Raw genomic sequence first — 56,101 nt, 5'->3', positions numbered from 1 at the left:
CCGCCCCGAGGAACCCGGCCAGCAGCGGCGACAACTCACCCAGCTCCTGCCCGAAGAGCGGAATGAACGCCTCGGTACCGATGCCAAAGGCAAGAACCCCGACCGTCAGATAAACCCACTTCAGCGCCTTCCCCGCAGCAAACGTCACCCGCGGCAACACAGCCGCCTTGGCGGTCCGCTCGAACAAGACGAAGACCACACCAAGCACCAGCCCGACGACGAGCACCACCGCCGTCGCCACCCCGGCCGGCACGATGCTCGCGATGCTGACCATCGCCACAGCTGCTGTCAGCAGCACCAGCGAGACACCCGGTACCGCCGACCCGGCCGCTGCGCGCTCCGTACGAGGAATCACCCGCACCACGACAACCATCAGTACTGCGGCCAGCGCAACCAGCAACCAGAACGCCGGCCGCCAAACGCCCAGCTGCCCGAACGCGCCACCGGCGGACGGCCCGACGAGGTTGCCCACACCCCACATCGCCGACACGAGCGCCGCCGCCTTCGCCCACAACCGCTCCGGCAGCGCCCGCTGGATGAGCGCATACCCGAGTCCCGCCAGCAGGCCGCCCCCAAAGCCCTGCACGGCCCGACCAGCCAGGAACACGCCGATCCCCGGGCTCACCGCGGCGACGAGCGAGCCGAGGCCGAACAGCCCGAAGGCGAGCAGATAGGCGGCCATGGAGCCGCGGGTGATGAGGATCCGGCTGACGAGCATCGAGCTGATCACCGACGCGACCAGGAAGGCGGTCATGGTCCAGGCGTAGAAGCCGGTACCGCCGATGTCCCCGACGATCGTCGGCAGCAGGCTGGTGGTGAGGTAGACGTTGCTCGCCTCCATCAGCACCCCGCCGGCCAGCACCACCGCCACCGGGGCATAGCTGAGACCGAGCAGTTCGCGCCAGGAGCCGTTCGCCGGGTTGTCCATTGCTGGACCGTACGACTTAAAGTGAGCTTGAGCTCAAGCCCGAGGGTCAGCAGGCCATCGCGGGGAAGCTGTAGCCCTGGGCCTTGAGCAGGCGGAGCGCCTTGTCGAGGGCTGCGACGGTCTGGCTGCGGTCGCCGCCGCCGTCGTGCATCAAGATGATGTTGCGCTTGTGGGCGTGCGTCATGATGTTGTTCACGATCGCGTGGACGCCGGGCCGGGCCCAGTCGCGCGGGTCGACGTCCCAGAGCACCTGGACCATACCGGCCGCCTTGATCTCGGCCCGGACCTTCGGGTTCGAGGCGCCGAACGGCGGGCGGAAGCACTTGGACTGCGGTCCGTCGAAGATCTCGTGGTGCCGCTTCGCCGCCGAGATCGCGGTCAGCTGCGGGTGCGAGATCGAGTGGCTTCCGATGGTGTTGCCTGCGGCAAGTACTTGCTCGCGCAGCCCCGGGTGCGCGGCCTGCATGGTGCCGAGCTCGAAGAAGGTCGCGTGGGCGCCGTACTTCTTCAGCACCTGCAGGATCTTCGGCGTCCAGTACGGGTCGGGGCCGTCGTCGAAGCTGAAGAACAGCACCTTCTTGTTGCCCGCCGACGCGGCCAGCGTCGGGTCGGCGGCCGGCGTACGGGGCTTGCCGCTCTCCGGCGAGCCCGAGTTGGCCGGCGGCGTGGGCGTCGTGGTCGGCGTCTCGATCGGTGTCGACGACGGGGTGTTCGGTGAGGACGCGGAGGTCGGCTCGGGCTGGTTCGTGTGTCCCAGCGCCAGGGCGATCAACGAACCGACGACCAGTGCCGAGGCGGCGGCGGTGGCGATGACGGCGGCAAGCTTTCGGGACATGATGCTCCCTTGCAGATCAGGCGGATGTTCCCCAGACACGCTCCCCCTCAAGGAGCTTTCGTTGGTAAGACGCCTTACATCCGGGCCTGGTTGGCATCGCTGTGTTGCGGGGAGATCTCAGTAGCTTTCGGCGTCGCAACGGTGGCGAGCGTGCCGCGGTGGTACAGCCTTCCTTCCAAGGACTTCACGCTGGCGACCAGTACGAAGCTCATGCTGACCAGCAGCGCCCACGCGCCGAACTTCGCGGGGTGCACCAGGTGCCAGACGTTCACCTGGTCGGGGTAGTTCCAGGCGTCCAGGAAGGTGCCGAAATTCTCCGCGATCCAGAGGAAGAAGCCGATCAGCGCGAACGCCAGCGCGAGCGGCATCCGGTACCGGCGGCTGCCGACTGAATAGAAGACCCACGTGCGCCGCAGGACGAGCAGAAGAGCCAGCGCGATCGGGATGCGCAGGTCGACGATCCAGTGATGGGTGAAGAAGTTCGCATAGATCAGTACTGCGAGCACGGTGGTGAGAACCGGTCGATAGCCGCTGACCCGCAGGTCGAACCGGCGCCACGCCTGGCAGATGTAGCTGCCGACCGCGGCGTACATGAAGCCGGCGAAGAGCGGGACCCCGGCGACCTTCGTGACCGCGTCGCCCGGGTACTGCCAGGAGCCGATCTGGACCTTGAAGAGTTCCAGCCCGAGGCCGACCAGGTGGAATCCGAAGATGACGGCGACCTCACGCCAGGTCTCCAGGCCGACCAGCCAGAACCCGAAGGTCAGCAGGATCGAGTAGACCAGCAGAGCGTCGTACCGGGCGATCGGCAGCTCGACGTACTTCGAGAGCGCGAGGCCGGCGAACAGCGCGGCGGCGAACAGGCAGGAGACCAGCTCGGTCCAGCCGAACCGCAGGAATTGCGAGCAGGCGAACACGATGCGTGATCGGTCGGGCACGAGTTTTCTCCAACTGGTCACAGAAAGGAGACGCTGCTTGCTCTCGGCTGGTTGGGACGGATAGATCACTTCCAACGGATGGAGGTGGCCGCGATGGAGCCGAAGGTGGTCTACCAGACGGAACGGCTGGTCGTGCGCGACTGGACGGAGAGCGACGGGGACCGGGTGTTCGACATCTACCGGCGCTGGGAGGTGTCGCGCTGGCTGGGCGCGGACCCGCGGGTGATGACGGACCGCGACGCCGCGTCACGGACGATCGAGCGGTGGAACACGCGCAACGCGGACGCCGTCTACGGGATCTGGGCCGTGGAGGAGAAGGCGACCGGCGTGGTCGCGGGGACGGTGCTGCTGGTGCCGCTGCCCTCCGACGGACCGTCGTCGACGGGTGAGGTCGAGGTGGGGTGGCATTTCCACCCCGACTCGTGGGGGCGCGGGCTGGCGACGGAGTCGGCGCAGGGTGCGATCGCACATGGGTTCAAGGCGGGGCTGGGGGAGATCTACGCCGTCGTACGGCCGGACAACAGCCCGTCCATCGCGGTGTGCAAGCGGCTCGGGATGCAGCCGCTGGGGCTGACGTCTCGCTGGTACGACGCGGAGCTGGAGTCCTTTGTGATTTAGGTCGAGTGGGCCACGCCGCGTAGTCTTGCTGCCCGTGGCACTCTCCATCGGAATCGTCGGGCTCCCCAATGCGGGCAAGTCCACGCTCTTCAACGCGCTGACCAAGAACAACGTGCTCGCGGCGAACTACCCGTTCGCGACGATCGAGCCCAACGTCGGGGTGGTCGGCGTACCGGACGCGCGGCTCGCGAAGCTGGCCTCGTTGTACGGCTCGGCCAAGGTGATCCCGGCCACGGTGCAGTTCGTCGACATCGCCGGCATCGTCCGCGGCGCGTCGGAGGGTGAGGGGCTGGGCAACAAGTTCCTCAGCCACATCCGTGAGGGCGACGCGATCTGCCAGGTCACCCGGGTGTTCCGCGACGACGACGTCACCCACGTCGACGGCAAGGTGAACCCGGCCGACGACATCTCCACGATCCAGACCGAGCTGATCCTGGCCGACCTGCAGACGGTGGAGAAGGCGATCCCGCGCCTGGAGAAGGAAGCCCGCCTCAAGAAGGAGGGCGTGGCCGTCCTCGAGGCCGTCCGCGAGGCCCAGAAGCACCTAGAGGCCGGTACGCCGATCATCGCCACCAACGTCGACCGCGACGCGATCCGCGAACTGATGCTGATGACGGCCAAGCCGTACATCTTCGTCTTCAACTGCGACGCCGACGAACTCGCCGACGAGACCCTGAAGCAGAGCATGCGCGACCTGGTCGCCCCCGCCGAAGCAATCTTCCTGGACGCCAAGTTCGAAGCCGAACTGGTCGAACTGGACGACGAGGCCGAGGCCCGCGAAATGCTGGCCGAGATGGGCGTAGAAGAGCCCGGCCTGGACGTCCTGGCCCGGGTCGGCTTCGAAACCCTGGGCCTCCAGACCTACCTGACGGCCGGCCCCAAGGAATCCCGGGCCTGGACCATCAAAAAGGGCGCCACCGCCCCCGAGGCAGCCGGCGTAATCCACACCGACTTCCAACGCGGCTTCATCAAAGCCGAAATCGTCTCCTTCGACGACCTGATGGAAGCCGGCTCCATGGCAGCCGCCAAGTCAGCCGGCAAGGTCCGCATAGAAGGCAAGGACTACATCATGTCCGACGGCGACGTAGTCGAATTCCGGTTCAGCCCAACGTCTGGCAGTAGTAAGTAGCCCGCGCATGTCTGCAGAGGCTTGGTTGGCTCTAGGAGCCCTGGTTGTGGCCGTCGTTGCGGTTCCAAGCTCCATCTGGGCGACGCGCAGGTGGGGTACCAGGCGGGCGCAGCTTCAAGTCAGCGTCCGGTCGCTACCGCTCCTGCCGGAGGACATGCGGCCGGGCCTCCTGGAGGTCACCTACCGCGACATACCAGTCGATAGACCGCACCTTGTCTCGGTAACTCTAGAGAACGTGGGGCCGCGCGACATACCGTCCTCAGCCTTTGATGGCGGCAGACCCATCTATGTTGCGTTCGATCAGACCTTCTACGGACTAACCAGCACCTCTGGGGGAGTCCGCACGCTGTCACCCGCAATCGGCACGCGAGCCGCAGATGCGGTGGTGGAACTAGCGCCGGGCCTCCTCAAGTGTGGGGAGGTGTGGTCCTTTAGTGCGGTGCTTTCCGGGCCTGTAAAGGTGTCTGTGAAGAGTCCTTTAATCGACACTGATCTACAGCGGCCTGATCGGTCCAACGATGCATCCGGAGCTGTTCTGTCAATTGGCTTCTTGGGACTATCGGCCGACATACCGATCCGGCGGCGAACAAGCATCCGAGCGAAGATGTGAGCGACTATGCCGTCGAATTGCGGTTCAGTCCAACGTCTGCCTCCACGAAGAAGCCGTAGATGGGGACCAGAGCATCTCGGGCCGGTGCTGCGGTGAAGGGAGCCTTCAAGGTCGTGGTCTCGCACTTGTGGACAAATCGGCCAAAGTGGAGCGCGGCTCGATGGACAGGGATCATCCTCGCAGGCTTCGGAATCGTGGCTGCCGTTCTCCTCGCGTACTTAGGTAACACAAAGACACCTCCGGCTGCGAGCACTCAAGGGTTCATTGCGCTCGTATCGATCGTCGCTCAGGTTGGCGCGGGAATGGCATTCAGCAAGGATGGAAAAGCTGACCCTACTCATGCGCAGCGATCAATCGGGAGATTGCTAACCACCGCGCAACGTGCCAAAGAAGCGCGACTACTGGCGGAAGCGTTGTATGAAAGGAAAGTGACGGCAGCGGAACTCCGCTTCGGATTAGGGCAACTGAGTACTCATCTTAGTTATCTTGAGGATGGATATGCTGAGGCCATTGCAGATTGGGGTGCCTTCTCCCCCCTAGCAATGGAGTTGGCAGCTAGATCCCGTCCCGCCATTACCGAAAGTGACAAGGGAGGCAATAATGCCTGATGGCGAGCTCGTGGTAGCCGGTAAGGGCAAGGTTCTGCGCGGGAAAGTGGCGGCGCTCCTGAACAGTCGAGAACTTGTTCTGAACCTCGGGGCGGACGATGGCGTCGAAGTTGGCATGCGATTCGTCATTCTCAACAGTAAAGGGGTTGATATTACGGACCCCGATACGGGGGAAGTCATTGGCGATGTGAAGGTCCCCAAGACTGTCGTAAAGGTGGTCCGAGTCGACGGCCCCAAGGTCTCGGTGGCGCGGACATTCCGAGTGATTCCAGGAACCCCGGGCATCGCTGCGGCTCTCCTGGCAAGTGGTTCGTGGGCCGGCACGACCCCTCGCGTGGAAACACTTGCAATTGGGCCAGACACGGAACTCGTGGCCGAACTGGACGACAATAAGTCATATATCAAGGTCGGTGACACCGCAGAACTCACGGTTGGCGACGAGTTCGATGATGTCAAATGAGGCACCTCGATGGGTCAGTTGCTGATTCTGAAGGTGGCCGCAGGCCCGACAACGATGGGGTGGAATTCCGCTTCAACGTCTGAAGGACACCGCCTCCGGCGGCGACTGCCTCTTTGGCGCCTCTGGCGCAAGCACGCAACGCAGCCCTCGCCAAAGCCCCGGCGGCGCGCCGCCGGTTGCGATGATTTGGCAGTCAACGTCCGAGCGAATTACCGGGACAGTCGGTGCGGGCCTCTAGTCTGAGGCCATGGCCAGCGAGGAGAGAGCAGCAGCCGTGCATGGGGCACAGGCTGCTCTTCAGGCGTTGGTCGATGAGTTGACTCCTGTCCGGGCGGCCATGGAGAAGATTGCTGCCGGGCTTGAGTCGCTGATGAAGGCGATCGCCAACATAGCTCGGGTGATGGATGGCCTCACCCTCTCGCCGGGCATGATGAAGATCGCGCAGCGCCTGTACGAGGCACTACTCGTGTGGCTGGAGTCAGTGCCCGGCGGCCGGAGGGTCGTGCGGGCGACCCGCGCTGTCCTCGATCGGCTCTTCTACCCCGACCTGAGCCGTCCCGGTCCGGCATGCGCACTGCTGGTCTTCGTTACACCTCTGTCGCGCGTCAGCTCTCCGAGCCGCCTCGTCTCCCGTTCCACTCGTAGTCTTCGTGGCCCCAGCGCCGTTCCCGGGATTCCTCGTCAACCATGGAGGGCGGCGCTGGCGTAGTACGGAGCCGCTCTCTTCCCCCGAGAACACAAGGGAGTCAGAGCGGTGACCAAATGCGTCAGTGTTTTGCTGGCCGGCTGCGTGGTGCTGGCGGTCGGGTGTGCGTTGTTCGGCGACGAGCAGTTGGCCGAACGCGGGATGGCGGTCTTGCATGAGTTGCTGGGTGTCTTCAGCAACCTGGACGGCCTCCGCGGAGGCAAGCCGTGAGCGCCCGGCGCCCGTATCCCGAGCCCACGGGGTAAAGCGCGCTGGAATCACAACACAGTCGATCGCCTGCTGGCGACCGTGCACGTCCGCAAGATGATCGAGGCGCTGGGGTCGGAGTCCGCATCAGCTGAGGTGGCGTTCCGCGATGATGCTCTGGCACAGAGATGTCTCAAGTAGGCATGTCGACGGTCAGGCCGGCTGTTTGGGCGGCGTCAGCGAGGCGTTTGTCGTAGGTGACGAACGAGCTGAGTTGGGAGCGGATACGAAGAGCTGTTGCCAGGTGGATGGCGTCCAGGCTTCGTACGGTTGCCGGCTTCACGGTCTGGGCCAGGATGCGGATGCCGGCGTCGAGATCGATCAAGTCGATCAGGTCGAGGACCAGGTGGAGCCGGGTGACGGCTGCTGGAGCGTGGCGTGCCAGCGCACGGGATGACTCGATCTCCGCCAGAACCGAACTCGTCCAGCCGGTCTCGGCCCGTTCGTCGAGCCAGTCGCGCAGCGCCTGCGTCTCGGACTCCGCGTGGACGAGTTTTACGATGGCGGCGGAGTCGAGATAAATCATCGGCCGTCGTCCTCGCGGTCGCGGGCGATCTCAGTGGCGACGTCGATGCCGTCAGGATCGCCGAGCGGCATCCGCAGGACAGCGCGGCGCATTGCCGCGGCTCGCTCCTTGCGCTGTGCGGCTTCCAGGACGGCTTGGCGGATGGCCGCCGAGCGAGAACTGCCGTCATGGGTCAGAACATCCAGGGCGTGCTCGGTCTCCGAATCGCTGCGGATGGTGATGGTGTCAGCCATGGAGTCAGTGTAAGACGTTGTGTCTTACGCGGGCAAGCGGTCAGCCGGACCCGGGGTCGCGCGGCGTACCGAAGTACTGGCGGGATCGGGAAGTTGGTTGGCGGGATTGGTCAGTGGGGGTGGGGAGTGGTGGCACTAGCGTTTTCAGTGCGGTGGTCAGGTGGGCTGCTGGGATGGAGGCGTGGGATGGCGACGGTGTTGGTTACTGGGGCTTCGGCGGGGATGGGGGAGGCGGTGGCGCGGAAGCTGTTGGGGGTCGGGTACACGGTGTACGCCGTTGCGCGGCGGGTGGAGCAGATGCGGGGGTTGGAGGAGGCGGGGGCGACGGTGGTTGCCGCTGATGTGACTCGGGAGCAGGATCTGGTCGCTTTGGTGGAGCGGATCGAGGGGGAGCAGGGGGCTCTCGATGTGTTGGTCAACAATGCGGGGTTTGGGTTGTACGGGGCGGTGGAGGATGTCTCGATCGAGGATGCTCGGTATCAGTTCGAGGTGAACTTGTTTGGGATGGGGCGGTTGACTCAGCTGGTGTTGCCGGGGATGCGGGCGCGGGGGAGTGGGCGGATCGTCAATATCTCTTCGATGGGCGGGAAGGTCTATACGCCGTTGGGGGCCTGGTACCACGCGTCGAAGCATGCGGTGGAGGGGTGGTCGGATTGCCTGCGGCTGGAGGTTAGGCCGTTTGGGATCGATGTTGTCGTGATCGAGCCGGGGATCGTGGCGACCGAGTTCGGGGATGTGCTGGCGGAGCCGATGTTGCGGCGGTCGGGGCAGGGGGCTTATGCCGCGCTGGCGAAGAAGGTTGCCGCGGCGACTGAAGGTGAGAACGCGGTCAGCGGGACGCCGGCCGGCAAGCTCGCCGAGGTGATTGTGAAGGCGGTTTCGGCGCGGCGGCCGCGGACCCGGTATGTGGCGGGGAAGTACGCGCGGCCGTTGATGTTCATGCGGAAGTGGTTCGGTGACCGCGTTTACGATCGTGTTGTGATGAGTCGGGTATGAGTTCGGGCGGCTACATGCTGGGGCCGTCGGTGCGGGCGTTGCTGGTGGATCTTGGGGCGTCTGTTCCGGCCGTGCTGCGGCGTGCGCGGCTGCCGGAGGGGTTGCTTGCCCATGGCACCGTCGAGTTGCCGGCTGCCGAGTACTACGCGCTGTGGCAGGCGCTGGCCGACGACCTGGACGACGAGATCTTGCCCGTCACGATCGCCCGCGTGCTGACCGCGGAGGTCTTCGACCCGGCGTTGTTCGCGGCGTTGTGCAGTCCGTCGCTGGGGTTCGCGGCGCGCCGCATCGCGCAGTACAAGAGGTTGATCGGCCCGCTCCGGGTCGAGATCGAGGCGTCGGGCGGCAGTACCAGGATCGAGTTGCTGTGGGCCGACGAGCCGCCAGCGGTCTACGCGCTCACCGAGCTGCTGTTCTGGGTGGCATTGGCCCGGATCGGGACGCGGGTGGAGGTGCGGCCGCTCCGGTTGACGGCGCCGGTCAGCCAATCGCAGGAGGTTCGCGATCGGTACGCGGACTACGCCGGGATCCCGATCGCGTACGGGCCGAGCTGGTCCATCACCTTCGACGACCGTGACGCGGAGCGGCCGTTCCTGACCGCGAACGAGCGGATGTGGGACTCCTTCGAACCGGACCTGCGTCGCCGCCTCGCCGACCTGGACCGGGCGTCGACGACCGCCGAACTCGTCCACGCCGCGTTGCTCAAGCTTCTCCCGGCCGGGGCGGCGACCACCGCCGCGGTGGCCAAGGAGCTCGCCGTCAGCCCGAGGACGCTTCAGCGTCGCCTGCAGCTGGAAGCCACCGCTTTTCAGACGATTCTACGGACGACGCGGGAGTCGCTGGCTCGCCATTACCTCGGCAGTTCGGCGATGACGGCGGCTGAGATCGGCTACCTGCTGGGTTATGACGACACGACCTCGTTCTACCGGGCCTTCCACGATTGGACGGGGCAGACCCCGGAAGCGGTGCGGGCGGTGGAAAACCGGTCGAAGGTCGACGGCGTACGGACCTAGGGGCGACGTATGCCTGATGCCTTGTTCGCTGTACCTCGGTTGGCCGCGATCTATGACGCGTTGGAGCCGGAGCGGGCTGATCTCGATGCGTACGCGGCGATGGTCGACGAGTTCGGGGCGCGGCGGGTGCTGGACGTCGGGTGCGGGACCGGTGTCTTCGCGCTGATGCTGGCCGAGCGGGGGATCGACGTCGTTGGAGTCGACCCGGCGTTGGCTTCGCTGGAGATTGCGCGGGGCAAGGCGGGCAGTGAGCGGGTCGAGTGGGTGCATGGGGATGCTGGATCGTTGCCGCAGGCGCGAGGTGAGTTGGCGGTGATGACGGGGAACGTCGCGCAGGTCTTCGTCGAGGATGACGACTGGATAGCGTCGCTGAAAGCTGTTCGACGGGCACTGGTACCGGGCGGGCGTTTTGTCTTCGAGGCAAGGGATCCGGCGCGGCAGGCTTGGCTGGATTGGAATCGTGAGCAGACCTACAGCCGCACAGACCTGCCGGGGATCGGTGTGGTCGAGCACTGGACCGACTTGCTGGCAGTCGATCTGCCACTGGTGAAGTTCAAGCGGACTTACGCTTTCGCCGCGGACGGCGCCACGTTGACGTCGGAGTCGACGTTGCGCTTCCGGCCCCGCGCCGAGATCGAGCAGTCGCTGGCGAGGGCTGGGTTCGCGGTTGACGAAGTAAGGGACGCACCGGACCGCCCGGGCCTCGAGTTCGTCTTCGGGGCCAGGCGGATGGAGGGGCCAGGGTGCCGGGCAGGGGATGGGGGATCACCGGCACCCTGACCTGTCAGGGGCGACCACTCGTGGGTCGGGAGGGACGGCCCGCCCGGACGTGATCCGGTGGTGGTCGCCGCGCTGACATGAGGGCGGTCGAGGGTTGATGCCGGGGTCCGGGGCCGTGTCACCAATGTACGTCGGCATCGCAAGTGACAGTAGGGCGTGGAGCCGACGACGGGCGGGAGAAATCCGCCTCAAACGCTTGAAACGCAGCGGGTTCGTGGGTGCTTGGTGGCTGTGGGTGAGAGTGGGGCCGGGCCAACTCCGGGCGGTGTCGCCGAGGCTACGGAGCGGCGACCGGTGAGGCTAAGGAGCGGCGACCGGCGCGGTGCGGTCTGTGGCGAGCTTCACGGCGAAGACGGCGAGCGCAGTACCGGTGAGGTACCGGTGGATGCGGGACCAGAGCGGTTTGCGGCTGAAGAAGGTGGCCACGGAGCCGGCGGTGATGACGAAGATCGCGTTCACCGCGACGCCGACCGCGAGCTGGGTGAGGCCGAGCAGCAGGCTCTGGGTGCCGACGTGGCCGCGCGATGGGTCGACGAACTGGGGGAGTAGCGAGATGTAGAGGATCGCGATCTTCGGGTTGAGCAAGCAGGTGAGCAGGCCCATGCCGAACAGCTTGCGAGGGCGATCCGGGGTGAGCTCGGACGGGGTGAAGGCCGAACTGCCGCCGGGGCGGAGGGCGCCCCATGCGAGCCAGAGCAGGTACGCCGCGCCGGCGAGCTTCAGGATCACGTAGATCTCCGGGACCAGCGCGAAGAGAGTCGCCAGGCCGGCGGACGCGGCGAGCAGATAGACGAGGAACCCGACGCCTACGCCGGCGAGCGAAGTGAGTCCGGCGCGACGGCCCTGCACGACGGACCGGGAGACGAGATAGATCATGTTCGGGCCGGGGATGACGACCAGGCCGAGCTCGACCAGCGCGATCCCGATGAAAGCTTCCGTGCTGACCATGAACCGTCCCCTTCGCCGTTGCGTCGCGGCGACGCTAACAGCCGCCCGGGGGCGGGCCGGAGGGCTTTTCGGGGGCTGAGATGGGGGCCGCTGATAATCGGTGGCGTGGTGGTGGGCACAATTGGTTAGCTAGAGGTTGAATGCCTGACGGTTTGAAGGAGACGGTATGAGCGACACGCCCAGCGAGCCGGCCAAGGACGATCTGCAGAAGAAGTTCCGCGAGGCGCTGGCCAAGAAGAACCAGCAGCACGACTCGCACCCCGGGAGTGGGCCGCGGCACGAAGGTGTCGGCGAGGCCCACAACGACAAGCAGAAGCGCCAGTTCCGGCGCAAGTCCGGCAGCTGAATTCCGCCGCCCATCCATCCACCTCGAGCCCCGGGTTGCCGCCCGGGGCTCTAGCTTTTCCCCGGTACTTTCCCGGTACTACGTACGCGGGCCTGCCCCACGGCTGTCCGCCTGTGACGACGCGTGCTCGTCGCGCCGGGAAGTCCGGATATCGTCTGGCGGGTGAGCGTGCCGCTGCATTTCGCCGTCAAGACCCGGCTCGTCGGGCTGCTCGAGGAACTCGGTGAAGGGGCCGCGTTGCCGCCCGAGCGGACGCTGGCGAAGGAGTTCGGCGTCTCCCGGTGGACGATGCGGCAGGCGATCCGCGAGCTGATCGCGGACGGCCGGCTGCGGGCGCGGCAGGGGCAGGGGACGTTCGTGGCGACGCCGAAGCTGATCCAGCCGTTGGCGCTGGTGAGCTATACGGAGGCGTTGCGGGCGCAGGGGCAGCAGCCTGGGCGCGAGCTGGTGGCCTTCGAGGAGATCGAGGCGGACGAGTTGCTGTCCGAGCAGCTCGGGATCACGGTCGGTGATCCGGTATATCGGCTGGAGCGGGTGTTGCTCGCTGATGGGCAGCCGATCGGGTTGGAGACGACGTACATGTCGGTGGCGCGTTTCCCGACGTTGCGCGACGTGCTCAAGCCGGAGGGGTCGCTGTATCGCTGCCTGACGGATGAGCTGGGCGTCCGCTTCGGCGAGGGCGAGGAACTGGTCGAGACGGTGATCGCGACCCCGCGCGAGGCCGATCTCCTGAAGGCGACCCAGTCCCTCCCGATGCTGCTCCTCCACCGCACCAGCCGCGACACCGACGGCCGCCCGATCGAGGCGGTCCGCTCCCTGTATCGGGGCGATCGAGTCGGCTTCCGCGCGACCCTCCGTCCCTAGCCGGTACTACGGACGCCGCGCTCAGCCTCGCCCTCACCCCGCGACGTTTCAGGGGTTAACCCCTGAAACGGTGGGTTGCCCCCCGAGTATCTCAAGGTGCAACCCACAATCTGCGGGGTTAACCCCTGAAACGGCGCGGGGCGGGGGCGGGGTGGGCGGGACGGCGCGGGGTGGGCGGGACGGCGCGGGTGGGGCAGGTGGGTGGGGGAGGTGGCTTTGGTGGGTGGGGTGGTGGGTGGGGCACTGGTTGTTTGGGCGGGGTTCATCTGGTGGTTGGGGGGAGTCGGGCTGGGTGTAATTGGTCCGGACCAATCTTGGAGGCATGCGGATTGTGGTGGTTGGTGGTGGCGTGCTGGGGACGTTTCATGCGTGGGAGGGGGTGAGGCGTGGGTATGACGTGGTCCAGATCGAGCGGGAGCGCGAGGGCCGCGGGGCCAGCGTCCGGAACTTCGGGCTGGTCTGGGTCAGCGGCCGGGCCGTGGGCGCCGAGCTGGAGGCCGCCTTGCGGGCCCGGGAGCTGTGGGAGCGCGTGCCCGGGATCGGTTTCCGCCCGGCCGGCTCGCTGACCGTCTGCCGGACCGAGGATGAGCTGGCCGTAGCCAAGGAGGCTGCCGGCAAGCCTGATGCGGCCGCACGTGGCTTCCAACTGCTCGACGCCGAGCAGACCACAAACCGCAACCCCGCGCTCAAGGGCGACCTCCTCGGCGCTCTCTGGTGTGAGCGGGACGCGATCGTCGAGCCGCGCAAGGTGCTCCGCGAGTTGCGGGCCGAACTGGAGAAGTCCGGTCGGTACCAGTTCGTCCCCGGCCGTGAGGTCCGTGACGTCAGTACCGGCGAGGTGCGGGACGACCACGGCGAGATCCACGCGGCCGACGAGATCTTCCTCTGCACCGGCGCCTGGCACAGCGGGCTGATCCGCGAGCTGGCCGGCGAGCTGCCGGTACGCCGGGTCCGGCTGCAGATGATGCAGACGGCTCCGCTCGACGAGCAGCTCACGACGGCAGTCGCCGACGCGGACAGTTTCCGGTACTACCCGGCGTACCAGGGAATGGCGCTCGATGCGCTCAAGCAGACGCCTCAGGCAACTGTTGCCGCCGACAACGCGATGCAGCTGCTGATGGTCCAGCGGGCCGACGGCGGGCTGACGATCGGTGACACGCACGAATACGCGGAGCCGTTCGGCTTCGACGTACAGAGCGATCCCTACGACTACCTGAGGTCGACGGTCGAGAGCCTGCTCGGGCGCGAGCTGCCGCCGGTCGTACGCCGGTGGGCGGGCGTCTACTCGCAGGCCACCGAGGCCGAGATCGCCGTACGCCGAACCGTCGCCGACAACGTCACGCTCGTCACCGGTCCCGGCGGCCGCGGCATGACGATGTCGCCCGCGATCGCCGAGACCAGCTACTCGGCGGCAGGACTGTGATCCAGCTCGTGGTGCTCGACATGGCCGGTACTACGGTTGCCGACGACGGCCTGGTCGAGAAGGCGTTCACCCAGGCGATCGGTGCCCAAGGCATCGAATCCGGCAGCCCGAAGTACGACGGGATGCTGGCCCATGTCCGGGCGACGATGGGGGAGTCGAAGATCACCGTCTTCCGGGATCTGCTCGACAACGACGAGGCGGCGGCGCAACAGGCCAACCAGGCGTTCGAGACCGCGTACGGGATGCTCGTCGACGAAGGTCACAGCGCCCCGGTCGACGGCGCCGAGGACGCGATCCGCGAGCTCAGGAGCCGTGGGATCAAGGTCTGTCTGACCACCGGATTCTCCGAGACGACGCAGCAGCGGATCCTCGGCGCGCTCGGCTGGAAGAACCTCGCCGACCTCACCCTCTGCCCCGCGCAGGCGGGTCGCGGCCGGCCGTACCCGGACATGGTCCTCAAGGCATTGCTCGAACTGAAAGCCGATGCCGTGGCCGACGTGGCCGTGGCCGGCGACACGGCGTACGACATGACCACGGGGGTCCGGGCCGGTGCCGGGATCGTCGCCGGGGTCCTCACCGGTGCCCATGGCAACGATCAGCTCGTTGCCGCGGGTGCCACGCATGTACTCGAGTCGGTCCGGGACCTGCCCGGCCTGCTAGCCAAAACGGAGTTGTGATGTTCCGCTCGCGTGTCCTCACCGGTCTGCTCGCCGGTGCCCTGCTCACCTCGCTCGTCGCCTGCGGTGGTACCGGCGCAGCCTCCACCAACGGGGCCGGTGACTCCAGCGGCAAGGTCGTCACCGTCTACAGCGCTGATGGTCTGGCCGATTGGTACAAGACCAGGTTCGACGCCTTCACCAAGCAGACCGGTACCAAGGTGCAGCTGGTCGAGGCCGGTTCGGGTGAGGTCGTCTCCCGGCTGCAGAAGGAGAAGTCGAACCCGCAGGCTGACGTCGTCATCACACTGCCGCCGTTCATTCAGAAGGCGTCGGCCGACAAGCTGCTGCAGGACTATCAGGTTCCGGGCAGTGACCAGGTCAAGGGGCCGAAGGCCGCCGACTACGTGACCGTGATCGACAACTACCTGAGCTTCATCGCGAACCCGTCGAAGGGTGCGCTGCCGAAGACGTTCGACGAGCTGCTGGATCCGCGCTTCAAGGGCAAGATCCAGTACTCGACGCCTGGGCAGGCCGGCGACGGTACTGCGGTGTTGCTGTTGCTACAGCACCTTCTTGGCAAGGAGGGGGCGCTCGACTATCTGAAGAAGCTCGAGGCGAACAACGTCGGGCCGTCCGCGTCCACCGGCAAGCTGCAGCCGAAGGTGAGCAAGGGTGAGATCTACCTGGCCAACGGCGACGTGCAGATGAACCTGACCTCGATCGCCAACGACAAGTCGGCCTTCCAGGTGTTCTTCCCGGCGACGGCTGATGGGAAGCGCAGTACGGTCGCTCTGCCGTATGTGATGGGGCTCGGCGCGGGGGCGCCGAACAAGGATGGTGGCGAGAAGCTGATGACGTACCTGCTCTCGCCTGAAGCGCAGCAGACGGTCTCCGGGGATGCCTTCGGGATTCCGGCTCGGGCGGACGTCCAGCCGACTGATGCGAACTACCAGTCGGTGCTCAAGGCAATGGCTGGGGTGGAGGTCTGGCAGCCGGATTGGAACGCAGTGCTTGCCTCGCTTGATGCGGATGTCGCGGCGTACGACAAGGCAGTTCAGGGATGACTGTTCGGCTCGAGGATGTGACCGTCCAGTTCGGTCAGACGGTCGCGCTGGAGGGGCTCGATCTCACGGTCGCGGCTGGTGAGACGGTGGCGTTGCTCGGGCCGTCGGGGTCGGGCAAGTCGACTGCCTTGAAGGCGGTTGCGGGGTTTGTGCGGCCTACTCGGGGGCGGGTTTGGCTGGGCGGGCAGGACGTCACCGGCGTACCGCCGGCTCGGCGTGGGATTGGGGTGGTGGTGCAGCAGTATGCGCTGTTCCCGCATCTCCGGGTTGCCGACAACGTCGCCTTCGGGTTGAAGGCGGCTCGCAAGCCGAAGGCGGAGGTCGCTCGGCGGGTTGCTGAGATGCTCGAGATGGTGGGGATGGCGAAGTTCGCTCGCCGGTATCCGCGGGAGTTGTCCGGTGGGCAGCAGCAGCGGGTCGCCATCGCCCGGGCACTCGCCATCCAACCGCCGGTACTGCTGCTCGACGAGCCGTTGGCTGCGTTGGATGCACAGTTGCGCGCCGACCTGCTGGGCGAACTGCAGAAGCTCCGGCGCGAGGTACCGGACGTGGCGATCATCTACGTAACCCACGACCAGTCCGAGGCGCTCGCGCTGGCCGACCGAATCGCCGTCATGCGAGATGCTCGACTTGTCGACATCGCGCCGGCAGCCGACCTCTACGCCACCCCACCCACAGCCTTCACCGCCTCCTTCCTGGGCGGCGCCAATCTCCTCCCGGTCGAGGTGGAGGAGGAAGAAGTCCGTCTTGCTGGACAGCAGGTCAAGGGCCTTCGGCCGCCAGCGGCAGGCGGGCGCCGGTACGACGTTCCCGCGTCGGGAGACGAGGGCGAGGTGGCCGCCGGCCGCCGACTCGGCGAGGAGTTGCTGCTTTGCATCCGGCCGCACGCCATCAAACTCACCGACCGCGCCGGCGGCGCCAGCGCGGTCGGCGGAAGTAGTGGGGGCGCGGCCGGAAGCGGTGGGCCTGACGGTGGCGACGGCGTTGATCGGTGGGCGGCGCAGTTGGTGGCCGCGCAGTGGCGTGGGGCGTCCAGTCGGTTGACTTGTGCGATCGATGGGTTGCCGGGGGTGGCGGTGCAGGTCGACGTACCGGCTGGTGGGCGGGTGCCTGCGGTGGGGGCGAAGGTGTCGATCGAACTGCCGGTTGAGGCTTGTACTTTGGTTGCGGCGGAGGGGCGCTGATGGCGGTTGAGGCGTTGGGGACGCCGCTTGCTCTAGGCAACCAAGGTTCGTCGAGGCGGGTCGGTCGGTCGGTGTGGTTGGTGCCGCCGCTGCTGGTGTTGGTGGGGCTGGTTGTTTATCCGTTGGTGTTGGTGGCGCAGGAGTCGTTCACCGGCGGGTTCGCGACCTGGCGGGCGGTGGTGGGGTCGGGGGAGTTTCGGGCTGCGTTGGTGCGGACCGTGCAGATCGCGGTCTGTTCGACGGTTGGGTGCATGGTGGTGGGGACGTTTCTGGCGGTGGTGATCAGTTACGTGCCGTTTCCGGGGGCTCGGGTGATCGCCGGGATGGTTGACGCGATGCTGGCGTTGCCGTCGTTCCTGGTGGCGTTGTCGTTCACGTTCGTTTACGGGTCGGCGGGAGTGCTGGGGGCGCTGGTTGGGGACAGCGGGTTCTTGACTACGCCGTGGGCGGTGATTCTGGCGGAGATCACCTTCTATACGCCGTTCGTGATGCGGCCGCTGCTCGGGGCGATGGGGCAGATTCCGCGGGTGCAGCTCGATGTCGCGGCGAGTCTCGGCGGTGGGCCTTGGCGAGTGCTCCGGCAGGTCGTACTGCCTGAGGTGAGGCCGGCCTTGGCGGCGGGTGGCGGGTTGACTTTGTTGTTGACGCTCAATGAGTTCGGGATCGTGTTGTTCCTCGGGGCGCGGGATACGACGACGTTGCCGATGCTGGTGCACACCAAGGGCATCGTGATGTTCGACTACCCGGGCGCGTGCGTGATCGCGGTCGTCCAGGTAGTGCTCTCGATCGGCCTGTACGTCGCCATGCGCGCCGTTCTGACCCGGCAAGGAGGCCGCCGTGCTGCTCTGGACTAAGCCGGGCAAGCTCGTCGCCTGGGTCGCGTTCGCACTCGTCTTCGGCGTACTCGTCCTAGCGCCCTTCATCGTCGTCGCGGCGGCCGCCTTCGCGGGCAGCTGGAACGGGGTGTTCCCGTCCGGCCCGACCGGGTCGCATCTGATTGAGGCGTTGTCGGGCGACGAGTTGGCCTCGCTCACGGTCAGTCTGCAGACGGCGTTCCTCGGCGGGTTGCTCGCGGTTGCCCTCGGTACGTGGGCCGCGCTCGCAGCACGCAGCGCGTCGAAATCCCTTGCCCGGTTGGCGGATGCGCTGCATCACCTGCCGATCGCAGTACCGTCAGTAGTCGTAGGCCTCAGCCTGCTCGTCGCGTTCTCGCGCCAGCCGGTACTGCTCAACGGCACCAAGTGGATCGTGGTGATCGCGCACCTGGTCCTGATGGTTGCCTTCAGCTACGGAACGGTCGTCGCCGCACTGCAGCGAACAGACGACGCGTACGCCGAAGTCGCCGCCTCGCTCGGAGCGTCGCCCGCACGAGTGCTCTGGCGGATCCGGTTGCCGATGCTCCGTCCGGCGATCGTCTCCGCCGCGAGCTTGTCGATCGCGCTCTCGATGGGCGAGGTCGGCGCCACGATCATGGTCTACCCGGCGTCCTGGCGAACTCTGCCGGTCAGCGTCTTCGCCCTCACCGACCGCGGCCAAACCTTCACCGCCGCGGCCGAGTCGCTCGTGCTGCTAGCGGTAACCGTGGTACTGGTCGTCACGCTGGACCGGCTGCGGGGCCGCTCAGTCGAGCGCTGAACGACGGTCCGCCTGAGCTTGCGCTGGCTGACCAGTCCGGCGGTCGACCGGCATGCCGGCGAGCTCGGTCATCGCGGGCGGTCAGAGGAGTTCGTTGAGGAGGTTGGCGGCGCGGGTGGCGCCGTTGGTGGGGATGGCGAGGTAGTCGATGGGTTGGGTCAGCTGTTTGGCGATCGCCTCGGCGAGGAGTTGTGGATTGCTGGCTGCTTCATAGGGCAGGTGGTGGCCGGCGTTGTGGCGTTCGAGGCGGGCTCGGACGTGGAAGTTCTGCTCGAAGTGGTGCTCGAGTGGCACGTAGATGAAGGGGATGCGAAGGGCGGTCAGCTCCATGCAGGTGGACAGGCCGCCCTGGGTGATGGCGAGGTCCGCTACGGCCAGCTGCTGGTTCAGGTCGGGTAGGTAGCCGTGGATGCTGACGCCTTCGGTGGGTGGTAGGTCGTCCGGGTCGATGCGGGGGCCGGTGACGAAGACGAACTCCAGGCCGGGCACCAGTCGGCGGGCCATGGGTACTGCGTCTAGTACTCGGTGCAGCAGAGCCTTGCCGGCTGCTGATCCGCCTACGCTCACCACACAGCGGGGCTGCTTGCTGCGTGGGCCTGCTGGGGTGGGTGGAGTGGCTCCGATGTAGCCGGTAAAGGTGTAGTTGGTGGTGGCCCAGTCGCGGATCGAGGGGAGGCCGGGGCCGAAGGTGGTGGTGACGATGTCTTCGGGGTCGCCGACGAAGATCGAGTGGTCGCGGAGGCGCGGGTAGCGGGCTCGGTGTTCGAGCATCTCGGCGTTGTAGTCGGCGGTGAGGGCGGCTTCGGCGGGGCCGCCGTCGGGCATCGGGAGCCAGCCGATGAAGTCGGTCAGCCAGGCGTAGCCGAAGTGCTTCAGCTCCGGGTTCTCGTGCAGGAAGTAGTCGACCTCCCACGCTTCGTCGGCGATCACCAGGTCGTAGTAGCGGTCGTCGACCACGTCGGCGAAGGTGAGGAAGTTCGCGACCAGGATCTCGTCCATCCGGCGGATCGCCTGGAACGCGTGCAGGTCGTGGTCGTCGGCCTCGAAGTCGACGTGCGCGGCTTCGCTGATCAACAGGCTGGATGCCGGGTGCACTATTTCGCCGGCATCCTGCAGCACTCTGGTGACGGGATGCTGCGCGAGCCAGTCGAGCTGCAGGTCGGGACGCAGCAGCCGGAGTTCTTGGGCGATGGCCAGGTCGCGTTTCGCATGGCCGAGGCCGATGGGCGACGAGAGGTAGAGAGCTCGGCGGGGGCGGTTGAGTGCGCGTACCCAAGTACGCCGTACCGGCTGCTGCCCAGCGGCGACTACAGGCTGCTGGGCGGTGATGAAGTCTTTCAGGAGGCGGTTGAAGAAGACGGGGTCCCGGGCGTGTGGGGCGTGGCCGCCGCCTTCGATGGTGACCAGGGTGCCGCCGGTCAGCTCGGCCAGGAGTCGAGCGTCGGCAAGCGGTCGTACCGGGTCGTCGGCGCCGTGGACTATGAGCACTGGGCACTGCACAGGTGGCAGCGACGGCTGCTGGGCTTGGCGGGCGGCTTCTGTGTCGACCAGGCGGTCGGGGCCGATCTGTAGACCCCAGCGGACGCCGTCCTCGATCTGCTTACTCGAGTGCGGCTCGATGAAGACCTGGCCGAAGAAGAACTTGAGGAACTCCTCGTAGTCGCCTTCCTGCCAGTAGTAGCGGTTGTACTTCGCCCAGCCCTCGCTGGTCGGCTGGCGCTCGCTCCACAACCCCTTGGGGTCCGGGACGAGGCCGGGTGCGCTCCCCACGCACACGACCCCGCGTACCCGACTCGGCTGAGCCGCAGCCACCTGCAATGCCCAGGGAACGCCACGGGAGAAGCCGACCAATACGCACTCGCTGACCCCAACCGCGTCCAGTACTGCGAGAGTGTCGGCCACGTACTCCGCTTCGGCGTACGCCGCGGCTCCTACCGGCTTACTGGACGCCCCGGAACCCCTGCCGTCGATGGTGACCACCCGGAAGTGCCTGGCCAGGTACGGGACCTGCGCCTTCCACATGCGGGACGGCACGATCGACCAGGTCGGCATCAGTACGACTGTGGGCCCGCCGTTCCCCCTCTCGACGGCGGGCCCGTCCCACACCTGGTACGCGATGGTCACCCCGTCCCGCTCGACCGTCCCCACCTGGTCCGCCGGTCGAGCGGGTCGCTCCGGTTTCATCTCCCTAGCCCCCAAGGCCCTTCGATGTCAGCTATTTCGGCACTGTCTCAGGGCCGGACCTCGAAGACCAGGTTGAACGGGGTCTCGGCCGCAGTACGGAACCGGGTGAAGCCCGCCGCCGTGGTGACGTCGCGGATCCGGGCCGGTCCGGCCTGCGTTCCCAGCGCCAGACCGACGTCCTGGGAGAGCGAAGCCGGAGTACAGAGCAGCGTGGAGAAGCCGTAGTACGCACGGCCGACCGGGTTGAGGTTGTCCTCGACTCGGTCACCTGCCATCGGCTCGACGACCATCCAGGTGCCGTCGGATGCCAGCGACTCGCGTACGTGCTTGGCGGCGCCCACCGGGTCGCCCATGTCGTGCAGCGCGTCGAACGTGGTCACCAGGTCGTACCCGGTTCCGCTGTACTTCGTCGCAGGCGCCACCTCGAACGTCACGCGGTCCGTGACACCTGCCTCGGCCGCACGCCGGCGGGCCGTCTCGATCGACTCCGGGTGGTAGTCCGAGCCGATGAAGGTGGACTGCGGGTACGCCTGTGCCATCAGGATGGTCGAGGCGCCGTGCCCGCAGCCGATGTCGGCCACCCGGGCTCCCGACTCCAGCTTCTGGACCACGTCGTCGAGCGCGGGGAGCCAGCCGGCGATCAGGTTGGCGTTGTAGCCGGGGCGGAAGAAGCGCTCGCAGCCGAGGTGTACGTCGGAGTTGTGCTCGTGCCAGCCGATCCCTGCGCCGCTGCGGGCCGCCTCGATGGTCTCGGTGGTGTGCTGCACGGTGCCGAGCGCGATCTGGAAGAAGCCGGGCAGGAACGCCGGGCTGCTCTCGTCGGTCAGCGCTACAGCCTGTTCCGGTGGCAGTAGGTACTTGCCCGTGTGCGGGTCGTACTCGACGAAACCGCCTGCTGCTTGGGCATTGAGCCACTCGCGGGCGTAGTGCTCACTGGTGGAGGTCTTCTCCGCCAGTTCGGCCGGTGTGGTCGCGCCACCGTCGGCCAGTGCGTGGTAATAGCCGAGGCGGTCGCCCATCACCACCAGCGCGGCGTTGAGCGTCGCGCCTACCTCGCCTACTGCCTGGCCCACGAAGGCCATCAGTTTGTCCATGTCGATCGCAACTGTTGTCATCTCAGTTCCCTCCCTGGATCTGTACTGCGAACCTAGGAAGCGCGGGTAGGTGCTCGCATCAGGTGACCCACCTGGTGTGTACTGCCAGACATGCTGATCGGGCGGGACGCCGAACGGCGGGCGATCGAACGGCTGGTCGCGGGGGCGCGGGTGGGATCCAGCGGGGTACTGCTGATCACCGGGGAACCGGGCATCGGCAAGACAGCTCTCGTGACGGAGGCGGCGATGCTCGCCGCAGGCCTGCGCGTCCTCAAAGCCCAAGGCACCGAAGCCGAACAAGAACTCCCCTTCGGCACCCTCCTCCAACTCCTCCGCCCCGCCCTCGGAGAACTACCCCGCATCCCACCTCCCCAACGCAGAGCACTCTCTGCAGCTCTCGCTCTAGATGACAGTGCTGGTCACCCCAGTGCTGAGGAGCGGTTTGCTGTGGGGGCTGCGGTGTTGAGTTTGGTTTGCCGGTATGCGGAGGGGGCGCCGGTGGTGGTGTTGGTTGATGATGCGCAGTGGGTGGATCTGCCGTCGGCGGAGGCGTTGTTGTTTGCGGCGCGGCGGTTGGTGGCGGATCCGATTGGGCTGGTGATCGCTGCTCGGGCGGGGGAGACGCATCCCTTGGCTGGGGCTGATTTGCCGGAGCTGCGGTTGGGCGGGGTGGGGTTGGCGGCGGCTCAGGAGTTGGTCGCTGGGTTGCCGGTTGATCTGGTCGCTAGCTTGCATCGGACTGTGGCGGGGAACCCGCTGGCGTTGCTGGAGTTGGCTAGGGATCCGGAGCAGTTGCAGCGAGTGCCGCCGGGGGTGCCGGTGCCTGTGCCGGCTCTGCTTGCGGATGCCTTCGCTGCAAGGGCTCACAAGCTCAGCGACGCCGCACAGCGGGCACTGCTCGTTGCCTCGGTGGAGGACGGGGACCTGGGAGTGGTGGCGAGAGCTTGCGATGAGCTTGAAGTAGACGTTGCAGTGCTGGGTGAGGGCGAGCAGGCAGGGCTCATCCACCTCAAGGACGGCAGAGTTGAGTTCAGGCATCCTCTGGTGCGGTCGGCGATCTATGCGAATGCCGAGCCCGCGCAACGCCGCACTGTTCACCTCGCGGTCGCCAACGCAGTACAGGATGCCGACCGCCGGGCCTGGCATCTGTCGGAGACAGTGCTTGGTACAGACGACGTAGTAGCGGCAGCACTGGAGCTAGCGGGCGACCATGCCGTCGACCGAGGAGCACACGCAGTAGCAGCAACCGCCTACGAGCGAGCCGCCCGCCTCACCGGTACTACGAGCGCTCGCGCGCTACGCCTGGTCGCAGCCGGCCAAGCAGCCTGGTTCGCCGGCATGCCCGACCGAGCCGACGCCCTACTCAACGAAGCGCTGACCCTCGACCCACCCGGCCCCGTCCGCACGCAGGCCGACGAACTCCGTGGTGACATCGCAGTGAAGTGTGGCTCCCCAGCACGCGCACGCGACATCCTCGTCGCCGCGGCAGCCGAGACCACCGATCCCGAAGCCGCCGTAGGCCTGCTGGCCGATGTGGTCAACGCCTGCTTCCGTCTAGGCGACGCAGCCACAGCACTGAAGACAGCAGACGACCTGAGCGACCTACTGCAGCAGGTCGAGCGCCCAGGAACACGTGTCATCGGCCTGCTCGCCAGTGGTGTCGCCAAGGTGCTGTCCGGCCGCGGTGGTACCGAGGAGATCCGCCAGGCCATCGAGCTTGCGCCATCGGTCGCCTTGGACCACGACCGGCGACGGCAGGTCTGGATGATGCTCGCACCGATGTTCCTGCGCGAGACCGGCACCGGCAGGGCTCTGATCGAAGCGGCGATGCGCGAACGCCGTGACCAGGTCGCAGTAGGCGTACTACCGGCCGTCCTGTTCCAGCTGGCCCGCGACGACGCGACCACCGACCGGTGGGCCGATGCAGCGGCCTCGTATGACGAAGGCATCCGGCTGAGTCGCGAGACCGGGCAGACCACGGAGCTGGCGAGCAACCTGGCCGGCCTGGCGTGGTTGTTGGCGCACCAGAGTCGCACCGACGAGTGCCGGGCAGCCGCGGCCGAAGCAATGCAGATCGGCGCGGAACGGCAGGTCCACCTCGGGCTGGTCTGGTCGCTGTTCGCGCTGGGCGACCTCGAGCTGGGCAAGGGCGATCCGCAGCGGGCGCTACCGCAGTACGAGCGCTTGGCGGAGGTACTGGCCTCGTTGGGTGTGTTGGACCCCGACCTGTCACCAGCGCCCGAGCTGGTGGAGGTCTACCTGCGCTTGGGGCGAGTTGAGGACGCGAGAACCGCGGCGCGGGTGTTCGCGAAGCAAGCGACCCAGAAAGGGCAGCCCTGGGCGCAGGCGCGTGCTGCCCGCGCGCTGGGGCTGGTCGAGGACGACGAGCAACAGTTCCAGGACGCGCTGGAGTGGCATGCGCGGACGCTGGACGTCTTCGAGTTCGCACGCACACGTCTCGCCTATGGCGGTTGGCTGCGCCGGATGAGGAGGAGAGTGGACGCCCGCGAGCAGCTACGCGAAGCAGTGGCGGCCTTCGACCGGCTGGGCGCACCTGGCTGGGCTGACCAGGCTGCTGCGGAGCTCAAGGCGACAGGGGAGACAGCACGTCGGCGGGAGCCCAGTACCGCGGACGACCTGACTCCACAGGAGCGGCAGATCGCGCTACTGCTCGCCAGCGGCCAGAGCATCCGCAGTGTGGCGGCTCGGCTCTTCCTGAGTCCCAAGACGGTCGAGTACCACCTGCGCAAGGTCTACACGAAGCTGGGCATCCACTCCCGTCCCGAGCTGGCCGAAATCCTCGAGAAGGCCGGCCATCGGTAATTGGCGGGCGGTCTGGGCCGGGGCGTGGCATGGTCCGAGTGTGGATGCTGCGACGTGGACCTCTGAAGAGTGGCTCGGTCAGGCCCGGGCCTGGCTTGATGAGCAGTTGGTGGCTGCTGGTGTCGAGCGGGTGGGGGAGGTGGCTCAGCCGCGGGTGCGGGCGTGGGGGACCGTACTGCGCGCCGACACGACCGCCGGTCCGGTCTGGCTGAAGGCTCCGGGCCCGGCGACGGTCTTCGAAGTACCGCTCTACCGGCTCCTGGCCACGATGGTCCCGCGCTTCGTATTGGACCCCATCGCCATCGACCTCCAGCGCGGCTGGGTGTTGCTGCCGGACGGCGGCCCGACGCTGCGCGAGCAAATCGGCGACCGGGACCTGTCCGAGGTGATGACGCGCGTACTTCCGCAGTACGCCGAACTGCAGCTCGAACTGCAACCGCACGCCGAGGACCTCCTCGCCGCCGGAGTCACCGACATGCGACCGGCTGTGATGCCCCAGCGCTTCGACGAGGCCCTGGAGGTCACCGGCCGGTACGCCGAGACGTCGGGCGACGCCGAGGCCAAAGAGCGGCACGCGTGGATCGCCGGGCAACGCGCGGAGTTCACCGCACGCTGCGCAGACCTGCCCGATCGGGCCAGCCTCGACCACAACGACCTGCACACCAACAACATCCTCGGCGGCCCGGACGACTCGGTGCGTTTCTACGACTGGGGCGACAGCGTGCTCGCCCACTCCTTCAGCAGCATGCTGATCCCATTGCTCGCACTGACCAAGCTCCTCGACGTCGGCCCGGACGACGACCAGGTACGCCGCCCGCGCGACGCCTACCTGGAGGTGTTCGGGAACCCGGCCGAACTGGTCGCCGAGCTCGACCTGGCCTGCTGGATCGGCAAGGTCGCCCGGACGCTGGTCTGGGAACGTTCCCTGCACGGCGACCCCGGCGAGTACGCCGACGCGCCGCTGGAAACTCTGTGGTCCCTGAGGATGAATTCCTGGCACTTCCCCGCCTGAGCGGCCGTCCGCCGATTGGGTCGAGGTTGACATCTGATGGCATGCTTCCTGGGGTGACAGAGTTGATGGAAGCCGCACGGCACCTCCTCGGGATCGCCATGGCTTCGCATTGGCTGATCCTGGTGCTGTTCGTGGCCGCGACCGTCGACGCCGTCTTCCCGGTCGTTCCGAGTGAGGGCCTGGTCGTCACCGCCGGGATGGCCGCTGCCGCCGGCCACCAGAACCTGTTGCTGGTGATCGTCGCCGCGATGGTCGGCTCGGTCATCGGCGAGTCCGTCTGCTACTTCCTCGGCCGGGGCTCCGGTCCCGCGCTGCATCGCTGGATGCGCCGCCAGGAGAAGCGACAACGGATCTTCGAGAAGGTCTCCAAGGCGCTGCACTCACGCGGCGGGCTGATCCTGATGACGGTGCGTTACATCCCGGGCGCGCGGATGGTCGCGACGCTGACCGCGGGCGCCACGGCGTACTCGTTCCGCAAGTTCATCCTGTTCACCATCGCCGGCGTGACGATCGCCTACACCTACGTCGCGCTGCTCGGTTACCTGGGCGGCGACGCGTTCGCGCACGACTCGCTCAAGGCGCTCGCCTTCAGCCTCAGCCTGGCCTTCACCATCGGCCTGGTGATCGAGACCACCCGCCGGGTCGCCAACAAGCGCAAGGCGATGGCGGCGGCGAAGGTCACAGCCGGGTAACGATCAACCGTTCGCTTTCCGCGCGAACGCGTGTCCCCGGCCAACCCGGGCGGCGGTCCGTGCGTCAGTAGAGGCGTGGTGAGGCCCGCAGTACTGCGTTTGCTGACCTGTACCGTCGTGATGGCGGCACTGGTCGGTGGCTGTGCCGACGTCCCACTCGATGGGGCTGCACCCGGCGGCAACCCGTCTGCGCCCACCAAAACCCCGACCAAGAAGCCGAGCAAGCCGCCCACGAGCCACACCCCCAGCCATACACCGAGCGTGACGCCGGATCCGTCGACCACGCTTCCGCCGGGAGTGAAGGCACCGGCCGCCGCGCCGGTCACGCGGAGGTTCCCGAAGACGCTGAGGAACGGCAAGCCACCGCTGTTCGTGGTCATCTCGTTCGACGGCGCCGGCGATCTGCCGCTCTGGGCGCACTGGCGGGCCGTCGCCAAGCAGGTCAACGCCCGGATGACGTTCTTCCTGTCCGGCCCGTACCTCTACCCGCAGTCGCACAAGACCAACTACAAGCCGCCGTACAAGAAGCCCGGCTCGTCCGACATCGGCTGGGGCGATCCCGAGAAGATCCTGCGCCGGGCGGTCGTACTGCGTCAGGCGATCGCCGAGGGCCACGAGATCGGTACGCACGCCAACGGGCACTTCTGCGGCAAGGACGGCATCGACCGCTGGACCGGCCCGCAGTGGACCAAGGAGCTGACCGCCTTCGACGCGATGGTGCGCACCGGCCCGACCGTGGCCGCGGGCAAGACGCTCGCGCCGCCGTTCGATCCGAGCACGGTCAAGGGGATGCGAACTCCATGCCTGGAGGGCAACAGGCCGGCGTACCGGGCAGTGATGAAGCAGCGCGGGATGCTGTACGACGCCTCCGAGCCCGGCTACATCGCCTGGCCGAAGAAGGAGGACGGGCTGTGGAACTTCCCACTGCAGTCCGTGCAGCTCGCGGGCACGCACAAGAACACGCTGACGATGGACTACAACCTCTGGTACAGCCAGACAGAGGCGCATGAGGCACCGGCTGCGCATGCGCCCGCCCTCAAGGCACAGGTGCTCGCCACCTACCGCATGGCGCTGGCCCGCTCCCGGGCGGGCGGCAACCCGCCGCTGTTCCTCGGCAACCACTTCAACCGCTGGAACAACAGTGTGTACTCCGATGCGCTCACCAGCTTCGTCCAGGAGACCTGCACGCAGCAGGACGTCCGCTGCGTCTCCAACATCGAACTGGTCAACTGGCTGACCCGGTACGGCGTACCTAAAGCCTGAGGTAGCCGAACGCGTTCTGCCAGGTGCCGCCGGCCTTGATGCGGGCGACGATCAGGCGCTGCAGGGTGGTGTCCTGCGGGAAGTCGTCCAGGTGGTCGAGGTCATGGCTGCGGAAGGTGAAGAAGATCGCGCTGTCCTGCGAGTCGCGCGGTACGCCGTACGGGGTGAAGCGGCGGCCGAAGCGAACCATGTTGGAGTCCTGCGGCAGGTTGTCGAGCAGGTACGGATCGAGCAGCCAGGAGCCGAGGGTCGCGGTCTTGACCGGGTACTCCGGGAAGACGCGCGGGAAGAACTCACGAGCCTGCGCGAAGCTGTCGTCGATCGCCTCGGGTGTCAGCGGGCCGGTCTCCGGGATGTGGACGCCGATCACCCATTCGCCGGGCTCGGTCCCCGGCACCGGGTTGCTGTCCGGCACCTGGTGGAGCATGAACTGCAGCCGGCCGAGCGCGAAGATCATCCCGGTCCAGTGGATGCCCAGCCACCAGTGCGTGGCCAGCCCGTACTCCCCGAAGGTGCGGCGATGGACGTCCAACTGCTTGCCGAGGTCGGCCAGGGTCGCCCAGCTGATCTCGTCGCTGATGCCGCGCTGCTGGTGGTACCGCCTGATGTCGGGCAGCGTCTCCAGGAGCGCCGCCACCGTGTTCCGCGGGTCGTCCGGCATCTTGACGGACTCACCCTCCGCCGGGAACGTCCCGATCGCGGCCCGGATCTGCCCGGCCAGCTCCGCGACGACGACCGGATCAGCCTCGAACTTCTCCGCGTCCTCCCGATCGGCATCGGTGAAACCCAGCAGTCGGTACTCCTCAACGGTGGTCACGCCCCAACCGTAGTCGTTGGATAGTTACGAGTCCCCGCCATTTCCCGCCAGTCCGCCCGCCAAGACGGCGGCGGGCGGCGGGCTCACGGTCCCTAGGATCGGATCCATGGTTGAGTTCCGGCCGGCGGATGCCGGCGATGCCGAGCAGGTCGCAGGGCTGCACGCGGACAGTTGGCGGCGGCATTATCGCGGGGCGTTCGCTGACGCGTTCCTCGATGGGGAGCTGGTCGCGGAGCGGGTAGGGGTGTGGTCGAAGCGACTGGGGGATCCGGAGGGGACGGCGACGATCGTCGCGGAGATTGATGGGGAGTTTGTCGGGTTCGTGCATGTGATGTTCGATCTCGACCCGGTGTGGGGAAGCCTGGTCGACAACCTGCATGTGGATCACAGGCAGCAGCGGGGTGGGATCGGCAGGCAGTTGCTGGCGCGGGCGGCGCGGGCTGTGGTCGAGCAGGCGCGGGGCGACGCGATGTATCTGTGGGTGCTGGAGCAGAACGTTGCGGCGCAGCAGTTCTACATTGCGGTCGGAGCCAAGCATGTGGAGACCGCGCCGGTGGCACCGCCCGGCGGCGATCCGGCCCGCCTCAACGGAGAGCCCAATGGCTTCCGCATGGCGTGGCCGGACGCGGCGTCCTTCGGCTCCGCCTGACCGGCGCAGGCCGGCTCCGGCTGAGCTGCGGTGGAGGGTGCGCGGGTCAGCCTGCGGCGGTGTCGATGTGGCGGGCGAGGACCAGGTCGTCGTCGGTGAGGCCGCCGGCCTCGTGGTTGGTGACCCGGAAGGTGATCGTGGTGTAGCGGATGTCGATGTCGGGATGGTGGTTCATCGACTCGGCCAGCTGGGCGACGGTCGCGACCAGCCGGATGCCGTCCATGAACGAGTCCTTCTTCACGCTGCGCACCAGCGCGTTGTCCACGACCTTCCACTCCGGCAGGTGGTCGCGCAACGCGGCATCGATCTGGTCATCGGTCAGCAGCTCAGACATGAGCCACACTCTAGTCCTACTTACTGTTTGGTACGGATACGGTTTGCGGCTCCAAGCGCGGCGAGGGCCAGGCCCGCGCTCGTCGCGATGATGGCGCCGAAGACCCAGGCGCCGGGGGCGTCGGCCTCGAGGGCGAGCAGGGTGCCGCTGACGGCGAGCGCGGTGGCGATGCTCATCGTGCCGGCCATCTGCGCGGCGCTGACGTTGCGGCCGGAGTTGTTGTCGTCGGACAGGCCGAGGGTGAGCACCGACAGGCTGGACGAGCTGAGCCCCATGCCGATGCCGGCGACCGTCCAGCCGATCAGACCGAGCCAGATGAGGCCGTCGGTCCAGGCGAGGAGCGACGTGCCGGCCAGTCCAACCGTCATCAGGGTCAGGCCTGTTCGGAGTACCGTCACTCGCTGGATGCCGTGGTCGCGGCCTTGCAGCCAAGAGCCGAAGGCCCAGCTGACGCCGGTGATCGACAGTGTGACGCCTGCGTGCGACGGGCTGAAGTCGTACCGCAGGGTCAGCAGCAGCGGTAGATAGGCGCCGGTTCCGGCGAAGGCCGCACCGGTCAGTCCCCGTACTGCGACGACCGAAGGAAACCCGCGCCGGAGTACGAAGGTGCCGGCCGGCATCACCCGGACCGCCGCGACGCCCAGCACCAGCAAACTCACCAGAATCGTCAACCCTGCAAGGAAATGGTGCCGCTCCAGCTGATCGCCCGCCAGCGTCATCGAGAAGAGCGCGACGGACGCACCGAACGCCCAGGGCATCGCCGCCCGCCACGCGGTCAGGGCCGCGGCATCCTCGGTACTCCGCTCAGGCGCGGGCGTCCGCTTGGAGAGCCGCATCGCCGGCTGGAGCAGGAACCAGCTCGGCACGAGCAGCGCGACCGCGCCGAGGAACACCCAGCGCCAGCCGACCTGCTCGGTCACGAACCCGGTCAGCACCGGACCGGCCACCGACGGGAGGATCCACATCGCCGCGAACAACGAGAACATCCGCGGGCGCAGTACGGCGGGAAGCGTCCGGGCGACGAGCACCATCAACGCGACGTCGAGCAGCCCTTCCGCCAGGCCGCTCAGCAACCGTCCGGCCACCACCATCGGCATCCCTTGCGCGGTACCGACGAGCAACTGGGCCAGGGCGAAAGCGATCGCGCCGGCCCGCAACGCCGGGATCGGCCCGCGACGATCGGCCCATTGACCGGCGATCGCGAGCGCGACCAGGTAGCTCGCGTTGGGAGCCGCATTCGCCAGCCCGAACAGGCCCAGCGCGTCGAACTCCCGGACCATCGTCGGCAACGCGGTCCCGACCGCGCGGTTCTCGAACGCGCCCAGCGTGACCAGCGCGACAGCGCCGAACACCAGTGGCAGATGTGGCCCGCTGAACAGTCGCGGTGGTTTCGTGGGGACCTCGGTCGCAGACATGGGCCCCATGGTTGAACTTAAAGTTAGCTTGAGGTCAATGGCGGGAACGGGTGTCGGGCAACCGGAAGACCAGGACGAGGACGCGGAGTACCAGGACCGCGCAGACGACCAGCAAGTTGTAGGCGAAGAGCTGGTAGAGAGTCACGGTGTCGGTGACCTTGGGGCCACCTGGCGTGCCGAGCAGGAGCACTGCCATCAGGCCGGCGGTGGCGCCGAGGACAGCGAGCAAGGCCTGGTGGAGCAGTCCGGTCAGGTGGCGGCGGTCGCGTTCGTCGGCGAAGAGACGGACGTTGAGGCCGAGGCGGCCGCTCTCCGCGGCGGCGGCGATCCGGTCGATGCGGCGCGGGAGCCTGCGGAGCATCGGTAGCAAGGTGGCCAGTTCTTCGGTCGCGGTACGGCGAAGCGCGTCGGGCGCGAGCCGGTCGGTGACGTGGGCGGCCGCGAAGGAGCGGGACGCGGCGACGAGGTCGAAGGCGGGGAAGATCCGTGCGATCGTGCCCTCGACGGTCGCCAGTGCACGGAAGACAGCGGCGACCTCCGGCGGCACGCCCAGCTCATGCGTCGTGATGATCTTGAACAGGTCGTTGAACATGGCCGGCCCGATCGCCGCGCCGGCGCCCAGATGCCGGGCCATGAACTGCCCGACCGCGCGCTCCAGGCTCTGCTCGTCGATGACGTCCGGCCGGTAGACGATCTCCAGCAGCGCGTCGGTCGCGGCCACCGGATCGCCGTGGTCGACGGCGAGCAGGAACCGCTGCAACGCCTCGCGGGTGGACGGGTCGAGTCGCCCGACGGAGCCGAGGTCGAGCATGCCGATCCGGCCGTCGGTGAGCAGCAGGAAGTTGCCCGGGTGCGGATCCGCGTGGAACACGCCGTCGATCGCGACCTGCCCGAGCAGGCAGTCGAACAGCACCTTCGCCAGCTTGGCCGCGTCCAGGCCGCGCTCGGCGATCGACTTGGCGGCGCTTCCGAGGCCGATCCCGTCGAGACGCTGCATGGTCAACACCCGGCGGGTGGAGTACTTGGGGTACAACTCCGGTACGACGATGTCGCGGTTGCCCACCACCGACTTGCCGGCCGCGACGCCGGCCATGTTGCCCGCCTCGACGGTGAAGTCGAGCTCCTCCCGCATCGCGTCGGCGAACCCGGTCGCGAGCGAGCGCACGCCCATCGACCGGCCCCAGTCGGTGTTGCGCTCGAGCAATCGCGCCAGCCGCTGGACGATGTCCAGATCCCGCTCGACGACGGACGCGATACCGGGGCGCTGAACCTTTACGACGACCGGTACGCCGTCGAGGTTGGCTGTGTAGACCTGAGCGACCGAGGCAGCGGCGAGCGGCTCGGTGGCGAAGTCGGCGAACACCTGTTGCGGGGGCGCGCCGAGTTCTTCAGTGAGTACAGACTCGATCTGACTCCACGGCGCGGGGGAGACCTGGTCCTGCAGGCGGCTGAGCTCCAGCGCGACGGATGGCGGGATCACATCACTGCGGGTGGACAGCACCTGGCCGAGCTTCACGAAGGTGACGCCGGCCTCGTCGAGGGCGAGCCTCAGCGATCGGGCCAGATCGGCCTGACCGGCCGCGTTCTCGTGGCCGGGGCGGCGGCGACCGCGCAGGTACGGGCCGAGGCCGTGCTTGATCGCGATCCGGAGGATCTGGAGGTACCGCCGGGTGCGGGCGAGCTTGCCGCCCAGGTCCCGCCGCAGATCACGGGCCCTGGGCAACGATCCGGTCGGGACCAGCGCCTCGGCCAGCACCAGGAAGATGAGTCCGGCAAGCATCGAGCACAACGCCGTCAACGCCAGCAGGGCGAAGGCCGCGCCGTTCGACCCGGTCCACGGCGGTGGTCCGGAGACCGCCTTCGCCAGGGGGCCGGCGAGCGCGAGTGTCAGCGCGGCACCGATCGCCAGCCGCCCCAACCCGAACCGAACCCCCAGCAACCGTTGCGATACCGGCACGAACAAGAACATGAAGATGCCGATATTGACCAGCCCGACCAACGCCACGTCCATGCCCGCACCCTAGAGCTCCGAACCGTCCACCCACCTCACCCACGCGGGGGAGGGCAACCATCGCTCAGGTGAGATCGCCGCGGCGGGTGGGCGCTGGGAGCGGTCTCCCCGCCCGGTATGGGCTGGGCGGGGAGACCGGATGGCGGGCGTCGAGGAACCCGCCTGCCCGGACCTACACAGTCCGGGCGGCCCCGGCCGACCCTGATTGCGGCCGAGGCTGCTGTTGGGTCAGTGCAAGGCCTCGTTGATCAACCTCGCCTGCTCTTCGGTGTGTTTCTTGGCTGAGCCGGTGGCCGGCGCCGCTGAGCGAGGACGCGAGACGACCTGGAGCGGCCTGGTCAGCAGTGGGTTGAGCTCGGAGTGGAGGAAGGTCCAGGCACCTTGGTTGCGCGGTTCGTCCTGCACCCAGAACGGCTCGGCGTTCGGGTAGGAGTCGAGGACCTCAGCCAGTTCGGTCGCCGGGAGTGGGTAGTACTGCTCGAGTCGAATCAGCGCGACGGCCTGGTCTGAAGTCTTCTCGAGTTCGTGCCGTAACTCGTAGTACAGCTTGCCGGAGACGACCAGGACTCGTTGGACGGACGACTTGTCGGTGATCCGGGGGTCGTCGATGACCGGTTCGAAGCGGCCTTCGGTGAGGTCGGCGATCGAGCTGGTCGCGTCGCGGGTGCGGAGCATCGACTTCGGCGTGAAGACGATCAGCGGCGTCGACGACTCGTGTGCCTGCCGGCGGAGCAGGTGGAAGTAGGAGGCAGGCGTCGACGGCTGTGCGACGGTGAGGTTGTTCTCGGCGCACAACTGAAGGAAGCGTTCGATCCGGGCCGACGAGTGATCGGGCCCACGCCCTTCGTGGCCGTGCGGGAGCAGCAGTACGAGCGACGACCGCTGGTTCCACTTCTGTTCGGCCGACGAGAGGAACTCGTCGACGACGATCTGCGCGCCGTTCGCGAAGTCCCCGAACTGCGCCTCCCACGCCACCAGCGCATCCGGCCGCTCAACCGAATACCCGTACTCGAAGCCCATCGCCGCGTATTCACTGAGCAACGAGTCGTACGCCGAGAACGCACCGAGCTTCTCCAACGGCACCCACTCCTGCCCGGTGACCCGGTCATGCAGCACCGCATGCCGCTGGACGAACGTCCCCCGGCGCGAGTCCTGCCCAGCCAGCCGGATCGGCGTCCCCTCCTGCAGCAGCGACCCGAATGCGAGCAACTCCCCGAACGCCCAGTCGACCCCACCGGCCTTGCTCATCTCCTGCCGCTTGGCCAGCAGCTGTCCGAGCTTGGGATGCACTGTGAACCCTGCTGGCAAGTTGGCGAACGCATCCCCGATCGCCCGGATCATGTCCTCCGATACTGCAGGTGCAGTACCAGCCTGTACGTCGACTACCTGGGTGCTCTCGATGCCGGCGGTCTCATGTGTTTCCGCGAAGGCCTGATCGAGCCGGGCATGGAAGTCGTGGTCGGCCTGCTCGTACTCGGCCCGCGTGATGTCACCGCGCCCGACGAGCGCTTCGAGGTAGAGCGTGCGCACACTCTTCTTGCTCGCGATCAACGCGTACATCCGCGGCTGCGTCATCGACGGATCGTCGGCCTCGTTGTGCCCACGCCGCCGATAGCAGACCAGGTCGATGACCACATCCCGATGGAACTCCTGCCGATAGGCGAGCGCCAGCTCCGCAACGCGCACCACCGCTTCCGGATCGTCGCCGTTGACGTGGAAGACCGGAGTCTGCGTCGCCTTGGTGACGTCGGTCGCGTAGACCGAACTCCGTGCGTGGGACGGCAACGTCGTGAAGCCGACCTGGTTGTTGAGGTTGATCCGGATCGTGCCGCCGGTCGTGTACCCCCGCAGCCGCGACATCTGCACGGTCTCGGCGACGATTCCCTGCCCCGCCATCGCGGCGTCGCCGTGGATGATGATCGGCAGCGTCGAAGACCCACGATCCTGCTTGCCCCGCGCGATCCCGAGCAGCACGCCGTCGACCGCGTCCAGATGCGAGGGGTTGGCCGCCAGGACGACAGGCAGTTCCTCCCCCCGAGCGCCGCGATAGACGCCCTCGGTGCCCAGGTGATACTTCACATCGCCCGACCCGTCGACGTCGTCGGTGCCCTGGAACTCGCGGAACACCTGCGCGTACGTCTTGCCGGCGATGTTGGTGAGCACGTTCAGCCGGCCGCGGTGCGCCATCGCGATCGCGGCGCCGTCCAGCCCGGCCTCGGCGGCTCCACCCAGCAGCGCGTCGAGCAGAGCGATCGCCGACTCACCGCCTTCGAGGCTGAACCGGGTCTGACCGATGTACTTGGTCTGCAGGAACGTCTCGAACGCCTCCGCCTCGTTGAGCTTGCCGAGGATCCGCAGTTGCCGGTCGTGCTCCGGTTTCGTATACGGCCGCTCCAGCTGTTCCTGGAACCAGAGTCGTTGCGTGGGGTCCTGGAGATGCATGTACTCGACGCCGACCGTGCGGGAGTAGGCGTCGCGGAGTACGCCGAGAATGTCGCGCAACGACATCGTCGGCTCCGCGCCGCCGAAGTCCCCGGTGACGAACTCGCGATCGAGATCCCAGAACGTCAGCCCGTGCCCGGACAGCTCCAGATCCGGATGCGACCGCTGCACGTACTCGAGCGGATCGGTGTCCGCCATCAGATGACCACGCACGCGGAACGCATTGATCAACGCCTGCACCCGAGCCGTCTTGTCGACCGCGCTCGCCTCGTCGACGTGGATGTCGCGCGCCCACCGGATCGGCGCGTAGGGGATCCGCAACGCGGTGAAGATGTCCTCGTAGAACTGGTTGCCCCCGGCCAATAACTCGTCGATCGTCCGCAGGAACTCGCCGGATGCCGCACCCTGGATCACCCGATGGTCGTAGGTGCTGGTCAGCGTCACGGTCCGCCCGATCGCCAGGTCCGCAAGGGCTGCTGGGCTCAGACCCTGGTACTGCGCCGGATACTCCAGCGCCCCGACCCCGATCACAGCGCCCTGCTGGTTCATCAGCCGCGGCATCGAGTGCGCTGTCCCGATTCCACCGGGGTTGGTCAGCGAGATCGTCGTTCCGGCGAAGTCGTCAACGGTCAGCTGATTGGCCCGCGCCTTCCCGACCAGTACTTCGTACGCCGCCAAGTACTCCTGAAAGCCAAGACTCTCGGCCCCCTTCAGGTTGGGGACGACCAGCGTCCTGCTGCCATCCGGCTTGACCAGGTCGACGGCGATCCCGAGGTTGACGTGTGCCGGCGTCACCGCGACCGGCTTGCCGTCCGACTCGTCGTAGTACGTGTTGAGCACCGGGTTGGCTTTCACTGCCTGGATCAGCGCCCAGCCGATCAGGTGGGTGAAGCTGACCTTGCCGCCCCGGTTGCGGCGCAGGTGGTTGTTGATCACGATCCGGTTGTCGATCATCAGCTTGGCCGCGATCGTACGGACGCTGGTCGCGGTCGGCACGGTCAGGCTGCTCGTCATATGGGCAGCCAGGGCCTTCGCCGTTCCGCGCAGGGGTGATTCGGTCCCGGACTCAGGTCCGGTGACAATGGCCGTCACGGCCGATCGCCTTCTTTCGTTGAGGTTTCAGACGTCCTTGAGGGTGGCGTCGAGAATGCGGTTGAGCTGGGTGGGGTCGGCGCCGGACTTGGCCAGCACGCTGGTGCCGATGACGGCTGCCAGTAGGGCGCTCGCGGAGTCGGCGGGTACGCGGTCCGGGGTGAGCTCGCCGGTGGTCCGGGCTCGCTCGAGGGCGGCCCGGAAGGTGTGCTCGATCTGGAGGAAGAGGTCCTTGGCGACGTCGGCGACACCCTCGTCGGTGCTGCCGAGCTCGGCGACGGAGTTGACGATCAGGCAGCCGTAACGGTGGTCGCCGATGCCGGCCAGGGTGCGCATCGCCTCACGGAGCCGCGGCAGGATCGGGCCGGGGCCTTCGAGTCCTGCTGCCAGGGCGGTGATGCGGCTCGCGGAGTACCGGTGCAGGGCCAGGTTGAACAGGTGATGTTTGCTCTTGAAGGTGTTGTAGAGACTGCCGCGGCCGATGCCGAGCTCGTCGGCCAGGGCCTGTGGAGTGGTCGCCGCGAAGCCACGCTGCCAGAACACCTCAACCGCCTTGTCGAGCGCCTCGCCGGCCTCGAACTTCATCGGTCTGCCCATCGCCATGCGGCCATAGTAGGCACTTGTTGAACTCAAGGTCAAAAAGTCCGGTACGCTGGCAGCGAACCGTTCTGGAAGGAGAGCGATGTCGCTGATCGGCACCCATGTGGCCGTCGCGGGTGGGCTGGTGAAGACCGGGCTGGGTGAGGCGGACGAGGTTGGCGCCGAGATCATCCAGCTGTTCGCGGGCAACCCTCGTAGCTGGGCGCCGAGGGCCGCCGACCCTGCAGCCGATGAGGCCTTCCGGGTGGCGTGTGCCGAGCGCGCGCTCCCCGCGGTGGTGCACGCTCCACATCTGATCAATCTCGGTGCTCCGTCGGAGCTGGTGCTGTCTCGCTCGCTGGCCGCCCTTGAGCTGACGCTGCGACGCGCAACGGACCTCGGCGCCATCGCGGTCGTCGTCCACGCCGGCTCGTCGGTCACTCCAGGAAGACGTAGGACGGCCTTGGCTGCCCTGCCCAAGCTGATCCGCCCGCTCGTCGACCAGGCACCCGCCGTCCGGCTGCTGATCGAGCCGACCGCGGGCGCGGGCGAATCGATGGCCTCGACGATCACCGGCACGGTCGAGTATCTGCAGGCCGTGAACGACGAGCGGGTCGGCCTCTGCCTCGACACCTGCCACCTCCATGCGGCCGGTGAAGACCTCGCCGACCCGCACCTGCTCGACGACTTGGCGAGCACGGTCGCGCTGGTCCACGTCAACGACAGTCGTGACCCGCGTGGCTCACACCGCGACCGGCACGAATCGCTCGACGTCGGTACCATCGGGCTGCCGACCCTGGCAGCCTTCCTGGCCAATCCGGTGCTGGCGGACGTACCGATGCTGGTGGAGACGCCCACTCACCAGCGCGATGTCGCCTTGCTCAAGAGCGTGAGGAGGCCCAGTGGTACTGGTGCTCCGGACGTCCTGTCGATCCGTACCGCAAGCTGAGGACCGCGCGTCCGTCGTCGACCAGGGCGGCTAGATACCGCTGAGCAGTCGCCCGCGAGATACCGAGTTGCGAAGCCAGATCAGCCGCTGTCCGTGGCTCCCCGGCCTTTCGCAAGGCGCTCGTCACCAGCCGGGCAGTCACTGGTGACTGGCCCTTGGGTGTCGGTGGGCGGTCGGCGTCGTGGAGGGCATCCACCGCGCGGTCGATGGCCTGCTGGGTCAGTTCCTCCAGTTGGCCACCCAGCAGGGTCCGGTAGCGGACGTACGCCCGCAGGCGCGAGGTCAGTTGCTCGGAGCTGAACGGCTTGATCAGGTAGTTCAGTGCACCTGCAGCGAAGGCAGCGCGGACCGAGGTCGCCGACGAATCCGCGGTGACCATGAAGATGTCCGCGCTCAGCTCCGCCGCGACCTCGATCCCTGGCCGGTCGGGCAGATAGCTGTCGAGTAGCACCAGATCAGGCTTCACCTCGGCAGCAATCCGCAGCGCGTCAGCCGCCGTGTGCGCCACCCCGACGACCTCCAGACCGATGACCTGGGCGACGAACAGCGCGTGCACCTGCGCGACCCGGAAGTCGTCCTCCACCACCAGTACGCCGATCATGCGCCGGCCTCCTCGAGTACGTCGGGGAGTTGGGCGACGAAGACCGTCTCGCTGCCGTCGCAGCCCGGATTGGCCAAGGTGATGTCGCCGCCCAGTCCACGAGCCGTCTGCCGGGCGATCGCCAGACCGAGCCCGCGATCCGTGCCCCGGGTGGAGATGCCCTCGACGAAGATCGCCTCGGACTGCTCGGGCGAGACACCGTCACCGGTGTTGGCCACCGAGATCACCAGCCGCGTTCCGTCGGACAGCAGATCGACCTCGACTCCACCAGGACGTCGGGTGGACACATGCGCGGCGTCCAAAGCGTTGTCGACGAGATTGCCGAGCACGGTCACGACCTCGACCGGGGCGACCAGGCGCTGCTGGACCCAACTCGCCTCGGACAACTTCAGCGTCACGCCCAACTCGGCGGCCCGAGCGGTCTTGGCCGCCATGAACGACCGGATCGTCGCAGACCGGACAGCCGGTGACTCACTGATCGCATCGGCCTCCTGGAACTGGGTCACGGCCCGCAAATACTCCAGCGCATCGGCCTGAGCGTCCGCCTGCAGCAGCCCGAGGACCGTATGCATGCGATTGGCGAACTCATGTCGCTGAGCCCGAAGAGCTCCGGTCATACTCCGTACCGCGTCCAGCTCGCTGGTGAGCTGCTCGAGGTCGGTACGGTCCCGCAACGTCAGCACGCTGCCCAGATCGCGGCCGTCGCGGCTGACCGGCCGATGGTTGGCCACCAGCACCCGGTCGCCGGCGACGGTGAGAATGTTGTCCGCCCGGTCGCCGTCCAGCACGGATCTCAACCGTGGTGGAAGATCGAGGTCGTCCAACGGCATCCCCGCGCGCACCGGGCGACCCAGCAGCCGGACCGCCTCGTCGTTGCACATCGTCACCCGGCGATCGGTGTCGACGGCAAGTACTCCTTCGCCCACACCGTGCAGGACGGCCTCCCGCTCGCGGACCAGATCGGCCAGATCGGCCGGCTCGAGTCCGAACGTTCGGCGCTTCAGCACCCGGGACAGCCAGGTGGATCCGGCGACGCCGAGCGCGAGGGCGCCGACGGCGAAGGGAGCGGTCGCGCCGATCAGGTCCAGCAGGGCGTGCCGGATGTCGGCCGCGTCGAAGCCGACACTGACCTCCCCGACGATGGTGCCCGCTGTGTCACGTACCGGGACCTTGCCGCGGGCCGACAATCCGAGCGTGCCGCGCTCGATGTTCACGACCTCCTTCCCGGACAGCGCGCCCGACGGATCTGTACTGACCGGTTTGCCGATCTGGTCGGGGGTCGGATGGGCCAGCCGGATCCCGCGCGCGTCGGTCACCACGACGAACAGCGCGCCCGTGGCCCGCGAGGCGGCGATGGCGATCTCCTGAACAGCGGGCTGGTCGCCGTCGCGGACCAGGTCGCCCAGGTGCTGTTCGGCGGCGACCGTCCTGGCGACGTTGAGCGCGCGTTGCTCGTACTGGTGCTCCAGGCTCTGGTCGAGCAGCCAGGCGACCAGCCCGAAGCCGATCCCGACGACCAGCGTGACCAGGCCGATCTGCAGCAGCAGGAGCTGCCGCGTGAAGCGCATCCCGCGCAATCGAGCCATCATCCGCCCACCGTAAACCCGCCCGTGAGCGGAATGCGCAGAACGCGAACTATGGGGATTGGGCGGGTAACGACGGCAAGGGATCCGCTGCCGCCCGATCCTCCCTACCTTTCGAGCAACAGAGCTGTCATCCGCCGGTAACACCACAGGCGGGTTGGACGACAGGTAGGAGGCTCCATGACTTTCCTGGTCGACATCGACCACGCGACCAAGCGGTTCCTGACCAGCGCGGGGACCGCCCACACCGCAGTACAGGACATCACCCTGCAAGTGGACGCCGGTGAGTTCGTGGCCGTCGTCGGTCCGACCGGGTGCGGCAAGTCCACCACCTTGTCGCTGGTGTCGGGGCTGGAGCCGCCGTCCGAGGGCACCGTCACCGTCAACGGCCAGCCGGTCCGGGGCATCCCGGACGGAGTCGGGTACATGTTCCAGGCGGACGCGATGCTGCCCTGGCGGACCGTCCTGGCGAACGTTGCCTCCGGCCCGCTTTGGCGAGGCAAGCCGAAGGAGCAGGCAGAGGCGGCGGCCCGGGACTGGGTCGCTCGGGTCGGGCTGGCCGGGTTCGAGGACTACTACATGCACCAGCTGTCCGGCGGCATGCGCAAGCGGGTGGCGCTGGCTCAGACCCTCGTCAACGAGCCCTCGATCCTGCTGATGGACGAGCCGTTCTCGGCGCTGGACGTGCAGACGCGGGCGTTGATGCAGAACGAGCTGCTCGATCTGTGGTCCGGGACCAGCGCCGCGGTCATCTTCGTGACCCACGACCTGGAGGAGGCGATCACGCTGGCCGACCGGGTCGTCGTGATGACCGCCAGCCCGGCCCGGATCAAGGACACCTTCCCGATCGAGCTCGAGCGGCCCCGCAACGTCGAGGAGATCCGGATGACCCCCGAGTTCATCGCGATCTACCGCGAGGTGTGGAGCTCGCTGTCCGACGAGGTCGCGATCGCCCGCCAGACAGGAGCCACCCGTGTTGCGTAAAGCCCCGGCCAGAACGGCCCAGACCGCTGTCGTCGTACGGCGCAAGCACAAGGCCCTCGTCTACTCGCTCAGGTTGCTGTTGCTGCTGGTGATCCTCGGCGGCTGGGAGCTGTCGGTCAGCCTGTGGCTCGATCCGTTCTTCTACTCCAAGCCCAGCCTGATCTGGGACAAGCTCGTCATCTGGTTCACCGACGGTACGGCCCAGGGCTCCATCTGGACGCAGATCGCCGTCACGCTGGAGGAGGCGGCGGCCGGCTTCGTGCTCGGCTCGCTGGCGGGCGTCGTACTCGGCATCCTGCTCGGCCGGGCCCGGCTGCTCGCCGAGGTGGTGTCGCCTTACATCCAGGCGCTCAACGCCGTACCGCGGATCGTGCTGGCCGCGCTGTTCGTGATCTGGTTCGGGCTCGGGATGGAGTCCAAGATCGCGACGGCGTTCGTGCTGGTGTTCTTCCCGGTGTTCTTCAACGCCTTCCAGGGTGCTCGCGAGGTCGATCGGAACCTGGTGAACAACGCGCGCATCCTGGGCGCCGGCCGGGGCCAGGTGCTCTGGTCGATCGTGGTGCCGAGCTCGACCTCGTGGATCCTGGCGTCGCTGCACACCGCCTTCGGGTTCGCGCTGATCGGCGCCATCGTCGGTGAGTACACCGGCGCCACCCGCGGCCTGGGCCTGCTGATCAGCACCGCCCAAGGCTCCTTCGACGCGGCCGGCATCTACGCCGGAATGCTCATCACCACCGTGCTCGCACTACTGGCCGAGGTCGTCCTGGGCCTGGCCGAACGGCGGTTGCTGCGCTGGCGGCCACCCGCCCAGGCATCCTTCGCCGCCGCCATCTGATTTCCCTAGGAGACAACCATGAAGATCCGCCCTGCTGTACTCGCCGTCCCGGTCCTGGCAGCCCTCGTCCTGACCGGCTGCCAGACCCAGAACAAATCCGGTACTTCGGCCGGCCCGGGCTCGTCGTCGGACAAGGTGACCATCATGGTCGGTGGCGCCGCCAAGGTGATCTACATGCCGGCCAAGCTGACCGAGCAACTCGGCTACTTCAAGGACCAGGGGCTCAACGTCGAGCTCGTCGACACCCCGGCCGGCGTCACCGCCGAAACGGCACTGCTGGCCAACCAGGCCCAGGGCGTCGTCGGCTTCTACGACCACACGATCGACATGCAGGCCAAGGGCAAGTGCCTGCAGAGCGTCGTCCAGTTCGCGAACGTGCCGGGCGAGGTGGAGATGGTCTCCAAGGCCCAGGCCGGCACGATCAAGAGCCCCACCGACTTCAAGGGCCGCAAGCTGGGCGTGACGAGTCCCGGATCGTCGACCGACTTCCTCACCCAGTACCTGGCGGGCAACGCCGGAGTCGCCACCGCCGACTACACGACCGTGAAGGCCGGAGCCGACTCGACCTTCATCGCCGCGATGAACTCCGGCGGCATCGACGCGGGCATGACGACGGACCCGACGGTGGCCCGGCTGACCAAGACCGGCGACGGGCAGATCCTGCTCGACATGCGTACTGAGCAGGGTACGAAGGCGGCACTTGGTGGGTTGTATCCGGCCAGCTCGCTCTACATGGCGTGCGACTACGTTGCCGCGCACAAGGACGTCGTACAGAAGCTCGCGAACGCCTTCGTCAAGACGCTGGCCTACATCACCGGCAACGACGCGGCGACCATCGCCGCCAAGATGCCGGCCGACTACGCGGGCACCGACAAGGAGCTGTACGTCAAGTCGATCAACGACTCCAAGGGCATGTTCACGGCCAACGGTGTGATGGATGCCAAGGGCGCCGAGAACGCGCTGGCGGTGCTCGGCAAGTTCTCCCCGGCGGTCAAGCCGAAGAAGGACAGCATCGACATCACCAAGACCTACACCACCGAGTTCGCCACCGCCGCCAAGAGCTGACAACGCGAAAGGCCGCCCGCAGCTTCTCGGCTACGGGCGGCCTTTGCCTGTACTACGTGCTCAGCCTTCGCGGCGGCGGATCTTGTTGCCGAGCCAGACCAGCGGGTCGTACTTGCGATCGGCGACGCGTTCCTTCATCGGGATGAGGGCGTTGTCGGTGATCTTGATGTGCTCGGGGCACACCTCGGTGCAGCACTTGGTGATGTTGCAGAAGCCGAGACCGTGGTCGTCCTGGGCCGACTTCTGCCGGTCCGCGGCGTCCAGCGGGTGCATGTCCAGCTCGGCGATCCGCATCAGGAAGCGCGGACCGGAGAAGGACTCCTTGTTCTCCTCGTGGTCCCGGATCACGTGGCAGGTGTCCTGGCACAGGAAGCACTCGATGCACTTGCGGAACTCCTGCGAGCGCTCCACGTCGACCTGCTGCATCCGGTACTCGCCCGGCTTCAGGTCGGCCGGCGGTGCGAACGCGGGCACCTCGCGTGCCTTCTGGTAGTTGAAGGACACGTCGGTGACCAGGTCCTTGATCACCGGGAACGTCCGCAGCGGGGTGACCGTGACGGTCTCGCCCTCCTCGAACGTGTTCATCCGGCACATGCACATCAGCTTCGGCATGCCGTTGATCTCGGCGCTGCAGGAGCCGCACTTGCCGGCCTTGCAGTTCCAGCGGACCGCCAGATCCGGGGTCTGGGTCGCCTGGAGCCGGTGGATGACGTCGAGGACGACCTCGCCCTCGTTCACCTCGACCTCGAAGTCCTCGAGGTCACCACCGTCACTGTCCCCACGCCAGACCCGGAACTTCGCCAGATAACTCATGCCGGCAGCTCCTCTTGTGTCAGGTACTTCTTCAGCTCGTCCAGCTCGAACAGTTCCAGCAGGTCCTCGCGCATCGGGATCTGGTCCTTCCTGACCACGGTCACCCCGTCGCCGCTGCTCTCCAGCGAGCAGACCAGCAGCACCTTGCGCCACTCCGCGTTCATGCCCGGGAAGTCGTCGCGGGTGTGACCCCCACGGGACTCCTCGCGCAGCAACGCGGCCTTCGCGACGCACTCCGACACGGTCAGCATGTTGCGCAGGTCCAGCGCGAGGTGCCAGCCCGGGTTGAACTGCCGGTGCCCCTCGACCGTCATCTTCGCGATCCGGCCGCGGAACTCGGTCAGCCGCGCCAGCGCCTGCTCGATCTCGTCGGCCTTGCGGATGATGCCGACCAGGTCGTTCATCGACTGCTGCAGTTCCTGGTGGATCGTGTACGGGTTCTCGCCGCCCTCGAGCTCGAACGGCGCGAGCGCCGCCGTGGCCGCCGCGTCGACGTCGGCCTCGGAGATCTTCGGGCGGTTCTCGCCGAGCGACTCGACGTACATCGCCGCGCCCGCTCCGGCGCGACGCCCGAAGACGAGCAGGTCGGACAGCGAGTTGCCGCCGAGCCGGTTCGACCCGTGCATGCCACCGGCGACCTCACCGGCGGCGTACAGGCCCTTGACCGACGACTGCGCGGTGTCCGGCTCGACCTCGACGCCACCCATCACGTAGTGGCAGGTCGGGCCGACCTCCATCGGCTCGGCCGTGATGTCGACGTCCGCCAGCTCCTTGAACTGGTGGTACATCGACGGCAGCCGGCGCTGGATCTCCTCGGCGGGCAGCCGCGAGGAGACGTCCAGGAAGACGCCGCCGTGCGGGGTGCCGCGGCCGGCCTTGACCTCGGAGTTGATCGCCCGGGCGACCTCGTCGCGGGGCAGCAGCTCCGGTGGGCGCCGGTTGTTGTCGGCGTCCTTGTACCAGCGATCGGCTTCTTCTTCGGTCTCGGCGTACTGCGCGCGGAACACGTCCGGCACGTAGTCGAACATGAACCGCTTGCCCTCGGAGTTCTTCAGCACCCCGCCGTCACCGCGGACCGACTCGGTGACCAGGATGCCCTTCACCGACGGCGGCCAGACCATGCCGGTCGGGTGGAACTGGATGAACTCCATGTTGATCAGCGTCGCGCCGGCCCGCATCGCGAGGGCGTGACCGTCACCGGTGTACTCCCACGAGTTCGAGGTGACCTTGAACGACTTGCCGACGCCGCCGGTGGCCAGGATGACCGCGGGTGCGTCGAACAGGACGAAGCGGCCCGACTCACGCCAGTAGCCGAAGGCGCCGGAGATCGCGTCGCCGTCCTTCAGCAGCTCGGTGATCGTGCACTCGGCGTACACCTTGAGGTTGGCCTCGTAGTCGCCGGTGGCCTTGAAGTCCTCCTGCTGCAGCGAGACGATCTTCTGCTGCAGGGTGCGGATCAGCTCCAGGCCGGTCCGGTCGCCGACGTGCGCGAGCCGCGGGTAGGTGTGACCGCCGAAGTTGCGCTGGCTGATCTTGCCGTCCGGCGTCCGGTCGAACAATGCGCCGTACGTCTCCAGCTCCCAGACCCGGTCGGGGGCTTCCTGCGCGTGCAGTTCGGCCATCCGCCAGTTGTTCAGGAACTTGCCGCCACGCATGGTGTCGACGTAGTGGGTCTTCCAGTTGTCGTTGGAGTTCGCGTTGCCCATCGCCGCGGCACAGCCACCCTCGGCCATCACGGTGTGCGCCTTGCCGAACAGCGACTTGCAGATGATCGCGGTGCGCTTGCCCTGCTCACGGGCCTCGATCGCGGCCCGCAGGCCGGCGCCGCCGGCGCCGATCACGATCACGTCGTACTGGTGTCGTTCCAGTTCAGTCATAAGTGTTCAGACGTCCGTATCAGTTGAAGAAGCGCAGATCGGAGAACCAGCCGGCCGAGACCGACATGATGTACGCGTCGGTGATGATCACGGTGAAGAGCGAGATCATCGCGTACGTGCCGTGCTTGGGGTTCAGCTTCGACACGAAAGTCCAGTACCGGTAGCGCAACGGGTGCTTGGAGAAGTTCTTCAGTCGGCCGCCGACGATGTGCCGGCAGGCGTGGCACGACAGCGTGTACATCCACAGCATCACCAGGTTGATCCAGATGATCAGCGTGCCGAGGCCGATGCCGAAGCCGCCGTCCTTGCCGTGGAAGGCCTGGGTGCCGTCGTAGACGTTGAGCAGACCGAACAGCAGCGCGCCGTAGAAGAAGTACCGGTGCAGGTTCACCGCGGTGATCGGGAACTTGCGCTCACCGTTGTACTTCTTGTGCGGCTCCGGCACCGCGCAGGCGCCCGGGGCGATGAGCAGCGAACGCCAGCCCGCCTTGCGGTAGTAGTAGCAAGTGCCGCGGAAGCCGGCCAGCACGGCGAACGTGATGATGCTGAACGGAAGGACCCGGGGGAAGTCCCCGAACCAGGTGCCCAGGTGACTCGAGCCCTCGACGCAGGACGAGGTCACGCACGGCGAGTACAACGGGGTCAGGTAGTGGTACGCGTCGACCCAGTAGTACTTGTTCATGAAGATCCGGACCGTCGCGTAGACGACGAAGAAGCCCAGGATCACGCCGATCCGCAGCGGCGCGAGCCACCAGCGATCGGTTCGTAGAGTCTTCTGCTTGATCTGTGCGCGACCCGGCGCGCTAACTCCGGTCGCCATCAGGGAGCGCGCCGGTCAGGGGCGCCGAAGCCTTCATGCTCCGCGTCGGTCCACATGGACGCGTCGTATTCCACGTCGGGGATCTCCTCGAGTTCCTCCGGAACGGGTCCGGGTCTGTGATGAGGGTCGGGAGGGCCGAGCTCGGCCAGGTCGTCACTCAGCCTGGCCACGTCCGACACCAATCGGCGAACGCCGAGGGTGTCACCGTACTCCTGGCTCAGCTTGCCGACGCTGGCGTGTAGCGCTTCGAGCGCGCGCTGCACCGCTGCCACGGTGCTGTTGCCGTCACCCATACCGACTCCAGTGATGGTTTTGTCGCTGTAAGTATGGGCACACTTTGCCCTCGCGCGGCGCACAACGGAAGACCCCTCGGTACGGCGTGTTCCTACTTAGGTTTACCTCAGTTGCCGATGGCCGTCGGGTGGAGTAAAGGGGCGAATCCGGCCTTCAGGACAAGGAGATTCGCGGGCGGCGTCAGTACTTCGACCTCGCGCAGACCGGCCGGCCGGGCGGGTGTGTTGTATCCCTCCCACGACCAGCCGAGCACTTTGCCGTCCAGTACCAGGGCAGGCCGGCCGTCGAGGCGGATCATCGCGCCGTCGGGCAGCTCGTCGAGCTCGGCGATCGTGGTGCGCTGCTGCCGGGTCCGCGGTTCGACCCGTTCGAGATGGAGCTGGGCGTCCATCGCGGTGGCCCGGGGCCGTTCGGGCAGACCACGGCCGGCGGCCCACGCACCGGCGTACAGGAGGTAGTCGCGGCGGCGGCAGTAGGCGCACGGGCGGTGGCCGGCGGCGAGGGCGACCGCCTCGTCGAAGAAGAACAGCGCGGTCCAGCGGCCGGGTGGCATCGGATCGCGCTGGACGCCCTTCCAGTCGAGGACACAGCAGATCCAGGCCTTCGACCGCCAGCGGGTGGCGCCGAGGGTGCGGTCGGGGTGGTGGATCGTGCCGCGGTTGCCCATCAGCAGGCCGCGACCGGCGTCGGCCACGATCTCCTGGGTCGGCAGCACTCTGTTCTGTAGCGGCACCCCGCCATCATCCCCGGCCGCGTCGACAAGTTCTGACAGAGTGCGGCCCATGAGCGAGCGGCAGGTGGTCGTCGGGGTGGCCCTGATCCGGGACGGGCTGGTGCTGGCCGCGCTGCGCCCCGGTCCGGACGGCGGCTGGGAGTTCCCGGGCGGCAAGGTCGAGCCGGGGGAGACCGATGCACAGGCCGCGATCAGGGAATTACGCGAAGAGTTGTCCGTCGAGATCGAGCCGGGGGCGTCATTGGGTCCGGCCCAGCCCATCGGAGATCGATACCAGTTGCGCGTGTACGCTGCGGCGCTGATACGTGGTGAACCGGTTTTGTCCGAACACAGCGCGATCCGATGGGTCGGCGCGGCCGAGTTGGCACTGCTGGATTGGTTGCCAGCTGACCGTCCGTTCCTTCCCGCTCTACGCCAAGTAGTCGAAAACGGCACATAAGTGCGGGTGGCACTGAATACCCCGGTAACCGTGGCACTAATCCGTCACGATTCCGTGACATCGGTGAGTGCCCGGTGGCGTCCACACTGCGAGATCCGTAGGGTTCCCGGCAACTCGACCGTCGGGGTGACGACGTGCGATTCAAGGGGAAGGGTAGGCAACAGCGATGACGCTGGGGGTTACAGAAGACCTGTCTCCGGACGGCGGTCTTCCGGCAGACGGCTTGGCCGAGACAACTGAGGCCAAGCAGATCGAAGGCCGGTCCCTAGGGCAGATCGCCTGGGCCCGGCTGAAGAAGGACAAGATCGCCGTGATCAGCGCGGTCATCATCCTGCTGATCATCGCGGTGGCGATCTTCGCGCCGCTGATCGTGAAGATCAACGGCTTCCCGCCGGACCAGTTCAACAAGCTGAACAAGGACGGCACGCCGCTGCTGAACACGCGCGACGGCAGCATCCCGATCGGCGGTCTGTTCGGCAGTGGCTCGAGCAGTGAGCACTGGCTCGGCGTCGAGCCGCAGAACGGCCGCGACGTGTTCTCCCGGCTGGTCTACGGCACCCGGGTCTCGCTGCTGGTCGCGCTCGGTGGCACGATCATCGCGATCGTGCTCGGCACGGTCATCGGCATGGTCTCCGGCTACTTCGGTGGCTGGATCGACACCGTGCTGAGCCGGCTGATGGACATCATGCTGAGCTTCCCCTCGCTGCTGTTCATCATGGCGCTGACGCCGGTGGTCGCCGACCGGGGCCAGGCCCTGTTCGGGATACCCGACGACAACAGGCTCCGATTAGGCGTGCTGATGTTCGTCCTCGGGTTCTTCGGCTGGGCCTATCTGGCCCGGATCGTGCGCGGGCAGACGCTCTCGCTGCGGGAACGCGAGTTCGTCGAGGCCGCCCGCTCGCTCGGGGCCGGCCCGATGTACGTGATCTTCAAGCAGATCCTGCCGAACATGCTGCCGACCCTGCTCGTCTACACGACGCTGCTGATCCCGAGCAACATCACCGCGGAGGCCGCACTGTCCTTCCTCGGTGTCGGTATCAAGGAGCCCACCAGCTCGTGGGGCCGGATGATCAGCGACGCCTCGCAGTGGATCGAGAGCAACCCGCTGTACCTGTTCTTCCCGGGCATGGCGCTGTTCATCACCGTTCTGGCGTTCAACCTGCTCGGTGACTCCGTGCGTGACGCCCTCGACCCGCGTGCCGGGAGGAGCTGACCCATGGGCCGCTATCTGATCCGCCGCCTGCTGCAGACCGTCCTGATCCTCTGGGTGATCTCTGCCATCACGTTCTTCCTGTTCTGGATCACCCCGGCGAACCCCGCCCTGCTGATCTGCGGCAAGAACTGCGACACCGCGACGATCCAGACGGTGAACGAGACCTACGGTTTCGACGACCCGCTGATCGTCCAGTACGGCACGTACATGAAGGGCCTGGTCAACCCGGGCGGCCGCGACATCGGCACCGCCGGCAGCGAGCACAACTGCGCCTGGCCGTGCTTCGGCGAGTCGTACCAGAACGGCATTCCGGTCTGGACCTCGATCTCCGACGCCTTCCCGCCCACCCTGTGGCTGGCCGTCGGCGCCGCGGTGATCTGGCTGATCGGCGGCGTCCTGCTCGGATTGCTGGCCGCCCTGCGGAAGGGCAAATGGCTGGACAAGCTGAGTGTCGGGCTGGCGCTGTTCGGTGTCTCGTTCCCGACCATCGTGTTCGGCTATCTGTTGTTGTTCCTGTTCATCGTCAAGCTCAAATGGCTGCCGTTCCCGGACACGGCCAATTCCGAGTTGTTCACCGTCGGGCCGTTCAAGTGGCTGCAGTTCTACATCCTGCCCTGGCTGACGCTGGCGCTGGTCTACGCGGCGCTGTACACCCGGATCACCCGGGCGAACATGATCGACACGATGAACGAGGACTACATCCGCACCGCCCGGGCCAAGGGCCTGGGTGAGGGCACGGTGATCTTCAAGCACGGCCTGCGGTCGGCGCTGACGCCGATCGTGACGATCTTCGGCCTCGACCTCGGTGGCCTGCTCGGCGGCGCGGTGATCACCGAACAGGTCTTCAGCATCACCGGCCTGGGCAAGTTCTCGATCGACTCGGTGCTCGGCAACGACCTGCCCTCGATCATGGGCGTGGTGCTGTTCGCCGCCATCTTCGTGGTGCTGGCCAACGTGATCGTCGACGTCCTGTACGCCTTCATCGACCCGCGCGTGCGGTTGTCCTGACCCGTCGAGGAGACGACAAGTGACCGAGACTGTGACGACCACAGAGTCCACAGACCGTACCGGCAAGCCCTTCCTCGAGCTCAAGGACCTGCAGGTGCACTTCCCGACCGACGACGGCCTGGTCAAGGCCGTCAACGGTCTGAGCTTCACCCTCGAGCGCGGCAAGACGCTGGGCATCGTGGGCGAGTCCGGCTCCGGCAAGAGCGTGTCCAGCCTGGCCATCATGGGCCTGCACAAGGGCAGCCGGGCCCAGGTGAGCGGCGAGATCTGGCTGGACGGCGCCGAGCTGGTGGACATGTCCATCCCGGAGATCCGCCGGCTGCGCGGCCAGCAGGTCGCGATGATCTTCCAGGACCCGCTGTCGGCGATGCATCCCTTCTACCGGGTCGGCGACCAGCTGGTCGAGGCCTACCGGGTGCACAACGACGTGACCAAGGCGGTCGCCAAGAAGCGCGCGGTCGACCTGCTCGACCGGGTCGGCATCCCGTCGCCGGACAAGCGGTTCTACGACTACCCGCACCAGTTCTCCGGCGGTATGCGGCAGCGCGCGATGATCGCGATGGCGCTGATGTGCGACCCGCAGCTGCTGATCGCCGACGAGCCGACCACCGCCCTGGACGTCACTGTCCAGGCGCAGATCCTGGACCTGATGCAGGACCTGCAGAAGGAGTTCAACTCCGCGATCGTGATCATCACCCACGACCTCGGCGTCGTCGCCCAGATGGCGCAGGACGTGGTGGTCATGTACGGCGGCCGGGTGGTCGAGTCCGGCCCGGTCCGGGACATCTTCTACCGGCCCGAGATGCCCTACACCTGGGGCCTGCTCGGCTCGATCCCGCGGGTCAACCGCGGTGGCGATCACCGGCTGAAGGCCATCCGGGGTACTCCTCCGTCGCTGATCAACCTGCCCAAGGGCTGCCCGTTCCAGCCGCGCTGCGACTACCAGCAGTACGTCGAGGGGCACTCCTGCTCGGGTGAGGTACCGGAGCTGCTGCAGGTCGGCACGGATCCGCACCGGGTCCGCTGCCACATCGACCACGCGCAGCGCACAAAGCTGTTCACCGAGCAGATCAAGCCGAACCTGTGATGCCGGCCGTCAAGTTTGAGGAGCGATCGTGAGTACGTCGACGTCGGCCGAAGAGGTCGTCCGGCCTGAGCAGGGCGAGGCACTGCTCGAGGTGAAGGGGCTGCAGCGGTACTTCCCGGTCACCCGGGGCATCGTCTTCCAGCGGCAGACCGGCGCGGTCAAGGCGGTCGACGGGGTCGACTTCACCATCCGCTCCGGCGAGACGCTGGGCGTGGTCGGTGAGTCGGGCTGTGGCAAGACGACCACGGGCCGGCTGGTGACCAGGCTGGACGAGCCGACCGGCGGCTCGATCCGGTTCGAGGGTGTCGACATCACCCACCTGAACCGGCAGAAGATGCGGCCGATCCGGCGCCAGGTCCAGATGATCTTCCAGGACCCGTTCTCGTCGCTGAACCCGCGGCAGACGATCGGCACCATCATCGCGGCGCCGTTCGAGATCCAGGGCGTCAAGAGCGAGGGCGGCACGAAGAAGGCCGTCCAGGCGCTGATGGAGCGGGTCGGGCTGAACCCCGAGCACTACAACCGGTACCCGCACGAGTTCTCCGGTGGCCAGCGGCAGCGGATCGGGGTGGCCCGGGCGCTCGCGCTGCGGCCCAAGCTGATCGTCTGCGACGAGCCGGTCTCCGCGCTCGACGTCTCGATCCAGGCGCAGATCGTGAACCTGCTGGAGGACCTGCAGGACGAGTTCGAGCTCGCCTACATGTTCATCGCGCACGACCTGTCGGTGATCCGGCACATCTCGGACCGGGTCGCGGTGATGTACCTGGGCAAGGTCGTCGAGATCGCTGAGCGTGACGAGCTGTACAACCACGCCCGGCACCCGTACACCCACGCGCTGCTGTCGGCGGTACCGGAAGCGGACCCCGACGCGGTCGCCCATCGGGAGCGGATCCGGCTCACCGGTGACGTCCCCAGCCCACTGAATCCGCCGTCCGGGTGCCGATTCCGGACACGTTGCTGGAAAGCGCAGGACATCTGCGCCGAGCAGGAGCCTCAGTTGGTGCAGATCGGCGGGCCGGATCACCAGGCAGCCTGCCACTTCCCCGAGGAGCGCGATGTGATCTGAACATTGCGGAGAGTCACCATAAGTCTATCGATGGCAATGAACCAATCACGATCTGGTCACCGAGCCGCAAGCTCGTTGCACCACCTGTGAATCCGTGAGTTGATAACCGCGAATTGTGACGCCAGATGACCTATCCGGCCGCCGCGACCCGGCGTGGAACGTCATGACAAGGAAGGAATTACTGGCTATGAAGTACGCCAAACGAGTAGGACAGGTAGTTGCGGCAGGAGCCTCGGTGGCCCTGCTGGCGACTGCTTGCGGCGGCGGCAGCGATGACGCCGGCAGCAAGTCCACTGCAGGCAGCGACACCGGCACCGGGGCCAAGGGGGGCACCGTCACGGTTTACCACGTCAACGACGTCGAGCACTTGGACCCGGCGCGTAACTTCGTCACCGACTCCGGGATGATCGGCAAGCTGATCACCCGGACGCTGGTCGACTACCGGTACGACGCGAAGTCCAAGAAGATCGTTCTGGAGAACGACCTTGCGGCCAGCTACGAGGCCACGCCGGACTTCAAGACCTGGACCTTCAAGCTGAAGGACGGCCTGAAGTACGAGGACGGTTCGCCGATCGTTGCCGCCGACATCAAGTACGGCGCGGAGCGTTCGTTCGCCGCCGACATGGCAGAGGGTGCGCCGTACGCTCACCAGTACCTGGACTGCCCGGGCTACAAGGGCCCGTACGTGAACAACAACAACGGTGGCAAGGGCTGCACCGCGATCGAGGTGCCGGACGAGAAGACCATCGTCTTCAAGCTGAAGGAGCCGGTTGCCACCTTCGAGGGCGCGGCCAGCATGAAGATCTGGTCGCCGGTCCCGAAGGCCAAGGACACCCACACGGCCTACGACAACCACCCGGTCGCGACCGGCCCGTACAAGATCGAGTCCTACGTCCGCAAGAAGTCGCTGACGCTGGTCCGCAACACCAACTGGGACCAGAAGACCGACCCGCTGCGCAACGCGCTGCCGGACAAGTTCGTCTTCAAGTTCGGTGACGCCGAGGCGACCGTCGACCAGCGGCTGTTCGCCGACGGTACGGCCGACAAGAACTCGATCAGCTTCGCCGGTGTCCAGCCGGAGAACATCGCCAAGACCAACCAGCCGAACGTCAAGGACCGGGTCGTCACCGGTACCGACGTCTGCCGCCGCTACATCGCCTTCAACCAGCAGAAGCCGCTGTTGAAGAACCAGAAGCTGCGCGAGGCGCTGTACTACGGTCTGGACCGCACCAGCTACCGCGACGCCCGTGGTGGCGAGCGGCTGGCCGCGGTGGTCGACTCGATCATCCCGCAGGACCTGAACGGCTACACCAAGGAAAGCTTCTTCAACTCCCCGCCGGAAGGCGACCAGGCCAAGGCGAAGGCTGCCCTGCAGGAGTCTGGCTACAAGGGTGAGAAGCTGACCCTGGGCACCGCTGACTCGGGTCTGGCCACCAAGGCCGCCGAGGCCGCGCAGGCGTCCTGGAAGGCTGTCGGCATCAACGTCGACATCCGCAAGATCCCGGGCGACAACTACTACTCGACCCAGCAGCAGGACGCGTCGGCGACCGATCTGATCACCGCCGGCTGGTGCTACGACTGGGCGACCCTGGCCACCATCGTCCCGCCGGTCTTCGGACCGGACCTGACCGCCCCGAACAAGGCGGCTCAGAACAACTACGCTCGCAGCAACGCGGGCTGGGACAAGATGGCTGAGCTCTCCAAGGAGACCGACAAGCCGAAGATGGAGCAGGGCTACTCCGACCTGTACACCGAGATCATGAAGACGGCGCCGCTGGTGCCGACCGTTCAGGACCTCAACGTGTACGTCACCGGTTCGAACATCACCGACGCGGTGGCGGACCCGAACACCGGTGGAATCCTGGACCTGACGCAGATCGGCCTGAAGAAGCCGACCAACTGATCGACCAGGTAGCACCACCACCTGACAAGTGAGGAGGAGGCGGTTCCCTTCGGGGAGCCGCCTCCTTCGCTGTTGTGGTGCCGTGCTCAGGTGCCGCGGAGGAGTTGCTGCAGTGCCGCGGCGCCGTGGGCGTCGTGTTGTTCGTGGATGGAGAGGGCGATCCGCCATTCGCGCCGGGCCTCCGGGAGGTGGCCGCGGGCGTGGTGGACCTCGCCGAGGCTCTTGCGGATGTCGGCCTCGACCAGCCAGTCGCCGTACTGGCCGGCGATGGCCAGGCCCTCGCTCTGGGCGGCGATGGCTTCGTCGTACCGGCCTTCGGCCAGGCGCAGGCGGCCGAGCTCGTTCAGCACCTCGGCCTCCGGGATCGCGGCCCCTGCGGTCCGGTAGAGCTTGAGGCTCTCGCGCAGGGACTCGCCGGCGACCTCGTACTGCCCGGCCTCGCGATAGGCGACGCCGACGTTCTGGGCGATCATGCCGCGGTACTTCTCCAGGCCGGGCTCGACCAGGAGCTCCATCGCCTCGTCGAAGTGCCGTCGGGCGGACTTCGGCATCCCTGTCTTCAGGTACAGCATGCCGAGCGCCAAGCAGGCCCAGGCGGCTCGTGGCGGGATGCCCAGCCGCAGACCGATCTCGCGGGCTCGCTCGGCGTACGGGATGCCGTCGGTGGTGCGGCCGGTGCGCTCCAGTACGTGGCTGAGGCTGCTCAAGCAGAGCGCCTGGAGGTTGCCGTCGCCGGAGGCGTCAGCAGTGTCGACTGCACGGCGCAGGGGAGCGACGGCCTGTTCGTACTGGCCTAGCTCGGCATGGGCTGCGCCGAGGTCGTGCAGGACGAGGCCTTCGGCGATCCGGTCGGGGCCGCCGCTGACCAGGCGTAGTACGGCCTCGTTGACCTGAAGCCACTCGAGCCAGGCCCGGCGGACCGCGTAGTACACGTTGAGACCGACCGCCAGCTGTACTGCGAGGCTGGGCTGGTCCACTGCGGCCTGCTGCACGATGCCGACGAGGTTGGCCCGCTCGTTGTCCAGCCAGTTGAGCACGTCGTCCTGGTTGACGAGGTCCTGGGCGCCGATCAGCCACTCCTTGTCCAGCCAGCCGTCGCGGGTCACGCCGTGTCCGGCGTACTCGCTGGCCTTCCAGACGACGGCGGAGACCCGCCTGATCCACCGGGTGTTCGCTGCCGCCTTGTCCTGCTCGCTCAGCATCTGATCCGCAAGCTCGCGTGCTGCGACCCGCACCAGGTCGTGCAGCCTGTACCGCCCTGGTCCGGGCGTAGCGAGCAGATGCACGTCGACCAGCCGCTCCAGTACTACGACAGCCTCCGGCTCCGGGCTGTCCGACAGAGCCGCCGCCAGCGCGGAAGTGAGGTCAACGGAGTCCGACAACCCGAGCAGCGCGAACATCGTGACGGCCTGTACGTCGATCGGGTCGTCACTGCCGGCCAACTGCTCGATCGACAGCACCAGAGTCGCCCGGACACCGGAATCGTCCAGCTGCAGCTCGTCGAGCCGGCGCCGGCCGTCGGCCAGCCGCTCGGCGAGGTGGGCCACCGGCCACGTCGGGCGGGATGCCAGCCTGGCGCCGGCCATCCGGATCGCCAGCGGGAGTCCGCCGCACTGCCGTACGACCTCGGCGCACTCGTCCTCTGGCGCGTCCGGGCGTTCTGAGATCCGCCGGA

Annotated in this window: 54 protein-coding genes (2 of these 54 running past the window's edge); 32 read left to right on the top strand and 22 right to left on the bottom strand. The window is 67.2% G+C overall.

Annotated features, from left to right (window positions below; translation table 11 throughout):
- From ABD768_RS07770 to ABD768_RS07760, 3 genes are all read right to left on the bottom strand, one after another.
- Positions 1 to 928 carry the 5' portion of an MFS transporter gene (locus ABD768_RS07770; protein WP_344838905.1) on the bottom strand. Its footprint begins 488 nt before the window's first position, so only the first 928 of its 1,416 coding nucleotides appear in the window; it begins with the start codon at positions 926 to 928; its stop codon lies off the left edge, out of view.
- Between the two features lie 46 nt (positions 929 to 974).
- Positions 975 to 1,763, bottom strand: coding sequence for a polysaccharide deacetylase family protein (locus ABD768_RS07765; RefSeq protein ID WP_344838902.1), 789 nt, complete (start codon positions 1,761 to 1,763; stop codon positions 975 to 977).
- Between the two features lie 74 nt (positions 1,764 to 1,837).
- Positions 1,838 to 2,701: a DUF817 domain-containing protein gene (locus ABD768_RS07760; RefSeq protein ID WP_344838899.1), complete on the bottom strand. Its 864-nt coding sequence runs from the start codon at positions 2,699 to 2,701 to the stop codon at positions 1,838 to 1,840.
- Positions 2,702 to 2,794: 93 nt separating this feature from the next.
- Between ABD768_RS07760 and ABD768_RS07755 the strand changes: the two genes are divergently transcribed.
- From ABD768_RS07755 to ABD768_RS07730, 6 genes are all read left to right on the top strand, one after another.
- On the top strand, positions 2,795 to 3,319 hold the full coding sequence (locus ABD768_RS07755; RefSeq protein WP_344838896.1) for a GNAT family N-acetyltransferase: 525 nt from the start codon (positions 2,795 to 2,797) through the stop codon (positions 3,317 to 3,319).
- 34 nt (positions 3,320 to 3,353) lie between these two features.
- Positions 3,354 to 4,448, top strand: a complete 1,095-nt coding sequence (ychF, locus tag ABD768_RS07750) for a redox-regulated ATPase YchF (protein ID WP_344838893.1) — start codon at positions 3,354 to 3,356, stop codon at positions 4,446 to 4,448.
- An 804-nt stretch (positions 4,449 to 5,252) separates the two neighbouring features.
- Positions 5,253 to 5,666: a hypothetical protein gene (locus ABD768_RS07745; RefSeq protein WP_344838890.1), complete on the top strand. Its 414-nt coding sequence runs from the start codon at positions 5,253 to 5,255 to the stop codon at positions 5,664 to 5,666.
- On the top strand, positions 5,659 to 6,126 hold the full coding sequence (locus ABD768_RS07740; protein ID WP_344838887.1) for a hypothetical protein: 468 nt from the start codon (positions 5,659 to 5,661) through the stop codon (positions 6,124 to 6,126). Before ABD768_RS07745 ends, ABD768_RS07740 begins: the two co-directional genes overlap by 8 nt.
- 247 nt (positions 6,127 to 6,373) lie before the next feature.
- Entirely contained in the window at positions 6,374 to 6,835 is a 462-nt protein-coding gene (locus tag ABD768_RS07735) for a hypothetical protein (RefSeq protein WP_344838884.1), read from the top strand.
- Between the two features lie 45 nt (positions 6,836 to 6,880).
- Positions 6,881 to 7,042: a hypothetical protein gene (locus tag ABD768_RS07730; protein ID WP_344838881.1), complete on the top strand. Its 162-nt coding sequence runs from the start codon at positions 6,881 to 6,883 to the stop codon at positions 7,040 to 7,042.
- Positions 7,043 to 7,211: 169 nt separating this feature from the next.
- Here ABD768_RS07730 and ABD768_RS07725 read toward each other — a convergent pair whose 3' ends face one another.
- Positions 7,212 to 7,604, bottom strand: a complete 393-nt coding sequence (locus ABD768_RS07725; RefSeq protein WP_344838878.1) for a type II toxin-antitoxin system VapC family toxin — start codon at positions 7,602 to 7,604, stop codon at positions 7,212 to 7,214.
- Complete coding sequence (locus ABD768_RS07720) at positions 7,601 to 7,837, bottom strand: hypothetical protein (RefSeq protein WP_344838875.1); 237 nt, start codon at positions 7,835 to 7,837, stop codon at positions 7,601 to 7,603. The genes ABD768_RS07725 and ABD768_RS07720 overlap by 4 nt, the downstream gene beginning before the upstream one ends.
- Before the next feature lie 186 nt (positions 7,838 to 8,023).
- Here ABD768_RS07720 and ABD768_RS07715 point away from each other — a divergent pair, with 186 nt between their 5' ends.
- From ABD768_RS07715 to ABD768_RS07705, 3 genes are read left to right on the top strand one after another with little or no spacing between them, the layout of a single operon-like run.
- Positions 8,024 to 8,833, top strand: coding sequence for an oxidoreductase (locus ABD768_RS07715; RefSeq protein WP_344838872.1), 810 nt, complete (start codon positions 8,024 to 8,026; stop codon positions 8,831 to 8,833).
- Positions 8,830 to 9,846 carry an AraC family transcriptional regulator ligand-binding domain-containing protein gene (locus ABD768_RS07710; RefSeq protein ID WP_344838869.1) on the top strand — a complete coding sequence of 339 codons (1,017 nt, stop codon included), beginning with the start codon at positions 8,830 to 8,832 and terminating at the stop codon, positions 9,844 to 9,846. Before ABD768_RS07715 ends, ABD768_RS07710 begins: the two co-directional genes overlap by 4 nt.
- 9 nt (positions 9,847 to 9,855) lie before the next feature.
- Positions 9,856 to 10,626 (top strand): class I SAM-dependent methyltransferase, encoded by a 771-nt coding sequence (locus tag ABD768_RS07705; RefSeq protein ID WP_344838866.1) that lies wholly within the window; start codon positions 9,856 to 9,858, stop codon positions 10,624 to 10,626.
- Positions 10,627 to 10,926: 300 nt separating this feature from the next.
- On the opposite strand, the gene ABD768_RS07700 is transcribed toward ABD768_RS07705, so the two are convergent.
- The gene (locus ABD768_RS07700; protein ID WP_343982454.1) at positions 10,927 to 11,574 is read right to left on the bottom strand and encodes a LysE family translocator; all 648 of its coding nucleotides are present in this window, start codon (positions 11,572 to 11,574) and stop codon (positions 10,927 to 10,929) included.
- Positions 11,575 to 11,740: 166 nt separating this feature from the next.
- Between ABD768_RS07700 and ABD768_RS07695 the strand changes: the two genes are divergently transcribed.
- The 8 genes from ABD768_RS07695 to ABD768_RS07660 all read left to right on the top strand — a co-directional run bounded on the left by ABD768_RS07695 (position 11,741) and on the right by ABD768_RS07660 (position 18,749).
- Positions 11,741 to 11,920: a DUF5302 domain-containing protein gene (locus tag ABD768_RS07695; protein ID WP_328328093.1), complete on the top strand. Its 180-nt coding sequence runs from the start codon at positions 11,741 to 11,743 to the stop codon at positions 11,918 to 11,920.
- A gap of 162 nt (positions 11,921 to 12,082) precedes the next feature.
- Complete coding sequence (locus ABD768_RS07690; RefSeq protein WP_344838861.1) at positions 12,083 to 12,784, top strand: GntR family transcriptional regulator; 702 nt, start codon at positions 12,083 to 12,085, stop codon at positions 12,782 to 12,784.
- Between the two features lie 322 nt (positions 12,785 to 13,106).
- Positions 13,107 to 14,207, top strand: a complete 1,101-nt coding sequence (locus ABD768_RS07685; protein ID WP_344838858.1) for a TIGR03364 family FAD-dependent oxidoreductase — start codon at positions 13,107 to 13,109, stop codon at positions 14,205 to 14,207.
- Positions 14,204 to 14,884: a phosphonatase-like hydrolase gene (locus ABD768_RS07680; protein ID WP_344838855.1), complete on the top strand. Its 681-nt coding sequence runs from the start codon at positions 14,204 to 14,206 to the stop codon at positions 14,882 to 14,884. Before ABD768_RS07685 ends, ABD768_RS07680 begins: the two co-directional genes overlap by 4 nt.
- Entirely contained in the window at positions 14,884 to 15,930 is a 1,047-nt protein-coding gene (locus ABD768_RS07675) for a 2-aminoethylphosphonate ABC transporter substrate-binding protein (protein WP_344838852.1), read from the top strand. Before ABD768_RS07680 ends, ABD768_RS07675 begins: the two co-directional genes overlap by 1 nt.
- A complete protein-coding gene (locus tag ABD768_RS07670) occupies positions 15,927 to 17,114 on the top strand; it encodes an ABC transporter ATP-binding protein (RefSeq protein WP_344838849.1) in 1,188 nt (395 codons plus the stop codon). Before ABD768_RS07675 ends, ABD768_RS07670 begins: the two co-directional genes overlap by 4 nt.
- Before the next feature lie 80 nt (positions 17,115 to 17,194).
- Positions 17,195 to 17,968 carry a 2-aminoethylphosphonate ABC transporter permease subunit gene (locus ABD768_RS07665; protein ID WP_344838847.1) on the top strand — a complete coding sequence of 258 codons (774 nt, stop codon included), beginning with the start codon at positions 17,195 to 17,197 and terminating at the stop codon, positions 17,966 to 17,968.
- The gene (locus ABD768_RS07660; protein ID WP_344838844.1) at positions 17,952 to 18,749 is read left to right on the top strand and encodes an ABC transporter permease; all 798 of its coding nucleotides are present in this window, start codon (positions 17,952 to 17,954) and stop codon (positions 18,747 to 18,749) included. The genes ABD768_RS07665 and ABD768_RS07660 overlap by 17 nt, the downstream gene beginning before the upstream one ends.
- An 81-nt stretch (positions 18,750 to 18,830) precedes the next feature.
- On the opposite strand, the gene ABD768_RS07655 is transcribed toward ABD768_RS07660, so the two are convergent.
- Entirely contained in the window at positions 18,831 to 20,933 is a 2,103-nt protein-coding gene (locus ABD768_RS07655; RefSeq protein ID WP_344838841.1) for an alpha/beta hydrolase, read from the bottom strand.
- A gap of 47 nt (positions 20,934 to 20,980) precedes the next feature.
- Positions 20,981 to 22,048: a class I SAM-dependent methyltransferase gene (locus tag ABD768_RS07650; RefSeq protein ID WP_344838839.1), complete on the bottom strand. Its 1,068-nt coding sequence runs from the start codon at positions 22,046 to 22,048 to the stop codon at positions 20,981 to 20,983.
- Between the two features lie 90 nt (positions 22,049 to 22,138).
- On the opposite strand from ABD768_RS07650, the gene ABD768_RS07645 reads away from it, so the two are divergent.
- The 4 genes from ABD768_RS07645 to ABD768_RS07630 all read left to right on the top strand — a co-directional run bounded on the left by ABD768_RS07645 (position 22,139) and on the right by ABD768_RS07630 (position 27,817).
- Positions 22,139 to 24,850 carry a helix-turn-helix transcriptional regulator gene (locus tag ABD768_RS07645; protein ID WP_344838837.1) on the top strand — a complete coding sequence of 904 codons (2,712 nt, stop codon included), beginning with the start codon at positions 22,139 to 22,141 and terminating at the stop codon, positions 24,848 to 24,850.
- A gap of 40 nt (positions 24,851 to 24,890) precedes the next feature.
- On the top strand, positions 24,891 to 25,862 hold the full coding sequence (locus tag ABD768_RS07640; protein WP_344838834.1) for a phosphotransferase family protein: 972 nt from the start codon (positions 24,891 to 24,893) through the stop codon (positions 25,860 to 25,862).
- A 53-nt stretch (positions 25,863 to 25,915) separates the two neighbouring features.
- Complete coding sequence (locus ABD768_RS07635) at positions 25,916 to 26,554, top strand: DedA family protein (RefSeq protein WP_343982493.1); 639 nt, start codon at positions 25,916 to 25,918, stop codon at positions 26,552 to 26,554.
- A 78-nt stretch (positions 26,555 to 26,632) separates the two neighbouring features.
- Positions 26,633 to 27,817 (top strand): polysaccharide deacetylase family protein, encoded by a 1,185-nt coding sequence (locus ABD768_RS07630; RefSeq protein WP_343982496.1) that lies wholly within the window; start codon positions 26,633 to 26,635, stop codon positions 27,815 to 27,817.
- On the opposite strand, the gene ABD768_RS07625 is transcribed toward ABD768_RS07630, so the two are convergent.
- The gene (locus ABD768_RS07625; RefSeq protein ID WP_343982499.1) at positions 27,807 to 28,634 is read right to left on the bottom strand and encodes an acyltransferase domain-containing protein; all 828 of its coding nucleotides are present in this window, start codon (positions 28,632 to 28,634) and stop codon (positions 27,807 to 27,809) included. The two genes, ABD768_RS07630 and ABD768_RS07625, sit on opposite strands and share 11 nt — an antisense overlap.
- A 106-nt stretch (positions 28,635 to 28,740) precedes the next feature.
- Between ABD768_RS07625 and ABD768_RS07620 the strand changes: the two genes are divergently transcribed.
- Positions 28,741 to 29,283, top strand: coding sequence for a GNAT family N-acetyltransferase (locus ABD768_RS07620; RefSeq protein ID WP_344838830.1), 543 nt, complete (start codon positions 28,741 to 28,743; stop codon positions 29,281 to 29,283).
- Positions 29,284 to 29,329: 46 nt separating this feature from the next.
- Here ABD768_RS07620 and ABD768_RS07615 read toward each other — a convergent pair whose 3' ends face one another.
- The 5 genes from ABD768_RS07615 to ABD768_RS07595 all read right to left on the bottom strand — a co-directional run bounded on the left by ABD768_RS07615 (position 29,330) and on the right by ABD768_RS07595 (position 37,180).
- Positions 29,330 to 29,617 (bottom strand): 4a-hydroxytetrahydrobiopterin dehydratase, encoded by a 288-nt coding sequence (locus ABD768_RS07615; RefSeq protein ID WP_343982505.1) that lies wholly within the window; start codon positions 29,615 to 29,617, stop codon positions 29,330 to 29,332.
- Positions 29,618 to 29,637: 20 nt separating this feature from the next.
- On the bottom strand, positions 29,638 to 31,032 hold the full coding sequence (locus ABD768_RS07610) for an MFS transporter (RefSeq protein ID WP_344838826.1): 1,395 nt from the start codon (positions 31,030 to 31,032) through the stop codon (positions 29,638 to 29,640).
- A gap of 34 nt (positions 31,033 to 31,066) precedes the next feature.
- A complete protein-coding gene (locus tag ABD768_RS07605; protein ID WP_344838823.1) occupies positions 31,067 to 33,043 on the bottom strand; it encodes an ABC1 kinase family protein in 1,977 nt (658 codons plus the stop codon).
- A 228-nt stretch (positions 33,044 to 33,271) separates the two neighbouring features.
- Positions 33,272 to 36,577: a multifunctional oxoglutarate decarboxylase/oxoglutarate dehydrogenase thiamine pyrophosphate-binding subunit/dihydrolipoyllysine-residue succinyltransferase subunit gene (locus ABD768_RS07600; RefSeq protein WP_344838820.1), complete on the bottom strand. Its 3,306-nt coding sequence runs from the start codon at positions 36,575 to 36,577 to the stop codon at positions 33,272 to 33,274.
- A 27-nt stretch (positions 36,578 to 36,604) separates the two neighbouring features.
- Positions 36,605 to 37,180 carry a TetR/AcrR family transcriptional regulator gene (locus tag ABD768_RS07595; RefSeq protein ID WP_344838817.1) on the bottom strand — a complete coding sequence of 192 codons (576 nt, stop codon included), beginning with the start codon at positions 37,178 to 37,180 and terminating at the stop codon, positions 36,605 to 36,607.
- Positions 37,181 to 37,259: 79 nt separating this feature from the next.
- Here ABD768_RS07595 and ABD768_RS07590 point away from each other — a divergent pair, with 79 nt between their 5' ends.
- On the top strand, positions 37,260 to 38,105 hold the full coding sequence (locus tag ABD768_RS07590; protein WP_344838814.1) for a deoxyribonuclease IV: 846 nt from the start codon (positions 37,260 to 37,262) through the stop codon (positions 38,103 to 38,105).
- Here ABD768_RS07590 and ABD768_RS07585 read toward each other — a convergent pair.
- Together ABD768_RS07585 and ABD768_RS07580 are read right to left on the bottom strand one after the other, a co-directional pair.
- A complete protein-coding gene (locus ABD768_RS07585) occupies positions 38,038 to 38,706 on the bottom strand; it encodes a response regulator (protein WP_343982525.1) in 669 nt (222 codons plus the stop codon). The genes ABD768_RS07590 and ABD768_RS07585 overlap by 68 nt on opposite strands.
- Positions 38,703 to 40,295 (bottom strand): ATP-binding protein, encoded by a 1,593-nt coding sequence (locus ABD768_RS07580; protein ID WP_344838810.1) that lies wholly within the window; start codon positions 40,293 to 40,295, stop codon positions 38,703 to 38,705. Before ABD768_RS07580 ends, ABD768_RS07585 begins: the two co-directional genes overlap by 4 nt.
- A 174-nt stretch (positions 40,296 to 40,469) precedes the next feature.
- Here ABD768_RS07580 and ABD768_RS07575 point away from each other — a divergent pair, with 174 nt between their 5' ends.
- Genes ABD768_RS07575 through ABD768_RS07565 form a run of 3 tightly spaced genes read left to right on the top strand, consistent with a single transcriptional unit; the run spans position 40,470 to position 43,173 of the window.
- Entirely contained in the window at positions 40,470 to 41,273 is an 804-nt protein-coding gene (locus ABD768_RS07575) for an ABC transporter ATP-binding protein (protein ID WP_344838807.1), read from the top strand.
- Positions 41,263 to 42,108, top strand: a complete 846-nt coding sequence (locus ABD768_RS07570) for an ABC transporter permease (RefSeq protein WP_344838805.1) — start codon at positions 41,263 to 41,265, stop codon at positions 42,106 to 42,108. Before ABD768_RS07575 ends, ABD768_RS07570 begins: the two co-directional genes overlap by 11 nt.
- An 18-nt stretch (positions 42,109 to 42,126) precedes the next feature.
- Positions 42,127 to 43,173: an ABC transporter substrate-binding protein gene (locus ABD768_RS07565; protein WP_344838802.1), complete on the top strand. Its 1,047-nt coding sequence runs from the start codon at positions 42,127 to 42,129 to the stop codon at positions 43,171 to 43,173.
- Positions 43,174 to 43,233: 60 nt separating this feature from the next.
- Here the strand turns inward: ABD768_RS07565 and ABD768_RS07560 are convergent, their stop codons facing one another.
- The 5 genes from ABD768_RS07560 to ABD768_RS07540 form a co-directional block, all read right to left on the bottom strand.
- Positions 43,234 to 43,986 carry a succinate dehydrogenase/fumarate reductase iron-sulfur subunit gene (locus ABD768_RS07560; protein ID WP_343982539.1) on the bottom strand — a complete coding sequence of 251 codons (753 nt, stop codon included), beginning with the start codon at positions 43,984 to 43,986 and terminating at the stop codon, positions 43,234 to 43,236.
- Positions 43,983 to 45,863 carry a fumarate reductase/succinate dehydrogenase flavoprotein subunit gene (locus ABD768_RS07555; RefSeq protein ID WP_343982542.1) on the bottom strand — a complete coding sequence of 627 codons (1,881 nt, stop codon included), beginning with the start codon at positions 45,861 to 45,863 and terminating at the stop codon, positions 43,983 to 43,985. The genes ABD768_RS07560 and ABD768_RS07555 overlap by 4 nt, the downstream gene beginning before the upstream one ends.
- 19 nt (positions 45,864 to 45,882) lie before the next feature.
- A complete protein-coding gene (locus ABD768_RS07550; RefSeq protein WP_343982545.1) occupies positions 45,883 to 46,683 on the bottom strand; it encodes a hypothetical protein in 801 nt (266 codons plus the stop codon).
- Entirely contained in the window at positions 46,683 to 46,976 is a 294-nt protein-coding gene (locus tag ABD768_RS07545) for a hypothetical protein (RefSeq protein WP_343982548.1), read from the bottom strand. Before ABD768_RS07545 ends, ABD768_RS07550 begins: the two co-directional genes overlap by 1 nt.
- A gap of 107 nt (positions 46,977 to 47,083) precedes the next feature.
- Positions 47,084 to 47,710 carry a hypothetical protein gene (locus tag ABD768_RS07540; RefSeq protein ID WP_344838797.1) on the bottom strand — a complete coding sequence of 209 codons (627 nt, stop codon included), beginning with the start codon at positions 47,708 to 47,710 and terminating at the stop codon, positions 47,084 to 47,086.
- 49 nt (positions 47,711 to 47,759) lie between these two features.
- On the opposite strand from ABD768_RS07540, the gene ABD768_RS07535 reads away from it, so the two are divergent.
- From ABD768_RS07535 to ABD768_RS07510, 6 genes are all read left to right on the top strand, one after another.
- Complete coding sequence (locus tag ABD768_RS07535) at positions 47,760 to 48,149, top strand: (deoxy)nucleoside triphosphate pyrophosphohydrolase (RefSeq protein WP_343982553.1); 390 nt, start codon at positions 47,760 to 47,762, stop codon at positions 48,147 to 48,149.
- Positions 48,150 to 48,315: 166 nt separating this feature from the next.
- Positions 48,316 to 49,362, top strand: coding sequence for an ABC transporter permease (locus ABD768_RS07530; RefSeq protein ID WP_343982555.1), 1,047 nt, complete (start codon positions 48,316 to 48,318; stop codon positions 49,360 to 49,362).
- 3 nt (positions 49,363 to 49,365) lie between these two features.
- Positions 49,366 to 50,370 (top strand): ABC transporter permease, encoded by a 1,005-nt coding sequence (locus ABD768_RS07525; protein ID WP_343982558.1) that lies wholly within the window; start codon positions 49,366 to 49,368, stop codon positions 50,368 to 50,370.
- Positions 50,371 to 50,389: 19 nt separating this feature from the next.
- Positions 50,390 to 51,457 (top strand): ABC transporter ATP-binding protein, encoded by a 1,068-nt coding sequence (locus tag ABD768_RS07520; protein WP_343982561.1) that lies wholly within the window; start codon positions 50,390 to 50,392, stop codon positions 51,455 to 51,457.
- 28 nt (positions 51,458 to 51,485) lie between these two features.
- Positions 51,486 to 52,523, top strand: a complete 1,038-nt coding sequence (locus ABD768_RS07515) for an ABC transporter ATP-binding protein (RefSeq protein WP_343982564.1) — start codon at positions 51,486 to 51,488, stop codon at positions 52,521 to 52,523.
- A gap of 187 nt (positions 52,524 to 52,710) precedes the next feature.
- Positions 52,711 to 54,426: an ABC transporter substrate-binding protein gene (locus ABD768_RS07510; protein ID WP_343982566.1), complete on the top strand. Its 1,716-nt coding sequence runs from the start codon at positions 52,711 to 52,713 to the stop codon at positions 54,424 to 54,426.
- An 86-nt stretch (positions 54,427 to 54,512) separates the two neighbouring features.
- Here the strand turns inward: ABD768_RS07510 and ABD768_RS07505 are convergent, their stop codons facing one another.
- Positions 54,513 to 56,101, bottom strand: partial view of an ATP-binding protein gene (locus ABD768_RS07505; RefSeq protein ID WP_343982569.1) — the 3' portion only. Its footprint extends 772 nt past the window's final position; the window shows 1,589 of its 2,361 coding nt (coding positions 773-2,361); its start codon lies off the right edge, out of view — the gene reads right to left on this strand; it ends in the stop codon at positions 54,513 to 54,515.

Source organism: Kribbella ginsengisoli, assembly GCF_039537185.1.
Taxonomy (GTDB): domain Bacteria; phylum Actinomycetota; class Actinomycetes; order Propionibacteriales; family Kribbellaceae; genus Kribbella; species Kribbella koreensis.
Note: the sequence above shows the minus strand (reverse complement) of the source record. Positions and strands in the feature narration are given on the sequence as shown.

Excerpts from the sequence above, each read along its gene's own strand:
- ABD768_RS07720 (WP_344838875.1), bottom strand. The coding sequence starts at position 7,837 with ATGGCTGACACCATCACCATCCGCAGCGATTCGGAGACCGAGCACGCC.
- ABD768_RS07670 (WP_344838849.1), top strand. The coding sequence starts at position 15,927 with ATGACTGTTCGGCTCGAGGATGTGACCGTCCAGTTCGGTCAGACGGTC.
- ABD768_RS07740 (WP_344838887.1), top strand. The coding sequence starts at position 5,659 with ATGCCTGATGGCGAGCTCGTGGTAGCCGGTAAGGGCAAGGTTCTGCGC.
- ABD768_RS07715 (WP_344838872.1), top strand. The coding sequence starts at position 8,024 with ATGGCGACGGTGTTGGTTACTGGGGCTTCGGCGGGGATGGGGGAGGCG.
- ABD768_RS07580 (WP_344838810.1), bottom strand. The coding sequence starts at position 40,295 with ATGATGGCTCGATTGCGCGGGATGCGCTTCACGCGGCAGCTCCTGCTG.
- ABD768_RS07755 (WP_344838896.1), top strand. The coding sequence starts at position 2,795 with ATGGAGCCGAAGGTGGTCTACCAGACGGAACGGCTGGTCGTGCGCGAC.
- ABD768_RS07545 (WP_343982548.1), bottom strand. The coding sequence starts at position 46,976 with ATGGGTGACGGCAACAGCACCGTGGCAGCGGTGCAGCGCGCGCTCGAA.
- ABD768_RS07535 (WP_343982553.1), top strand. The coding sequence starts at position 47,760 with ATGAGCGAGCGGCAGGTGGTCGTCGGGGTGGCCCTGATCCGGGACGGG.
- ABD768_RS07705 (WP_344838866.1), top strand. The coding sequence starts at position 9,856 with ATGCCTGATGCCTTGTTCGCTGTACCTCGGTTGGCCGCGATCTATGAC.
- ABD768_RS07555 (WP_343982542.1), bottom strand. The coding sequence starts at position 45,863 with ATGACTGAACTGGAACGACACCAGTACGACGTGATCGTGATCGGCGCC.
- ABD768_RS07590 (WP_344838814.1), top strand. The coding sequence starts at position 37,260 with ATGTCGCTGATCGGCACCCATGTGGCCGTCGCGGGTGGGCTGGTGAAG.
- ABD768_RS07585 (WP_343982525.1), bottom strand. The coding sequence starts at position 38,706 with ATGATCGGCGTACTGGTGGTGGAGGACGACTTCCGGGTCGCGCAGGTG.
- ABD768_RS07685 (WP_344838858.1), top strand. The coding sequence starts at position 13,107 with ATGCGGATTGTGGTGGTTGGTGGTGGCGTGCTGGGGACGTTTCATGCG.
- ABD768_RS07595 (WP_344838817.1), bottom strand. The coding sequence starts at position 37,180 with ATGGCGATGGGCAGACCGATGAAGTTCGAGGCCGGCGAGGCGCTCGAC.
- ABD768_RS07605 (WP_344838823.1), bottom strand. The coding sequence starts at position 33,043 with ATGGACGTGGCGTTGGTCGGGCTGGTCAATATCGGCATCTTCATGTTC.
- ABD768_RS07645 (WP_344838837.1), top strand. The coding sequence starts at position 22,139 with ATGCTGATCGGGCGGGACGCCGAACGGCGGGCGATCGAACGGCTGGTC.
- ABD768_RS07655 (WP_344838841.1), bottom strand. The coding sequence starts at position 20,933 with ATGAAACCGGAGCGACCCGCTCGACCGGCGGACCAGGTGGGGACGGTC.
- ABD768_RS07615 (WP_343982505.1), bottom strand. The coding sequence starts at position 29,617 with ATGTCTGAGCTGCTGACCGATGACCAGATCGATGCCGCGTTGCGCGAC.
- ABD768_RS07695 (WP_328328093.1), top strand. The coding sequence starts at position 11,741 with ATGAGCGACACGCCCAGCGAGCCGGCCAAGGACGATCTGCAGAAGAAG.
- ABD768_RS07650 (WP_344838839.1), bottom strand. The coding sequence starts at position 22,048 with ATGACAACAGTTGCGATCGACATGGACAAACTGATGGCCTTCGTGGGC.
- ABD768_RS07530 (WP_343982555.1), top strand. The coding sequence starts at position 48,316 with ATGACGCTGGGGGTTACAGAAGACCTGTCTCCGGACGGCGGTCTTCCG.
- ABD768_RS07610 (WP_344838826.1), bottom strand. The coding sequence starts at position 31,032 with ATGTCTGCGACCGAGGTCCCCACGAAACCACCGCGACTGTTCAGCGGG.
- ABD768_RS07735 (WP_344838884.1), top strand. The coding sequence starts at position 6,374 with ATGGCCAGCGAGGAGAGAGCAGCAGCCGTGCATGGGGCACAGGCTGCT.
- ABD768_RS07525 (WP_343982558.1), top strand. The coding sequence starts at position 49,366 with ATGGGCCGCTATCTGATCCGCCGCCTGCTGCAGACCGTCCTGATCCTC.
- ABD768_RS07620 (WP_344838830.1), top strand. The coding sequence starts at position 28,741 with ATGGTTGAGTTCCGGCCGGCGGATGCCGGCGATGCCGAGCAGGTCGCA.
- ABD768_RS07565 (WP_344838802.1), top strand. The coding sequence starts at position 42,127 with ATGAAGATCCGCCCTGCTGTACTCGCCGTCCCGGTCCTGGCAGCCCTC.
- ABD768_RS07675 (WP_344838852.1), top strand. The coding sequence starts at position 14,884 with ATGTTCCGCTCGCGTGTCCTCACCGGTCTGCTCGCCGGTGCCCTGCTC.
- ABD768_RS07700 (WP_343982454.1), bottom strand. The coding sequence starts at position 11,574 with ATGGTCAGCACGGAAGCTTTCATCGGGATCGCGCTGGTCGAGCTCGGC.
- ABD768_RS07725 (WP_344838878.1), bottom strand. The coding sequence starts at position 7,604 with ATGATTTATCTCGACTCCGCCGCCATCGTAAAACTCGTCCACGCGGAG.
- ABD768_RS07765 (WP_344838902.1), bottom strand. The coding sequence starts at position 1,763 with ATGTCCCGAAAGCTTGCCGCCGTCATCGCCACCGCCGCCGCCTCGGCA.
- ABD768_RS07510 (WP_343982566.1), top strand. The coding sequence starts at position 52,711 with ATGAAGTACGCCAAACGAGTAGGACAGGTAGTTGCGGCAGGAGCCTCG.
- ABD768_RS07550 (WP_343982545.1), bottom strand. The coding sequence starts at position 46,683 with ATGGCGACCGGAGTTAGCGCGCCGGGTCGCGCACAGATCAAGCAGAAG.
- ABD768_RS07560 (WP_343982539.1), bottom strand. The coding sequence starts at position 43,986 with ATGAGTTATCTGGCGAAGTTCCGGGTCTGGCGTGGGGACAGTGACGGT.
- ABD768_RS07710 (WP_344838869.1), top strand. The coding sequence starts at position 8,830 with ATGAGTTCGGGCGGCTACATGCTGGGGCCGTCGGTGCGGGCGTTGCTG.
- ABD768_RS07575 (WP_344838807.1), top strand. The coding sequence starts at position 40,470 with ATGACTTTCCTGGTCGACATCGACCACGCGACCAAGCGGTTCCTGACC.